Raw genomic sequence first — 57,270 nt, 5'->3', positions numbered from 1 at the left:
GCACAATGCGCCGATTGCTATTGCAGACCAAGATAAATCACAGTTATCTAACCGTATTATCAATAGCTTTTATGCCCCTTACTTTTTACCACCTGCGGATATCACACCTGACCAAATCGATGGCTTGCTCAATCGAGGGTCATATACTTTCGCCTTAGATATTCCGCCCAATTTTCAACGTGATGTTTTGGCAGGGAGGAGCCCTGAAATTCAAGTGAATATTGACGCAACTCGTATGAGCCAAGCGTTTTTAGGGAACAGCTATATTCAAAATATTACCCTTGGTGAGGTTAATGAGTTCTTAGCAAAATATCGCAGTAATGCGAGCCTACCCGTTGATTTGGAAGTGCGGATGCGTTTTAACCCTAATCTAACTCAATCGTGGTTTGGTTCAGTGATGGCAATTATCAATAATATCACCATGTTATCGATTGTTTTAACGGGGGCAGCGTTGATCCGTGAACGAGAGCATGGCACGGTTGAGCACCTAATGGTGATGCCATTGACGCCTTTTGAGATCATGATGTCTAAAATATGGTCAATGGGATTGGTGGTGCTGATTGCTTCAGGAGTTTCATTGATGCTGGTGGTGAAAACACTGTTGCAAGTCCCTATCGAAGGCTCGATTTTGCTCTTTATGTGTGGTGTTGCATTAAGTCTTTTTGCGACAACATCTATAGGTATTTTTATGGGGACAATCGCCCGTTCAATGCCACAGTTTGGGTTATTAATGATTTTAGTATTATTGCCATTGAATATGCTTTCTGGTGGGATGACGGCGCGGGAAAGTATGCCGCAATTAGTGCAAGATATTATGTTAACGATGCCGACAACCCATTTTGTGAGCCTTGCACAGGCTATTTTGTATCGCGGAGCAGGTTTCCAGATTGTTTGGTCCCAGTTTGCAATTTTACTGGTCATCGGAAGCGTGTTCTTTACACTCGCCTTAATTCGTTTTCGCAAAACCATTGCCACAATGGCTTAATACCTTCCTAAATTGCACTCTTAAAAATAAAACGCTTGCTGAATATCTCAGTAAGCGTTTTAATGCATCACCTATCAATTATTAATAAATGATTAGATTGTACCTATCAAATCGATAGCGCGTACTGATTGGATTAAGTCACTGCAAAACAGTAACTTAATAGGCAACCAAACAGGAGAACATCATATGTCATTAATTAATACTCAAATCAAACCATTTACTAACCAAGCATTTAAAGACGGCAAATTCATCGAAGTTTCTGAAAAAGACGTTGCAGGTAAATGGAGTGTTTTCTTCTTCTATCCAGCTGACTTTACGTTTGTTTGCCCAACTGAACTGGGTGACGTTGCAGACCATTACGAAGAATTCCAAAAATTAGGTGTTGAAATTTTTTCTGTTTCTACCGACACACATTTTACCCATAAAGCATGGCACGCAAGCTCAGACACTATCGGTAAAATTAAATATGCAATGATCGGTGACCCAACAGGCGCATTAACACGTAACTTTGAAAATATGCGTGAAGCTGAAGGTTTAGCAGACCGTGGTACATTCGTCGTTGACCCACAAGGTATCATCCAAGCGATTGAAATCACTGCTGAAGGTATCGGCCGTGATGCAGCAGATTTACTGCGTAAAGTGAAAGCTGCTCAATACGTTGCAAGCCACCCAGGTGAAGTTTGCCCAGCTAAATGGAAAGAAGGTGATGCAACATTGTCTCCATCTTTAGATTTAGTCGGCAAAATCTAATTAATCTTTTGATTGATTATTAGATGACTCGAGTTACAGGCGTTTAGTGCAATGATGCCTTGCCTGTAACTTGCAGTATGACGGGTATATGTACCCGATTTTATGATTAAAATTAAAGGGGATTACATGCTCGACAACAATTTACAGGCCCAATTAAAAGCCTATTTAGAACGTTTAACTAAACCCGTTGAATTAGTTGCCAATTTAGACGACAGCCAAAAATCAAACGAAATTAAGCAATTGCTCGACCAAATTGCATCGCTGTCTGACAAAGTGAGTGTGCGTGAAGAACGCAATAGTGCGATAAGAACGCCATCATTTTTAATTACTAACCCAGGTGTTGATAGCGGCTTGCGTTTTGCAGGGTCGCCACTGGGACACGAATTTACCTCTTTGGTGCTGGCATTATTACAAATTGGTGGTCACCCATCAAAAGAAGCGCAAGAGTTACTGGATCAAGTAAAAGGCCTCGAAGGCGAGTTCCAGTTCGAAACGTATTATTCATTATCTTGCCATAACTGCCCGGATGTTGTTCAGGCATTAAACTTAATGGCAGTTTTAAACCCTAATGTCAGCCATACTGCAATTGACGGCGCGCTTTTCCAACATGAAATTGATGAGCGTAATGTGATGGGGGTTCCTGCGGTTTACTTAAATGGTAAAGAATTTGGCCAAGGCCGCATGACATTAAGTGAAATTGTCAGCAAGGTTGATACCAATGCCGATGCGCGTGCTGCTAAGTCATTGACGGAGCGCGAACCTTTTGAAGTATTAGTCATTGGTAGTGGACCTGCGGGGGCATCCGCAGCAATTTACACTGCACGTAAAGGTATCCGCACTGGTGTTATCGGTGAACGCTTTGGCGGCCAAGTGATGGATACGGTTGATATTGAAAACTATATTTCTGTTATCAAAACGGAAGGTGCCATTTTTGCGGGCGCGTTGAAAAACCACGTTGATAGCTATGATGTTGATGTTATTGATGGTCAATCAGTGGCGAAACTGATCCCTGCTGCTGAAGTCGGTGGTTTACACCAAATCGAAACCGTTTCTGGTGGTATTTTAAAATCCCGCAGTATTATCATTTCGACAGGTGCGCGCTGGAGAAACATGGGCGTTCCGGGCGAACAAGAGTATCGTACCAAAGGGGTGACATTCTGCCCACACTGTGACGGCCCATTATTTAAAGGCAAACGCGTTGCGGTTATTGGTGGTGGTAACTCAGGTATTGAAGCCGCGATTGATTTAGCGGGTGTGGTTGACCATGTAACGGTACTTGAATTTGCTCCAGAGCTAAAAGCCGATTCTGTGTTACAGCAAAAAGCACGTAGCCTGAAAAATGTCGATATTATTGTGAATGCACAAACCCTTGAAGTTAAAGGTGATGGTAGCAAAATGACTAGCCTTGAATATAAAGATCGTACAGATGAAAGTGTGCATTCTTTAGAGGTTGCAGGTGCATTCGTACAAATCGGTTTATTGCCAAATACCAATTGGTTAGGTGACACTGTCGCAAGAAACCGCATGGGCGAAATTGAAATTGATGCACGTAATGAAACCAGCGTAAAAGGCATTTTTGCCGCAGGTGACTGCACAACAGTCCCTTACAAGCAAATTATCATTTCAGCCGGAGAAGGGGCCAAAGCCGCACTTAGCGCCTTTGATTACCTAATCCGCACAAGTACCAGAACCGCTGAATAGGTGTAATTTACTTTATATTCAGTGAGTTGTAGTCAAAAGGCACTCGGGGCGAGTGCCTTTTTTTAAAAGAAATTTGCGGTGAGCCTGATTCTGGTAAAAGTACGTTGATTGAGTTTTTATGGCGCGCTATGGCTGAAATGCTCGGCGCGATAGCCACCATTAAAAATGGCAGTCTGTTATTTATTTTGCCTAATCAGGGAGTCACGCAAAGCGGCAAGCCATTGTCCGTCATTACCCTCATGCGGGAAAGTGGGGATAGGCATTATTTCCGATTGGCTGACCGGCAAGCGTACACTGGCGTACAAGCCTATTGGCTAGATTTGAACTACGGCAAACAAAAGAAAACCAATCTTAAACGCCAGCAAAAACCTAAAAAAGAGAAGTCGAGCAAAAAAGAGGGCGATTACATCGAGGGCGTAGAGGGGAATGTTTTTGTGATGCGACAAACCTTTAAAAACGAGCAATCAGCCAAGCGAGCCGCCGCGGCCAAATGGTCAAAATTACAAAGGGGCGTAGCAGAATTTAATATCACCTTAGCCGAGGGGCGCGCAGACCTTTATCCTGAAATGCCCGTCACGGTAACTGGTTTTAAACCGACCATTGATAGTCACCAGTGGGTGATAAGTATAGTTGTTCATACGGTTGATGGCGGCGGGTTTATTACCCATTTAGAACTTGAGATAAAAATCAAAGATATTGAGATGACGGATGACGAGCAAAACGAAACATAATTGATTATAATAACGTCAGGCATACCCATAATCCAAGGCTATAAAATGGCGTTCAATTGTCCAAAGTGTGGCGCTGTGACTTATACCAAAACCAGTAAATCCCTGAGCAGTGAAACCCGTAGAAGCTATCACCAATGCCAAAATTTGCTGTGCGGCTGTTCTTTTACGACAATAACCTCAGTGGAGATTTATCTCACAAAAACTATCCCCCAAGAACTGCCAGAAGGCTTTGAAATCCCGATGGATGAGTTACCTAGATCACATCGGGGTGAGAAACAGGTGGAGATGTTTTGATGGAGTTTAATAATATTGTGATTTTTTAGACTGTGACTGTTAATAATTTTGAGTATTATTAGTAGTATATCTCAATTTATAAATTCTAGTTGAATCTAAATTTTACTTATTTGCATTAGATTTGTAACCTACGAATTTGTTCATCAAAAGTTATTAAGCTTATGAATTCACTTATTATATTGACAGTTTTAATTTCTCAATATATATTAAGCTTTGTCAAACCCCCAGTAGCTCAGTCGTAGAGCACCTCTATTTACGTAGGGGAGGTCGTAGGTGCAATCCCTACCTGGGTAAAAGTATTTTTCTAGTGCTTTTACCCAGTGGATTGTTTAAATTATGCGGCAAAGGTTGAATTTGTGCATATTCATATCTTTTAATGTTATTACCATCACAATTTTCAAATCTTTCATTTACCCACCTAATATTATTAATTTTTTCATGTGGGTCAACTTCCATTCCATATAAATATCGCTTACCGTCATTGATTACTCCGTGAGCTATCGCACCGTGTTTATTAAATAAGCCCGCTAGTTGGATAGATCCACCAGTCCTAGGATCGTGGCCCGAATTAATATGGCTGTACAGGGAAATGTAATAGGAACGACTATATCCCCCAATATCAGAGTTCATATAAACACCATTATAATGCTGGGTATAATGGGTAGAACCTGAGCCGAAGCAACCAATTAAACCTGTTTTAGAGGGTAATTGTAGTTTTCTGTTACTCCATCGTTGATTGGTTGGTTTTGTTTTACTCCATTCAACAACATAAACATGAAACTCTCCCTTTTTTTCTCTGGTTCCATATAAAATTTGAAAACTCTCTAAAGCAAAAATAGTTGGGTAATGACCAAAACTTCGCTTGATTAAATTATAAACAAGTTCGAATCTAGAATCACTTCCTGTATTATCTTTGAATATATCGCAAGTATCTATATATGAAACAACTTGGGAAATTACTTGAGAGCAAAATACAACGTCTCCACAAAACCCAAAAATATCGGGATATTTATTAGAGAGATACACTTTTCGTCCAGAATCCCAATAAGTAGATTCATTCCAACTAAATCTACTATCACTTGCTATGTATAAGGATGCTGGGCTATTTTGATCGTAAGTAATCCAACTAATTAATGTTGTCATATATAATGTTCATCTTGATATATTATGTTAACTAAATAATATCATAGAATATACTATTGTTAATCTAGTTATATTTTTAATGATAATTGATTTTTTGATGGTATCGAATACGAATTATCAAGAGGCAGCGACATAGTTAGAGACGGTATGTATCTTGAATTAACCGTAGCAAATACTAGCCCTGCATTACAACTTGCAGAGGTTTTTTACTCTGATGTTACTCATCAATTTACACTAACTTGTTTTGAACCGAACATTCCTCTTACGGTTATTGAAACCTTAATTGAACAGGCTAAAAAACTCCTCCCACCCATTGAAAAACAAACAAAATAAAAGCCTCTTATTAAGAGAGGCTTTATAAGTGTGGTCAATATGTGGACATTGACTATTGACTAAACCCATTTAAATCAATTGTTTAAATCACTTTTAGAACGCCGCACTTAGCGCCTTTGATTACCTCATCCGCACAAGTACCAGAACCGCTGAATAGGTGTAATTTACTTTATATTCAGTGAGTTGTAGTCAAAAGGCACTCGGGGCGAGTGCCTTTTTTTTGTGCATAAAATCTGAATACCGAAATATCAAACTAGACTTCTTTGACTCTAATCCTGACCAATAATTATGTTTAGCTAATCTTTTTGGCTTATACCTTTTTAATCTAAATTATGTGATACAGGTCTAAATACTGCACAAAATCAGTCATACCAACGATCATGAATTTCATTCATGTTGTAGTGAAATTAAGTCGCTTTCACTCACTCAACAGCTCTGGCATAAATTAGATAACGCTAACAAATTAACTTATTTACAACATAAAGATTGATGAATGAGAAACAAAAACTTCTAAAAAATCAAGAAGTCAATTTGGTTTCCATCTTGGAACTTAGGGTGCGACAAGACGATGAACAAAAATTTTACATTTACGATTAAAAGTAGTCTTTTTGACGAAAATTATAATCCTTCTGAAAATACACGTATCACAACGAACTTTGCTAATTTAGCCAGAGGGAAAAATCGCCAAGAAAATTTGCGTAATACGCTTGTCATGATGAACAACCGTTTTAATACGTTAGCCTATTGGGATAACCCGAAAAGTGACCGTTACTCAATCGAGTTGGAAATTATTTCTGTGGAAATGAGTGTTGAAAATAAAGCCAATACGTTCCCTGTGATTGAAATATTAAAAACGAACATTGTTGATAACAAAACGGGACAACGCACAGAGGGGATTGTCGGAAATAACTTTTCTTCTTATGTCCGTGACTATGATTTCAGTGTTTTATTGCTCGACCATAATAAAGACCAAGCAAACTTTAGTATTCCTGAAAAATTTGGCGATTTGCATGGGAATATCTTTAAATATTTTGTTAACTCGAACGAATACAAAGCGCACTTTAATAAGCCGCCAGTTATTTGTTTAAGTGTCTCAAATAAAGATGTTTATCATCGTACGGGTAATCAGCACCCAGTATTAGGTATCGAATATCAGCAAAATGGGGCTTCGTTAACGGATCAGTATTTTAAAAAGATGGGGTTACAGGTTCGTTACTTTATGCCGCAAAATAGTGTTGCACCATTGGCCTTTTATTTTACAGGTGATTTACTGAGCGATTACAGCAATCTTGAACTGATTAGCACGATCAGTACGATGGAAACATTCCAAAAGATTTATCGCCCAGAAATTTATAATGCGAATTCTATTGCAGGGCAATGTTATCAACCAAGCTTAACGAACCAAGACTATTCGTTAACCAAAATTGTTTATGACCGCGAAGAACGTAGCCGATTGGCTATTGAGCAGGGAAAATATACAGAAGAGCATTTTATTGAACCCTATAAATATATTCTAGAGCAATGGTCTGCTAGCTACGCACTCTAATTAATTATAAAAATTTAAGGTCAATTATTATGAAAACATTATTACCAACATCTACCGCTGGCAGTTTACCAAAGCCTTCTTGGCTAGCACAACCTGAGACTCTTTGGTCTCCTTGGAAGCTGCAAAATGAAGAATTAATTGAGGGAAAACAAGATGCACTGCGCTTATCCCTCGAAGATCAGCTACGTGCTGGGATTGATATCGTGAGTGACGGTGAGCAAACCCGTCAGCATTTTGTGACTACATTTATTGAACACCTCAGTGGTGTTGATTTTGAAAAACGTGAAGTGGTTAAAATCCGCGATCGTTATGATGCGAGTGTCCCGACAGTGGTTGGGGCTGTTGAGCGCCAACGACCTGTTTTTGTTGAAGATGCTAAATTTTTACGTAAGTTAACGAAGCAGCCGATTAAATGGGCATTACCTGGCCCAATGACCATGATTGATACGTTGTATGATAACCATTATAAAAGCCGTGAAAAACTGGCATGGGAATTTGCTAAGATTTTGAATCAAGAAGCAAAAGAGCTTGAAGCAGCTGGTGTTGATATCATTCAGTTCGATGAGCCTGCTTTTAATGTGTTTTTTGATGAAGTGAACGATTGGGGTATAGCGGCTCTGGAAAGAGCCATTGAAGGTCTGAAATGTGAAACGGCAGTGCATATCTGTTATGGATACGGCATTAAGGCCAATACAGACTGGAAGAAGACGCTGGGTTCTGAGTGGCGCCAATATGAAGAGGCGTTCCCGAAACTGCGAACGTCGAATATCGATATTATTTCACTGGAGTGCCATAACTCCCATGTTCCAATGGATTTGATTGAGCTTATTCGCGGTAAAAAAGTGATGGTTGGGGCAATTGATGTGGCAAGCAATATCATCGAAACACCAGAAGAGGTCGCTAATACGCTGCGTAAAGCACTTCAATTTGTGGATGCAGATAAGCTTTATCCATCGACAAACTGTGGAATGGCGCCATTGTCGCGCCAAGTTGCGACGGGCAAGCTCAATGCTTTAAGTGCAGGGGCTGAAATTATCCGCCAAGAGCTGTTAAATAAGTAATATATTCAAATATTGGTTAATTAAGAGAAACCCAGAGTCAATATCTGGGTTTTTTGTTGCCTTGGATTTCTTATTTCATTCTAATTTGAGGTATATTAGGTGAATTATCATTAAATTACTTTTTTGAAATAGGAATGTCGGCAATGGCTCTGATCCCTAAAAACTATGCGCGTTTAGAAAGCGGCTATCGTGAGAAAGCCCTCAAAATTTACCCGTGGGTCTGCGGGCGTTGCACTCGTGAGTTTGTGTATTCAAATTTACGCGAGTTAACCGTTCACCATATCGATCATGATCATACCAATAATCCCGAAGATGGTAGCAATTGGGAACTATTATGTTTATTTTGCCATGATCATGAACACTCAAAATACACAGAAGCAGATATGTATGGTACTAATGTAGTGGCAGGGGAAGATGCACAAGATGATATCGAAGCGGCAACTTATAACCCGTTTGCTGATTTGAAATCGATGTTAAACAAGAAAAAGTAATCACAACGTTAGCTTATTGAGAAAGAAGCTGAAGGTTTGTTATTTACCCAATTTTATCCTATCTGCTGATAACACAAAGCAGGAAAAACCACGCTTTTATCCTGCGTTGTCAACAACCTCAAGCCTCTGATAAAGAGGCTTTTGTGTTTTTAGGCTAGCCACGTTTAACGGATTAAAACCGTTCACGATTTAATTTCATCTCAAAATAAAATTGAGTCATTAGCACAAAATGGTCAAGCAAGGGTTTGACTTTATCTCTCAATACAAACTATATTTAATTCATTCAAATGAATTAAATATTAATAAGAGAGGTAATTTATGAGTAATTTAACAATACCAAGCCCATTTTCGTTTGAAGAACGTGACAGAAGGTGGGGAATAGCGCGGAAAATCATGAAAATGCATGATCTTGAAGTCCTTATGGTCTACGGGGATAGAGAATCAGCGGCACCTGCACCGTTTTGTATTGACCACTATTTTACCAACGACCGTTTAGGATCTGTTGTGATCTTCCATCAAGATAAAGCCCCGCTGGTGGTCACATTCGCCCCCATGATGGTGGCTGACCATATGCAAGCACAAATGCGAGGTGATAGACAGTGGATATCACCAGAGCAAATAGTGGTAGGAAAAACTGGGCGTAATATTGCGCAGGTGTTTATTGATTTAGGGGTGTCGGAAAATGCGAATATTGGTGTGGTGGGGTTAGAGCCTTATCCGCCATTTTATTTCGATGGTGCAATGCCGTATAACACGTTAACAGGTATAAAAGCCCGTTTACCACAGTTAAATTTTGTTCCTGTTTACCGCTCGTTTTTTCAACTTGCATCCATAAAAAGCGCAGAAGAGCTGGAACATGTGAAATATGCTGCGATGATAGGTGAGGCAATGAGTGAAGCGATGCGTGCTACAGCGATTGTTGGTAATTCAGAGGCAGATATTGCGGCGGCAGTTACCGCGAAATGTTTGTCGATGGGGGGATTCACTGCAGAAATTTTGATGGGTTCAGGGCCTGAATATATTGGGTGGGGGCAGCCAGCGTGGCAATACCGCTCGCAAGCGCCACGAAAGATACAGCAAGGAGATATTGTTTTAACCGAGATATTTGCTCTGTATGGCATGTATGAAACACAGCACCAAGCCGCGGTTGCAGTAGGTAAAATTCATCCCAATATTGAAAAAGCTGCTGTTGTTGCAAGGGAATGTTATGAAATTGGCGTTGAGCACCTTAAAGAAGGTGTCACATTCGGTGAAGTTGTGGATGAAATGGAAAAACCGCTGTTAAAATCGAAAGGGTGGCACGTGCATCCATTGATCCACAGTATTAATCCTTATGGGCCTATTGGATTTGGTACCGCGCCGGGTATTGAGTCATTACCAATTGCCCAAAAATACCGTCAATTGGAACGTTTACCAAATCCAGGGCGTGAATTAGTTTTGCAGGAAGGAATGACGTTTGCCTTTGAACCTAACTGTGCATTTGGTTATCATTTGTGTAATCTTGGTGGCACAGTGGTTGTCGGTAAAGATCGGGGTATTGAACTAAACAATAATTCCACTTATCTTATGCGCGCAGATATATAATTTTAGGAATAACAGCAAGATATGAATGACACAAATAAAAACATACTTTCATCAGAATTAACAAAAGAAAAGTTAATTAATGAAGGAATTAAACAATTTGCGATTCATGGTATCAATGGCGTTCGAACGCGCCAACTGGCTGAAAGCGCAGGTGTTAATCAGTCTGCAATCCCATATCATTTGGGGGGGAAGCTAGGTGTCTATTGTGCTGTTATTCAAAAAATTGCGACAGATTTATCAATGGAAAGTAATGTTCAGGCGTTTGATGTACAGTTTAAATTAGCGATGCAACAAACGCCTATTGAGCAAACACAGGCAAATCAACTCATCAGTTTATTGATAACAGGGTTAGGAAATGCACTGTTATTACCAAAGCATGAATATTATTCCGTGCTTATTCTTCGTGAACAACTTGAGCCTACGGAAAATTATGATGTTATTTATCGGGATTTCATCGAACCTTTCCATACGCGTTTGTCAGGTCTAATCCAAGCGGTTAATCACATTGATAAACAAACTGCGATTATCAGAGCCCATGTCTTGATAGGCCAAGTGTTAGGTTTTGTTGTTGCGAGAAAACCTTTTCTTAAGCAAATCAATGCACTACAAATAGATGAACACCTATTGAATGAGATATTGCAGCAAATTTGTTTAATGGCAACCCACGCTTTAGTCATCGAGAAATAGAGACTCAATACACTAAGCCACTTTTAGGTTTCGTAGATGGCTTAGTGAATATCCTATTTATCACTTAGTGAATGTCTTCGTGGCTGCGGTAAATTAACGATAGCTCAGGGTGGTTCCAGAGACTGGCGGGTGTTACCGTGGTACGTTCCCAAGGAATTTGACCGATAAACCAGAGCTTCCAAAAATTTAATTTTGCATTCGGATTTTTTGTTAATAATTTTTCAAACGTTTCAATTTCGCCAATTTGTACTGATAAGGCAGATTGGTAGATATCAAAGACAAATTTAGAACAAAATTGCCTTGGCGAATCATAATTAAAGCCGGTATGGTAAAACTTATTTAAACGCGCAGGGACTTGTGCGACTAAGGCGTTTTTTTGATCTTGCGTTAATGTGTGCGCAAAACGGCGCACGCTATAACGTTTATCTGAAGAGCGAGCGATGAAACGTGAAAGTGTGGTGGTTGTCGATAAGGGTACACGGCTTTCGGCGATTAAATAGTCCTCACCATCGTGCCCAATAATCATGCCGACATGGTTACTCCAACATAAAGAAGCTGAAGCAATTTGGCGAAATAACTCGGTGCCAATACTGGTAAAAACAATATCACCCACTTCATATTCATAGGGGTAGTTTGTTTGCATCATTAAAATACCTCAACATAAATAAAAGAATGTCATTAAGGTATAGTTATAAAGCTTAGTAAAAATCTGACCATCAGATAAAAGCGCAAAATCTTCTTTGTTTAGCTTGGGTATATCTTGTTTATTTGCTCACTCAGTAATTTTACATTCTGCACAATATCGATTTCAGTATGAGCGGCATAACCAAATAAAATGGCATTTTGCTTGGTGCTGTTAATGCAATATCGAGATAAAGGCTGCGCGCCAAAACCTAGTAAGCGGCATTGCTCAAGTATAAGATTAATATCGTATCCAGCTTTTATCCAACATACCGTGTGTATTCCCGAATCTGTCATTTGCACCTCAAATAAATGAGGAAGATACAGATTAACGGCATTGAAAAAAGCGTTCTGCCTATCATGACATATTTTTCGAATTTTCCGCACATGGCGAGCATAATGGCCTTCTTGAATAAATTGCGCCAAAGAAGCTTGCTCTAAATATCCACAATGGCTATCACTGTAGTATTTCATCATGGTAAATGCTTCACTCAGAATTTCTGGCACAATTAAGAAACCTAAGCGAAATCCTGGGTACATCATTTTTGAAAATGTGCCTGCATAAATGACACGTTGGTGATTATCTAAGCCCTGTAATGCTTGAATTGGCTTAGATAAAAAACGAAATTCGCTGTTATAGTCATCTTCAAAAATCCATGCATTATTTTGTTGCGCCCAGTCAAGCAACGCTAAGCGGCGCGAAAGGCTTAAGGTTGTGCCAAGTGGAAATTGGTGAGACGGCGCAGTATAAACTAATTTGGCATCTCCATGGTGTTTCGCACCATAGGCGATATCCATGCCTTCATGGTCAGAAGGAATTGGGGAAATGTCGGCTCCTGCGGCGGTTAAAATAGCACGAGCGCTGTCATAGCCCGGGTCATCCAGCCAAACTTTATCTCCTTGTTGCAACAGCACCTTCGCTGCTAAGTTAATTGCCTGTTGGGTTCCATTAACAATAATAATTTGTTTTTCTTTGCAGTGAACGCCGCGGGTGGAGTGCACATAATCCACTAGTAATTTTTTTAGGGGCGTAAAACCATCAGGGTGGTTGAAATAAGGAATAGTTTGTTTCGATTTACGCCAAACCCGACCTAATAATCTTCCCCAAAGTTCATGGGGGAACTGATCAACACAACCAATACCAATATTAAACATTTGGTGTGATTGTGTTTTTGGTCGTGATTGATCCCACAACCTCGTCAATGTTGCGACCTTGGGGTTAAGATTAAGTGCAGAATATTCAGGCTGCTCAGCGGACTGTAGTGGGCTGGTTGTGCGAACTAATTCATCAGGGATATTGGCTGATACATAAGTACCAGAGCCTTTTTTTGAATACAGATATCCCTCATCAATTAACCTATCAAAGCCTGCAATAACTGAGTTACGCGAAATAGACATCATTTCAGCTAATGCCCGTGAAGAGGGTAGTTTGACGCCTGATGCAATACGTCCATCTAAGATTGCATTGCGAATAGTATGATAAACATTTTCTTTTATATACCCCTCATCGAGTAGGAGCAGTGGAAACTGAGCCTGTTGTTTACGTCGCATAAGTGGATCCTAAATAAATAACAAAAGTGTATCTTATACAGCACCAGATAGGACTGTACTATAACCTCATTATATAATATGTCTACAAATGGAAGGGTTATTATGAATAAAGCTACATTACCAGTTACGGTTGAATTTGTTGCATCAGAACATTATCCAGAATGGCTAGTTTATTGGTTGGAATACCAAAAATTTTATCAAGTTGAATTAAGTGAAGATGTGACACTAAAAGCTTGGGAGCGTTTTTTTGACGACAATGAGCCTATGCATTGCGCCGTTGCACTTGAAGATGGCAAAGTAGTTGGTTTCGTCAATTATTTATTCCACCGTTCAACATGGGCAAAAAATGATTTTTGCTATTTAGAAGACCTGTATGTCACACCAGAAATGAGAGGGCGCCACGTAGGGAAGCAGCTTATTGAGTTTGTACAAGCGCAGGCACAAGATAAACAATGCGGCCGTTTATATTGGCATACACAAGAAACCAATTTACGTGGACAAAAATTGTATAACTGGGTGGCAGAAAAACCAGGGGTGATTGAATATAGAATGCCGTTGTAATAAATGCAGTAGCCTATCCTACATTTCAGTGAATGATTGGCTGGCCCGTTGTTTGGCAACAACGGGTTTTTAGTGAAATAAGATTAAATGCAAAAATACTTTTAACTTGCTAACTGGGTACGAACTTCCATTAACGCAAAACCTAAAAGGTTTAATCCTTTCCATGTAAGTGGGTTTTCGATGTTTTCAGCCTCTTCAGCGAGGCCAATGCCCCATATTTTATCGACTGGGCTGGCTTCAACTAATACGCGTTCATTGGTAGAAAGCAAAAAGGCTTTCAGTGACTCATTTTGGCTAAATTTGGCCATATTCGCGGCAACAACAATCTCGAAACGGTTATCGTCCCAAATATCTTGCTTAAACCCTCGTACTTCTCGACCAAAGGCTTTCGCCGCTCCTGGGTTAGGCGCGTGAATAATTTTGTCTAATATTTCGAAATCACCAAATAAACGCGCTTTTTCTGCCATCATAAAATGTTCTGCGCTTGCAAATCGGTGCCCATCGACAACAAATGGTGCAGGGTACCACTGGCTAAAGCAGCTTTTAGTGACTTGATGCTGTTTGGTTTGATGCCCCCAGAAAAAAATATATTTGAATTTTTTCCCTGAACGGTATTGTTTACAAAGGCTTTTAATATCCATAGGTTAAGCTTAATTAAATAATAATATTCTTAGCATACGGATAAATAAGAAATGGAGCTATCAGAAAAGCCTGCTTATGGTGATAAGCAGGCGGGTAATTAGAGAACCTTACTTAAAAACTCCGCAGTACGAGGGTTTTTAGGGGCAGTAAACAGCTGCTCAGGCGTACCTTCTTCTTGAATAATACCTTGGTCTATAAACATAACACGATCAGCAACTTCACGGGCAAAACCCATTTCATGGGTTACGATAACCATCGTCATACCTTCAGTGGCTAATGTTTTCATAACAGATAATACTTCGCCAACTAATTCAGGATCCAATGCTGAAGTAGGTTCATCAAATAATAAGATGGAAGGCTGCATTGCCAGTGCTCGGGCAATGGCAACTCGTTGCTGCTGACCACCTGAAAGGCTGGCGGGCCAAGCATCTATTTTATCTAATAAACCAACCTTGGTTAATAGTTGTTCAGCTTGTTTTAAGGCGTGTTCTTTTTTTAATCCTTTAACTAAAGTAGGTGCCATCATTAAATTTTCAAGCACAGTCATATGCGGAAATAAATTAAAACGTTGAAAAACCATGCCGACATTTTCACGCATTTTATTTAAATCAGTTTTAGGGTCATGGACATCGAACCCGTTGACTTTGATTTCGCCGCCATCGGGGCGTTCGAGTGCATTTAAGCAGCGTAAAAACGTACTTTTACCTGAGCCAGAAGGGCCAATAACACAGATAACCTCTTGTGGATGAATTTCGCAAGAAATACCACGTAAAACATGAGTTTCACCAAATTTTTTTTGTAAATCATTAACGTAAATCACTTCTGCCCAACCTTCTTTCCATATATTGTACTAACTGAGCGAGTATAAATGTCAGCATCCAATAGATAATTGATATTGTTAAGTAGGGTTCCCAATATGTGGCATAGGCCCCTGAAACGGTACGAGCAGCATAGGCGAGGTCGGCTAATCCAATAGCGGAGGCAAGTGATGAATCTTTAACAATCGCAATCGCGTTATTCCCCAAAGGAGGTAAGATTCGACGGAAAGCTTGAGGAAGGATCACTTTACGCATGGTTTTTGCCCAGCTCATACCGAGTGCACGAGAGGCTTCCATTTGCCCTTTATCAATCGATTGAATACCAGCACGGAAAATTTCAGAAACATAAGCGCCTGAATTCAAAGTAATAGCAATGACGCAAGATAAAAAGGCACCATAGTCAGAGCGTAGCATTTTAGCGGTATCAACGGACATCAACCCAGAAGTCACGAATAGGCCATCTCGCGGGTTAATAAATAAAGGCACTAATGCAAAGTGGACTACCATTATTTGAACAAATAAAGGCGTTCCACGAAAGGCGCTGACGTAAAAACGCACTGGCCATTGCACGAAATAGTGTAAAATAGGTTTCCACACTCCTTGTTCCGCTTTGGCTGTTCTCCCCAGCCCGAGCGTAAGCCCCCATAAAGAGCCTAAAATCACGCAAATAATGGTGGCCTTGATGGTCATCAATGCACCTTCAGCGAATAATGGGGCATATTCTTCAATTATTTCCCAACGAAAAGCAGACATCGTAATTTCACCCTGATTTAAAACGAGAAAAAGCCATCAAAAGATGGCTTTAAAGTAAATAAAACTATTGTTTTGGTAATTGAGGAACGTTCGCATCAAACCATTTTTGATAAATTTGGTTATAAGTTCCGTTTTCAACAATGGTATTTAAACCATTATTGATTTTTTGTTGTAACTCACTATTACCTTTAGCAACCGCAATACCAAAATATTGTTTTTCAAAATGATTGTCGTAAATTAATTTAAATTTTTTCTCTGGATGAGTTTTGATGTAGTACTTAATGACGCCTACGTCACCGACAGCAGCATCAATACCATCTTCATATAGTTCTTGTAACAGCAACGGTGTATTGTCGAAACGTTTAATGGAAGTGCTGTTTTTACCAATGACATCGGAGACTACAATATCCCCTGTGCTGGAATTCACAACACCAACGTTTAAATCTTTTAAGCTATTTAAATCAGTGACTTTGGATGACTCACTGATCACGATAGCTTGTTCTGCAGGAAAATAAGGGTTTGAAAAATCGACCATATTTTTACGTTTATCGGTGATCGTGATACCTGAAATTAGAATATCTCTATCCCCAGAGGATAAAGTGGCAAAAATACCTTCCCACGGCGTGTTGACCAGTTTTACGTCAAATCCTTCAGCATCAGCAATCGCTTTGATAATATCAATATCAAAACCTTCAAGTTGTTTTTGGCTATTTTCAAATTCAAATGGACGGTATGTCCCACCAGCACCTACGGTATAACTATCTTTTGCGTAAACACTCCCTGAAAAAGCTGCCAGTGTTAAACAACCAGCAAAAACAAGTTTCTTTAACATTTTAAACCTCTTTAATTATGCATTTATAGTGAATAAAAATACATAAAATTAATCATGCAAGCAAATGATATTTTGAAATTGAGGTTAGATAATCTAACTTGCTAGCTTAACAGGCCAGTACCGTCGCAAAATTGATGAAAGTACAAGTAGAAAAAGTGTGGATAATTTTGTTGAGGCAAATTTTTGTTAAACTAATCATAAAATTGGGAAAATATTGACATTGAGAGCTTTTTTTACCTATCCGCTACAAAAAATTAACGTTAGACTCGTGATTATCAATATCTAATACACTGATAAAAATAGATTAAATTTTCATGGATAAAATTCTACTGGCTCTATGGCCATTATTTGCTCTGATTACGATGGGTTTTGTGTTGCGGCGAACTTCATTATTTTCAGCTGATTTTTGGCCGGGTGCGGAAAAACTAAACTACTTTATATTATTTCCTGCATTATTAATTAATAGCTTAGCTAGTGCGCCTTTAGATAATCCAAAATTACTCTATCTTGGCAGTGCGATATTCTGCATTTTAGCAGTAAGTTCATTGTTGGTGCTGCTAAGTAAATATTTATTCAAAATAACCATCCCCCGTTTTGGTGCATATATTCAAGGTATCACTCGCTTTAATACTTATTTAGGTTTGGCGATTGTGGCGGACTTGTTCGGTAAAGAGGGGGTTGCTGTTGCGGCAGTCATAATGGCGATTTTAGTACCGAGCTGTAATGTCATTGCAGTGCTAGCGTTATCTTCAGGAAATAAAGTTTCGATAAAACAGCTATTGCTACCAATCATTAAAAACCCATTGATTATTTCATGTGTTATCGGAATTTTATTAAACATATTACCCGTTGGCCTGCCTTTTGGTTCTGAGCAATTATTAAAATTATTAGCAGCAGCAAGTTTACCATTAGGGTTGATTTGTATCGGTGGCGCATTGCAAACAGCGACATTACGTAAAGAATTTAAGCCCATTATGGTGTCTACAATTTTGCGTTTACTTGCTATGCCTCTATTAGCTGTCCTCATCGCTAAGTTATTTTCTTTACCTAATTTAGAAACAGTTTTATTAGTCATATTTTTTGCAATACCTACTGCGCCAACCGCCTATATTTTGACTCGTCAACTGAATGGTGACAGTCAATTAATGGCAGGTATTATCACATTACAAACCATTATTGCTGTGGTCACATTGCCCTTGGTATTGTCATTCGTCATGCATTAATAGTGATATGTTTTGCAACTGTCACATTGATACTCTATGTTATCGAGAGATTACTTCATTTGATGAGGAGTTGTGCGTGTCTTTGGAAAAATGCCAGAAGAATGAAAATTTATCTATTGAAGACGTATTGGATAAACTGTCGTCTTTATATTCAAATGCTATTCAATCATTAAGAGATGCAATTGCTGTTTATGTCACAGAAGGGCGTATACCAAATTCAGCCGAAAGAGAAAGTGGGTTATTTGCTTATCCTGAACTTTGTGTCACGTGGGAAGGCAAAATCGATCACTGCGAAAAAACACGAGCTTATGCACGGTTTGTAAAGAAAGGAAGCTATTCCATCACAGTGACTCAACCCGAGTTATTTCGCAGTTATTTAACGGAACAACTTTCTATTTTACAACAAGACTATGACGTATTTTTTGCCGTTCGTCCGTCTAAAACTGAAATTCCGTACCCGTTTGTCATTGATGGCTCTGATTTAGTGCTTGATAGAAGTATGAGTAGCAGCCTTGCCGCGCATTTTCCGATAACGGATTTAGCTCATATTAGTGATGATATTACCGATGGTCTATATACGGTTTCTGACGAAATGCCGTTGTCGCATTTTGATGCTTTACGCGTAGATTTTTCACTTGCACGCCTGAAACATTATACCGGCACGCCACCTGAGCATGTACAGCCTTATATTTTATTTACCAACTATAACCGCTATGTGGATGAGTTTGTCAGCTGGGCTTGTGAACAAATTCGTGACCCAGATAGCCGTTATATCGCATTATCTTGTGTTGGTTATAATTACCTCACTGATGAAAATGCGGACCCACAAATTGCCATTTCAGATATGACATGGAAAAAATTCCAAATGCCTGCATATCACCTGATTGCGCGAGATGGTTCAGGAATAACATTGGTGAATATTGGTGTAGGTCCATCCAATGCAAAAAATATTTGTGATCATTTAGCGGTATTAAGGCCACATGCATGGTTAATGATTGGCCATTGTGGGGGATTAAGGGAAAGCCAAAATATTGGTGATTATGTACTTGCTCATGCATATTTACGTGATGATCATATTTTGGATGATGTATTACCGCCAGATATTCCTATTCCAAGTATCGCAGAGGTTCAACGAGCGCTTTATGATGCGACTAAGCAAGTCAGTAATATGCCTGGGGAATTGGTGAAGCAACGTTTACGCACGGGAACTGTCGTAACAACGGATGATAGAAACTGGGAGCTGCGTTTCTTTGCCACAGCAAGACGCTTTAGTCTAAGTCGTGCCGTTGCTGTTGATATGGAAAGCGCGACCATCGCTGCACAGGGTTATCGTTTTAGAGTGCCTTATGGCACACTTCTGTGTGTATCAGATAAGCCATTGCATGGGGAAATTAAATTACCGGGCCAGGCTAATAGTTTTTATGAGGGCGCTATCTCAGAACACCTACAAATAGGTATTCGTGCTATTGATTTATTACATCAAGAAGGGGATAAGTTACACTCTCGGAAGTTAAGAACTTTTGATGAACCCCCATTTAGATAGCAAGGAGAGGCAATCTATGGCTTTAATACCTGAAATAGAAACAGAAAGATTGATTTTATCGAAACATCAAGTAAGTGATTTTCCTGCGCTGGCAAAACTGTGGGCGACAGAATCAATGGTACGCCATATTGGTGGTATGCCATCAACAGAGCGTGAATCATGGATGAGAATGCTAGCTTATGGTGGGCTCTGGCCACTGTTAGGCTTTGGTTATTGGGCAGTAAGGGAAAAAGCGACAGGACAGTATGTTGGTGACCTTGGGTTTGCGGATTTTCATCGAATGGTTGAGCCCCAAGTGAAAGGAGTTCCTGAGGCGGGTTGGGTTATCGCACCAGAATTCCAAGGCAAAGGCTATGCAACCGAGGCAATGCAAGCGGCGCTAAGTTGGCTAAAAGCGCAAAATGAGCATCAACAAACTATTTGTTTTATTGAACCGAGAAACTTACCGTCATTACGCGTTGCTGAAAAGTTAGGTTATGTTGTTGATCGTGAAATATTTATGAATGGTAATATTACTGTTCTATTACGGCAGAAATTAACGCCAGTGGCACTATAATATCAACGGGTTATCGCTCTATGCATGATGAATTAGATATTTCGCAAGTGAGTCAACTGTCAGGTTTAGCCGCCTCAACACTTCGTTATTATGAAGAAAAGGGATTAATTAAACCGATTGGTAGAAAAGGCTTAAAGCGTATTTATCATGGTAAAGATGTGATAACCCGTTTGTCGTTGATAAGCCTAGGGCAGCAGGCTAAGTTTACACTCGATGAAATTGCGAAAATGCTCAATCATCAAGATGGCCCAAATATTGAGCGCACCAGCTTGATGGCAAAAGCAGATGAAATTGAGCACACGATTCAAAATTTATTGGCGCTAAAAGAGGGTATTGTTCATATTGCCAATTGCCCAGAAGAGAACCATTTTTTGTGTCCGAACTTCCAAAAAATCATGAATAACAGTCTAAAATTAAACCGCATCAAGAATAAATAACCTATTAATTATCCCATATTTGATATTAATGAATCCCATACTCAATCGTAGAATGGGATAGATTAACCCTTTACACTCTTAAAATCGTGTGAATGATTTTAAGGTCTGTATGTCTACTCATTTTTTAGCTTTTGAAAAACCAATTGTTGAACTTAATGACAAAATTGAGGCGCTGGTTGCTTTCAAGCAGCAGGGGCACCCGAGTGAAATTAAGCTCGAAGAAGAAATCAAACTGTTAGAAAAAAAGTCCCACTCATTGACGAAATCGATTTTTTCCTCTCTTGGTGCGTGGGAAATTGTACAATTAGCAAGGCACCCATTAAGGCCATATCCCCTTGATTATATTCCCTTAATATTTACGGAATTTCAGGAATTGGCGGGAGACCGCGCATTTGCAGATGATAAAGCGCTGGTAGGTGGCTTAGCGCGTATCGCAGGGCGCCCAGTCATGGTGTTAGGGCAACAAAAAGGGCGAACAACCAAAGAGAAGGTGATGCGTAATTTTGGTATGCCATCACCTGAGGGTTATCGCAAAGCGTTACGCTTAATGCAAATGGCGGAACGTTTTAAATTACCTGTCATCACATTGATTGACTCAGCAGGTGCCTACCCAGGCGTGGGCGCTGAAGAGCGTGGACAGGCTGAAGCTATCGCGAAGAATATATTAGAAATGACCCGCCTAAAAACGCCGATTATTTGTGTTGTTACTGGGGAGGGCTGCTCTGGAGGCGCGTTGGGGATCGGCGTCGGTGACCGAATTAATATGCTTGAGTACAGTACTTATGCCGCCATTTCACCCGAAGGCTGTGCGTCAATTCTGTGGAAAGATGCGCAAAAAGCGCAAATTGCTTCTGAAGTGATGGGGATGACAGCCCCCCGATTAAAAGAATTGGGCATTATTGATACAATTATTCCTGAGCCATTAGGGGGAGCACACCGAAATTATCAGTTGGCGGCTGAACATTTAAAACAACAATTGATAACAGACTTGGCTGCGCTAACTCAACTGGATACGGATGCTTTATTATCAAAGCGTTACCAAAAAATCATGGCATTTGGTTACTGCTAATGTTATTAGTTTAGGTCACTCATGTTGAATGAAAAGGAAGTACGCACGGTGGTTGACCTAAATTTATTAAAGGTTTTTATTGCGGTTGCAACGCAAGGTAACTTTATTAATGCTGCAAAGCAGCTTTCGATGCCATCATCCAATGTGAGTCGACAAATCAAGCAATTAGAAGAACAGCTAAATTGCCGTTTAATCGAACGAACAACAAGACAGATGCGATTAACAGAAGCAGGTAATATTCTGTTTGAGCAAAGCCAAAAATTAGTCAGTGAATTAGACAATATTGTTCAACAAATCAGCTATCCTCGTGGGGTGACTGGTACGTTACGCCTTACCATCCCAAGTGAAGCGGGTAGCGTATTATTAGCCAATTTATTGGCAAAATTTGCATTGATGCACCCACAACTTAATATCCATTGTGACACACAATTAATGCCCCGTGATGTTATCAGCGATGAAATTGATTTATTGCTGACTTTTCATCGTGGAGAACTTGAGGATAGCAGCTACCACTCAAGATTGGTGAAATCATGGCAAAGTGTGGTAGTCGCATCTCCTGAACTTATCAGTAAATTCGGCAAGCCGAAAACCATGACTGATTTAGCGAAGTTACCTTGTATTTCAAGCCTCAGTGCTTTACAAGGCCAGCCGTGGATTTTTATTGATGCTCAGGGTAAGCAGCGTACTGTGATGATAAATAGTCCATATCGAGTGAATAGTGGGGTACTCGCCCATGCAGCAGCGGTGAGTGGCGTTGGTTTTGCTATTTTATCGTTAGAGGCTTGCCGTGCACAGATTAAATCAGGCCAATTAACGATTATTCAATTGGATGAGGTAAACCCGGCCCCCATAGAGCTAAGAGCGGTCTATGCAAGCCGAAGTGCATTATCCCCAAAAATCGATTTATTTTTAAATTACTTGCTGGAAAATATTTAATCTGAACGTTATAGATGATGGCGTTAATAGGGCGAGACTATCTGGCATTCGCCAATTATATTTTAGGCAAATACCAGAACGGCGTAAGATATGTATTATTTATCGCCACGTAAGCGTGTAGTTAGGCCTTTTAGGAAATAACGCAGAAGCTGATCTCCACATTCGCGGTAGTTTTTATGCCCTGGCTTACGGAAAACGGCATTGAGTTCAGGTTTTGATACACGAAAATCCGCCAATTGGAAAACATCAAGCATATCGGTATCTTTTAATTCGAAAGCAACACGTAATTTTTTAAGGATAATATTGTTATTGAGGCGGCTTTCGATTTCGGGTGCAGGGCGATCTTCATCTTTACCACGACGATGATAAATTAAGCCGTTCAAAAAGTGCGCGGTTACGTTATCGTTACATTCCACATATTCAGGCTCACTATCTTTTTTTAGCCAGCACACCATCTCTTCTTTCGTCACATCTAAATCTGCAAGTTTTACGATTTTGACCATTTGAGCATCGCTCAAGTCCAACATGTAGCGAACACTGCGTAAAACATAATTATTAAGCATGGTTGTGTATTATCCATTATTTATAAAATTAATTGGCGCAATTGAAAGCCAATAGATCACTGACTTTCATAAAGAAAGGGAGTAATTGAATAGGGTCGTATTGCGACGAAGTAGGCTATTATGCGGGATTAGAGGGATAAAGCAAAGTGTTGCGACCTTACTTTATCCTTATTAATGGGTATCACCCCATGAAATAAATCAATGAATAGAAAAATACGAGGGTCAGACCTACGGTTAATAGCATGTTTTTAAGCAACGATGCGACGATGACACAGAATAAAGCACCCCACAAATACGGGTTATCAGGAAAATTTCTAAGCTCATGATTTTCTAATAAAATAACAGGTGCATAAATTGCTGTTAATAAGCAAGGGGCGGAGTAACCTAATGCTTGGCGAACAATCAAAGGCAGCCTAATCGGTAATTGTGGGATGAGAAATACATAGCGCAGTGTAAAAATAACCGCGGTTAGCGTGATAATCAAAAGCCAGATCATTTTTCCTCCTTTAATATGCGCGCAACGATGACCGAGACAAACATTCCACCGACACCTGCAATGACAATCGCGCTACTGATGGAGTACATAGATAAGGTTATGGCTACGACGAGAGAGAAAATGACGCCACATAACGTGCTGATTTTTTTCGTCAAAGGTACAACAATCGCGAGAAGTGTTGCCACTACTGAGAAATCAAGGTGTAAGCGGCTTAAGTCGCCAACAATATTCGCCATCGCAATGCCACAAAGGCTGGTGATTAGCCAAACAAGATAAAAACTAAACCCTGCGCCAAATAGGTAGGGAAAACTCAAACTTTGACGTTTCGCCGCGCTGATAGCGAACAATTCATCGGTGAGAAGAAAACCAATACTGAGCCTCTGAGGGGTTGTGAAATCTTTCACTTGAGGGCGTAGCGTTAGCCCATACAGCAAATGTTGGGATGTAATAAAGAATACTGAAATCACAATCGTGATAAAGCCAGTACCTGAATTGAGTAGTCCGAGAGTAACTAGCTGAGCTGCACCTGCAAAAACCATCGCTGACATTGCTACACTTTGCCAAAAATCTAACCCTGTCTCTACAGCCATTGAGCCCGCGAGTACGCCCCACGGGATCACGGCAAGGTTAAGAGGTGCGGAATGAGCGGCGCCATCCATCATGGTTTTTTGCCAGCTGCGGTTTTGCTTTGAATTCATGTTAACTAATACCTATTGAAATCATGAGTCTGTAACGTGTCATTCATATTAAGGATATGAATTGGTCGCAGATAGAATAAAATTGCTCTTTTTACGTTATTAGATGACGTACAAAATTACCCGGAGTGACGCCTAATGATTGTTTAAAGTGGCGTGTAAAATGGCTTTGATCAGAAAAACCACATAAATTCGAAACATCAGCAGGGGAGTCTCCTGCTAATAATAGTTTTTTAGCTTTATGCAGACGAGCTTGAACCAAAAAAACATGAGGCGTTGTGCCTGTTTGCAGTTTAAATTGTCTTAGAAAGTGCCATTGACTGAAGCCCGCTATTTGGGCTAATTCCGTTAAAGAATGTTCTTGCTCACAGGTATTTATCATCAACTCGCAAATTTGTTTTATACGCTGTTTTGCAGGGGTAATTTTAGTTAATTCGGTTTTAGTCTGGTTATAGCGTAGCGTTAACCAACTTAACGTAGAGAGCAGTAAGGTTTCTTTAAACAGTATGTTTCCAGGTTGCAATAACAAGCTGAAAAGTAACCGTAACTGAGTTGCTAATCCTGTATCTTGCACGACCGCACTAGGAAACCAAGGTACGAATCCTTGATTTTCAATTTTTAAATCGGTGGTGAGCTGAGAAAACATGTCAGGGGTAGGGTAAATCGCCTGATATGACCAACCATTTTCCATTGCAGACGAACCCGTGTGAATTTCATCGGCATTGACCAAAATGATATCGCCTTTTGGTGCATAGTGGTTTTCACCCGTACGAAAGAATTGCTGAGCACCATCTTCAATAACGCCAATACAGAAACCTTCGTGGCTATGACGAGAAAATTTTTGTCGGTGATATCGAGCATTTATCATTTCAAGGCCATTGAGCTCTTGTAAATGAAAGTAGTTAGCGCTTTCCATGAGATCCCTAAAAACTGATAAATATAAAGTACTTTCTATTTTAATTATCTGAGATTTGTTAATTAAATGTGAGCTGAATATTTTTATTAAAATGGTTAAAAAAATCTAAGCTAAATCATTATTGTTATTTGTAACCCTATTTAGGGCATTAATAAGCTCTTATGTTATAACGCGAAATGAGAATCAAATCACCATCAACATTTCCAAGCAAAAACTTCCACATAATGCTTATTTTTGTGTTTTTATTGGAGTATAACTCTGTTGGATGAGGTGTTTTTAGTTTGCTTCTAACTTAATGGTTTTGGTTGAACTATAACTCTAAAACCAGCACTGAAAACGATTCATATAATCCATAATATAAAACAATATTGAAATATTAAGCTATATATTGGTGTATTATGTAGTGATATCTTTTATAAAAAAATAAAACCTGTATCATAATCACTATCAGGAATTAATGTGAATTTTTTGTTATAACTTTTATTGAGTTAGCAGGTTCCCTATGCTTGAAAATCTCGGTATTACAAACTTATGGACTTATCTTATCGGTGTGATTTTTATTACACTGGTACCAGGCCCTAATTCTTTATTTGTTTTAACAAGCAGTGCAAAATATGGTGTAAAAAATGGTTATAAAGCTGCATTAGGGGTGTTTACAGGTGATGCAATACTGATTTTCCTGTCCTTTCTAGGTGTTGCTTCATTAGTCAAAACATCACCAATCTTTTTTAGTGTAATTAAATACGCAGGTGCGGCTTATTTATTTTATTTAGGAATAAAAACGTTGTATAGCGTGTTGCACAAAAAAGAAGGGGCGCATGATGTTGATAGTATTATTTTAGAGACGAAAGGGACTTATAAAAAAGCGGTTTTTTTGAGTCTTCTAAACCCTAAAATGATCATTTTTTATGTATCGTTTTTTATACAGTTTATTGACCCTGCATACCCAAGCGCAGGCGTGCCATTCTTTATCCTTGGCGTGATTTTAGAGACGTGTAGCATGATTTATTTATCATTGTTGATTTTCGGCGCAGTGGCCGTGACGAACATGGTAAAACATAATAAGAAACTGTCGAAATTCTCTAATAGCTGTATCGGGGCGGTGTTTTTAATGTTTGGAGCTAAATTAGCATTAACTGCCTAAAAAAGTGTACTGAAATATTAAATAGCCAGTGAATAACTGGCTATTTTTGATCTTAATGAACAAGACCATGTTAACGCTTCATTACTGTAACTTTTTATCGCGATCGCGCTTTGTGTGCCTGATTTGCCCTTTAATTCTAGCGGGCGAATTTTTTTGAGGCGGCAACACAAAAAATAACGCCACACGTGGATGCAATCATAAAGGCATTAACGGTTTCATTGAGCAACCAAGCTGAAAGTAGCAAAGCAATAAATGGTTGTAATAGCTGCAATTGACCTACACCTGCAATACCCCCTTCTGAGAGCCCCCGATACCAAAAAAAGAACCCAATTAACATACTAAAGAACGAAACATACACTAAGCCTAACCATGCTTTTGTTGGTACGTCGGTGAGGTTGTCAGGCCATAAGAACGCACACAGTATTAGCATAATGGGTAATGAGATCACTAAGGCCCAGCAAATAACCTGCCAACTACCTAATTTCTTTGATAAAACGGCGCCTTCCGCATAACCAAGCCCACACAGTAATATTGCGGCTATCATATATAAATCGCCAACAAGTGTGCTTTTCCCACCTTGAAACAATGCGAAGCCGATTACAAATAAACTTCCTATTACTGAAAAAAACCAAAACAATTTGCGAGGCCGCTCGCGAGCACGTAAAACAGCAAAAAATGCAGTTGCAAGGGGAAGCAATCCTATGAATACAATGGAATGCGCGGAACTGACATATTGCAAAGCAAGGGCCGATAGGAGTGGAAAACCAATCACTCCGCCAACGGCGACAATGAGCAATGGGGTAAAATACGTTTTATTCGGTATCTTTTGGCGTAAAAAAATAAAAATAATTAACGAAAGAATACCAGCAATTGTGGCACGGGCAGCGGTTAAAAAATCAGGTGAAAACCCTTCAATGGCAATTTTTGTTGCGGGTAATGAACCGCTAAAGATGACAACACCAATAAAGCCATTGGCCCACCCTCGTGTTGTATTAGGCAGTGTTGTAATTGTTTGTTCCATAGCTTTCCTTAAAGTAGATAAATAAGCGCCTTGAGTAAGAGAAAATTAATGTAGATAATCATGACAATCAAAAAATTGTCATAGGTACAATTTCATGTCACAGCCTCGTTACCAAAAGTATGTTGATAAAATTGCTGAAAAAATTATCAGTGGTGAGCTAAAACCTGGTAGCCGCTTAGAGCCACATAGGACTTTTGCTAAGCAAGAGGGGATTTCCTTAGTCACGGCATCTCGGGTTTACCGTGAATTAATTGATAAAGGTTTAGTGAGTGGAGAAACCGGCCGAGGGACGTTTGTTCGGGACATTCAATTATTGCCCACGTTAAGTATTCAACATGATGTTGTGCCTGAAATGTTAGATTTGAACTTTAGTTATCCTATTGCCAAGGAACAAACAAAATTACTGCGAGAATCATTAAGGGAGCTGGCAGTTGGGGGGGATTTAGAGGGGATCCTCTATTACCAGCAGCATACAGGTAGGCACCATGAGCGGGTAATAGCAGCTAACTATTTAATGCAGCAAGGGTTTAGCAATGTATCCGCTGAAACACTCACTTTTGTGAGTGGTGCACAGCATGGTTTGGCAACGATTGTTTTAGGTATGTTTAGCCCAGGTGATATTGTGGCGGTAGATGCCTTAACCTACCCAGGGTTTAAAGCATTAGCAAAAATGTATCATATTGAACTAGTGGCTATTCCAGCATTAAATGACGGGCCTGATCTTAAAGCGTTAGATTTACTTTGCCAGAATCGAAAAGTGAGAGCTTATTACACCATGCCGACTCTGCATAACCCGTTAGGCTGGGTCATGCCATTATCATCGCGAAAAATGCTGGTAGCCATGGCCAAAAAACATGATTTTTTGCTAATTGAAGATGGTTCGTATGCATTTTTACACCGCCCAGTCATTACGCCATTAGCCATGTTAGCCCCAGAAAGAACCTTTTACATTGCGGGTTTTTCCAAAAATGTCGTGACAGGCTTACGAGTAGGAATTGTTTTATCACCTAAGCAATACATTGATAATATTGAGAAAATAATACGTATAACTACATGGAATACACCAGCGTTAACAACAGCAATTATTTGTGATTGGCTAGTGAAAGGCGAAGTTGCAAAAATTGAACGCAATAAACGGCAAGATGCGAAAAATAGGCAAAAAATTGTCCAACAAGTATTTGGCGATTTTCCCTATATTGCGCATCCTAATAGCTATTTTATTTGGGTGCCATTGCCTGAGGGATTACGCTCTGAATCGGTCATTAGTCAGCTCAGCAAACGCAATATTGCTGTAAGTAGTGCGGGATCCTATTCCACATCAATAGCCGTTCCTCAAGCAATACGTATTGCTGTAAGCACAGTGACTTACGATGAGCTAGCCGCTGCGTTAGACACTATCAAATCAGTGATATTGTATATGGTTGACTTAGAGTAGCGCACAAAAAAATTAATAGTTTTTATTATGTTAGCGTTTAATTAGGTTGTTCAATTAACATGAAAAGAGGGTAATTATGTTAAAACATCTCGTTGATATTGCGAAACAATATGCAAAGCCAGCGACATTTAATGGCTACATAGAAAGCGGCCATGTTGCTGCAGCGTTAGAAACTGATGACGGCAAAATTTATAGCGGTGTGAGTATCGATTCCGCATGCTCGTTGGGGTTTTGTGCAGAGCATGCGGCGGTTGCTGACATGCTAAAAGAAGGGCGTTCAGTCATCAAGGCGATTGTCGCTGTTGACGCTTCGGGTTGCATTGTTCCACCTTGTGGGCGTTGTCGTGAGCTACTGAGCCAGTTATCAGAGCAAAATAAAAAAACGGTCGTTGGTGTAGATGAGAATACCCAAGTGACACTTGCTGAGCTGATGCCATATGACTGGAAAGCATCGCGTTGTTAAATACTGAAAAGAGTTATTATTGTATGAGTCATGAGATAAAACACTTTACGGCTACAGCAATGATCCGTAATGAAAAAGGTGAGTTTCTGCTCCATGAACATCCTAAACTAGGTTTTTGGTTACCACCGGGTGGGCATATTGAAGAAAATGAAGAACCACAAGATGCGTTATACCGTGAAGTATTAGAAGAAACTGGGTTATCTTGCAAAATTCTTAGCTGTGGTTACCCCTTTAAGGCCTTAGTTGCTAATTCGTCTCATACTCAATCATTACCATTGCCCATGGCTATCCTCAAAGAGTTCATTGCGGATAAGAAAAAAGGTGACCATTGGCATATTGATATGGTTTATTTGTGTGAATTAACCTCACCAGAACAGCCACCTTTTTCGCCATTTAGTTGGGTGCCTTTTCAACAACTGACTCACTTAAATATTCCAAAGGATGTGATTGAATTGGCACAAATGGTAAATGAATATTATCAGGTCATTGATAAGGCCTAACTCACATTGAAGAATAATAGGGATAATCCCAATACTATAAGTAATATACCGATAATTTTATCCATTATGGCTTGATAAATCAGTACCTTATTGCGTACTGAGGGAGTGGCAAAAAATAACGCAATTAAGCTAAACCAAACTAAGTGCACCAATGAGATGAATACCCCATAGCCAAGGTTGAGCCAAATCGGATTACCTGCTTGAATAACTTGGCTATAGACAGAAACAACGAAAAACATCGTCTTTGGGTTAAGCGCATTGGTTAAAAAGCCTGTTTTGAATGCGTTAAAATGTGAAATTGGCTGCGAAGTTGTGCTATCAGTGCCTAGTTTTGTTTTATTAATAAATGACTTAATACCGATATAAACTAAATAAAAAACCCCCATTAACTTAACCGCTAAAAACAATGTACTTGAGCTCATAATTATTAGCGTGATACCAAAAATGGTGTAGAACACATGCACTTGGACGCCAATTGCAATGCCTAAAGCGCATAATAAACCCGTTTTTATGCCATAGGTGTAGCTTTGCCGAGTCACCATCGCAAAGTCAGGCCCTGGGCTAATTACGGCAAGGATTGTAATCGTTGCTACCGCAAGAATTTCATTCATTTAAGTATCCTAAAGAGTTATAAAAACTTACAGTAATGATCATGGTTATGATTATTTTTTGCTAATTAATGTTTTTATTATCAATAGATTGAATAAAGTTAAAAAGCGATTTATCCTGACTTAAATCTGTTACTTTTCGTTACCTATATGAAACTACCTCCGTTATCGACTTTACGCTTTTTTGATATTGCGGCTAAAGCGGGCAGCTTTGTTAAAGCCGCACAAGAATTGAACGTCACGCACAGTGCAATCAGCCGGCAAATTCGCCTATTGGAAGAGCACCTTGGTGTGGAATTGTTTGAGCGGCGAAATCGTGCCGTTTTTTTAACGCCAGAAGGCCAACTACTTCTACAGACGACCCGTGGGATGTTTGAGCAATTAAGTGCAGCGGTTGAGCAGATAAAAACAAACTCAACACCCGATGTGGTGAGCTTGTCTTGTGAGCCAACGATTGCCATGAAGTGGTTAATTCCGCGTTTAACCGACTTTTATCAACGATATCCCCACATTACAGTTCATCTTGTTGCTGCTGGTGGAGCCATTGATTTTGCGAAGACACACGTTGATCTCGCATTAAGGCGTAATGATTTTTCATGGGGCGGGCAAATACATGCCATGAAGGTATGTTCAGAGCAAATGGGGGCAGTATCACTGCGTTCAGGTGGTTCGATGATGCTACCACTATTGGTAAGTGTATCGCGTCCTGATGCATGGAAGACATGGCAGCAGAAAAGTGGAGTGGATTTAACAGGCTGCAAATATGTGACTTATGAACACTTCTATTTATGTATTCAAGCGGCATTGGCGGGGCAAGGCACTGCGTTAGCATCATTTCTTATGGTTATCGATGAAATTCAATCTGGGCAGCTTCAGTCATCGGATGGTTTTATTCCAGATGGTTCTGCTTATTATTTACTTTCGCCAAAGCCCCTGGATTCACATCATGCAGCGGCAATTTTTGCGAACTGGCTGATTGAGCAAATCAATATCAGTATTGATTACATTAATAATAGGTAGAGTTTTCATCAAAAATCTAATGATTGTTCATTAATACAGCGAACTTCACTGTAATATAAAGATTTTATGACATAACTTTCCCCGTGCGTGCTATATTTCTCTGCTAGGTATGGTGTCTTACGTTGGAGCAGATAATGAGCAAAGTACGGGTAGGTGTAATTTTTGGTGGGAAATCGACAGAGCATGAAGTTTCTCTGCAATCAGCTAAAAATATTATTAATGGCCTAGATCGCCATAAGTTTGATGTATGCCTTTTGGGTATCAATAAAGAAGGTCAATGGCACGAGTATAATGAAGCCGATTTTCTGATACATGGGGACGACCCATCCCGCATCGCACTCAATACACCCAAACGTAGTATTGCACTTGTTCCGGGAAGAACCCACGAACAATTTATCTCCCTAGAAGATGCAAAACCATTGCCACAAATTGATGTTATTTTCCCTATTGTTCACGGTAACTTAGGTGAAGACGGCTCGTTGCAAGGTTTATTGCGTATGGCGAATTTACCGTTTGTGGGTCCGGGTGTTTTAGGTTCGTCTGCTTGTATGGACAAAGACGTAACTAAACGATTACTCAGAGACGCAGGCTTAAATATTGCCCCATTTATTACCGTACTCAAAAATCAACGTGCGACAACAGAATATGAAGCAACAGTAGCGCTCCTAGGCTTACCACTGTTTATTAAACCTGCTAACCAAGGCTCGTCGGTTGGGATCAGCAAAGTTAATAATGCATCAGAATTTGAAGCTGCATTAGATTTTGCTTTCTTATTCGATATTAAAGTTCTGATTGAAAGCGCAGTAAAAGGGCGTGAAATTGAGTGTGCGGTATTGGGTAATGATGAACCGCTTGCCAGCCCGTGTGGTGAAATCGTTTTACATGATAGCTTTTATGCCTATCACACCAAGTATATTGATGAAAATGGTGCTTCTGTTGTGGCACCTGCGCAGTTAGATGAAGCTGTTAGCGATAAAATTCGTGAGATTGCATTATCTGCATACCGCGCATTAAATTGTAGCGGTATGTCTCGTGTTGATGTTTTCTTAACAGAAGATAATGACGTTGTTATTAACGAAATCAATACATTGCCTGGCTTTACGAACATTAGTATGTATCCAAAACTGTGGCAACAAGGCGGCATGACGTATCAGCAGCTAATCAGCCGCTTAATTGAATTAGGGATTGAAAAATACCAACAAACCGCCATGCTGAAAACTGCATGTAATGAAATTTAGTGACTAAGTTATTGTATCTCGGTAGCCTTTATGGCTACTGAGATTATCTCTCACCACCATAAATAAACTTATCCTTTAGCCGCAACCTGCGCTTCCATCTGCTGTAAAAATAAACGTGTTTCTTTTGGGGATGTAAGCCGAACAAATTGAATATGGCGTAAATTAATATTCGCCATGTGTTTTAGGTTTCTTTCCTTATTTGGGTAGTAAGTCTTCAGTAACCACAAAATAATCGAATTACGACTGAAAAAGGAATTTTTCCAGCTTTCTTTATTACCCGTATTTTCCCACAGCTCTTGCCCTGAACGAATGCGAGACACCGTACGCACAACAGATTGGTATAAGGTCCGAGGTAACGAATAATCTAACCAAATAACCATATCGACATCTTTCCATTTGATGGGTTGTGTTCGGGTGTAGTTGCCATCAAGCACCCACCCTGATGCAGCGCCAGTTAATACGGTGTTGAGTTTTTGGTTAAGCGCATCATCAGAGGAACCTTGCCAATTTGCTAACCAATATAGGCTATCCAGCTCAATAGCTGGCACATTTAGCATCAATGCAAGTTGTCGGCAGAGGGTACTTTTACCACTGCCGCTGGTGCCAATAATATTAATTTTCATATATTAAGTATCAGATATATTTGTGATAAATACGCAGAGAAGGCTGGCTTAATGGTACCGATAATTGCCATCCACAGCGGATGAGTAAATTATCAGCAACGGCAGTCGCACAGAAAATATGCGGGTATTGCCGTTTATCAATAATCAATTCGAGTTGTTCAAATAAATATTGTCCAAGACCTTGATTGCGTTTCTCAGGAATAACAAAAGCGGCACCAACCCACGGAAATGCGGGGTTATTTGGTAAAAAATGTTCACTTTTCAGCGCAATAAAACCACAGGGTTTATTATTTTCAAAGGCGACGATCCCCATACCGACCCCTTCACGATGGCGATATGCAGCGATATCTTGCCAAACATCGCCATTACCTGCACTACCATAGTGTGAAGGCCATTCCTGTAGGAACCATTGTGCAATTAATGGTTCCAATTCAGGGATATCGTGCAAATAACGCCAGTGACGTAAATTATTTACACCAGACATAATTGATATAACGGAATAGGGGCTCAAAACCAAATTTTTTATACAAATCAAATCCAGCTTCAGACGCATCGAGGAAACAGTGCTCGACACCTTGCTGGCGGCAAAATGCTAGAGCATAATCAATGAGTTGCGAAGCATAGCCATTACCTTGGTGACGAGGCTCAGTACCAATATCATCAAAGCGGGCAAGGGATCCTTCAATCGTAACTGTCATGGAAGTTGCGGGTTCACCATTAACGAGTAATACAAGGTGAAATTGCGGAGCGCCTTCTTGCAGTGCATCTTCATGATAACGGACATATTCCTGAATAACCTGATCGTGCTCTTCTGACAGGTAAAATGCAGAAACCAGTGGCTTTGCCCACAACGACAAGTCATGGTTAGCTAAAACAATATCCACTTGGTTATCAGGTAGTTTAACTTCATTTTGCTTCGCTAGGGTTAATGCCATAGCAGTTGTGACACTGTCACGTTTATACCCTAAGGATTCAGCCTTATTAACCACCTGAGGGAGCATTTCTTCAGGGATCACTAACGTATGATTTTTCTTCTGCGAAACAAACAGGTTGTGAGCCTGCATAAATGCGTGGCTGGTAGAGTCAGGTTGCAAATAGATGAAGTTAAACGCCGGCGAGTTAAGTGGCGTTAAATAACAAATTGTATGTTGTGCAATCTGGATACTATGTTCACAAATAGATGTCCAAAACGTTTTTTCAATCGATTGATAATGTCTTAAATAGTACAACGGAATATTCATTTGTCAGTTACCTGATGCAAAACGAGTTAATCGATATGGGCTAAGTGTAGCTTGTTCTATTCCATGCAAAATTTCATCTTGAGCCAATTGGCATATCAATGGCGCTAGTGTAATCGCAGCGTGCATACTGATAATATATAAACCTTCGAAATCAGCAACTTTTCCGACAATTGGCATCTCATCTTTTGGCATAGGTCTCATTCCGATGAAAGCTTTTTCAAGATTGAGTTTATCACTACCTATAAATGAATTTTTGATAACGGTAAGGGCGTTTTGTGCGATACAGTTTGCACTGTGTTCCGGTTTATCACTAATGTAATCTTCAGCACACAGTATTTTGCTTACAGAAACAGGACGCAGCTCCATTTCTGGGGTTGATATGATGTGTTGTACCAATTGCTCGTTGCTTGGATCATTAATGTGCACAATAATGGACGGTGATGCGCTAACAGGGAGCTCGACACCGACTGAACCGATGAGCGCAGTGGCATCAACGCCAGCGGTAATCACTGTTTGATCGGCTAAAAATGTGCTGTGATTGGTCATGACACCTAAAATACAGCTATCTTCTTGAATAAGGGAAAGCACTTCATGCTCTGGCAAATAGGTGATGCCTTGCTCAATAGCCAGTTTCAGCAGCATTTGTGTGGCATAAACAGGATCTATACTCCCCTCATCAGGGCAAAAAGCAGCAAGGGTTGGTAGCGAACGCAAATTTGGCTCCATTTCCTGTAATGCATCTTTATCTAAAGCCTTGACATTAAAATTATTTTTCTTATGGTCATCAATAAATAATGCTGTTGCTGTTTCGTTATCTTGCCAGCTAATTGCACCAGACCACTGGATATTTAGCTGGCCCTGTGTGTGCTCGTCTAGAGAACGCCATTCGGCGAGTGCTTGTTTACGAAGCTGGCTATATGCATCAGGGCGGCCGTAAGATACGTTTAGCCAAGCAAATGCGTGTTGGGTAACACCTTGGCCAGCATGGTTTTTGTCTAATAAAATAACGCGTTGATTTGTATGCTTGGATAAATACCACGCTAATGTGGTGCCTACAAAGCCAGCGCCCACGATAATAATCGTTTTTTTAGTTGTCAAATCCATGGGTTACCTGTATCTGAGTATCAATTACAATGGCTATCTTAATGTGTTATGGCATTTATATACACAAACATTATTGGTTAGCGCATTATTATTCCCATAGTAAATATATGAAGTCACAATTTAGAGGGAAAAATGAAGTATATTTTTGAACAAGTGAATGTTTTTTCGGCAACAAAATTAGATGGCAACCCACTGGCTGTTGTCGTTGGGGCTGATAACCTGACGGATGCTCAAATGAGTAAATTCGCAAAGTGGACTAATTTAAGCGAAACCGTTTTTCTACTACAACCAACAACACCAGATGCTGACTACCGTGTGAGAATTTTTACGGTAGAAGGTGAGTTACCTTTTGCAGGACACCCAACATTGGGGAGTTGTTTTGTGTGGCAACAAACTTACGGGCAGCAGCAGAAAACATCGATAGTTCAAGAATGTAAAGCAGGGTTAATTGCGATTAAAAAGGTGAATGGCCGATTGGCATTTAAGGCACCGCCTCTTATTCGTAGTGGTGAAATTGAGCAAAGTGACAAAATAAAGGTATTTAAAGGGCTGGGGATCACGGAAGACGATGTTGTTGACAGTAATTGGGTCGCTAATGGCCCTAATTGGATGGGGATCCAACTTAAATCGGTCGATAAGTTATTGAGTATTAAACCCGACTATTTTCAACTTAAGGGCTATGATATTGGCCTGTGCGCAATTTACCCAGAAGGTAAAGATAAGCAGCTTGAAGTAAGGGTTTTTTGTGGCACAAGTGCCGTTGAAGACCCTGTGACAGGGAGCTTTAACGCAGGTGCAGCACAGTGGTTGATCCCTCAAGGGAAGTTGCCAAAGCAATATATTGTTGGCCAAGGGCAATGTGTATATGGCGAAGGACGCGTGTATGTGAGTGCAGATGATGAGGGTATTTGGATAGCGGGAGATGTGATCAACTGCATTAGTGGGACAATTGAACTATAGTTATTCGATAATCATAAGGTTGCTAATAAAATGCAACCTTATGATGTTGAAGAAATTAAACTCGAATAAAACGGGTAACGAATGCAATAAACACTAATAATACGGAAATCATTAAAAGTGCAGTCGCTAACGTTAATTGGAAAGCCACAAAGCCAATGACCGCAGGTCCCGCTAAGATCCCTAAGTAACCCAACGTTGAAATCGCGGGCACTGCCAAGGCTTCTGGCATTGTGTTCTGTTTGCCAACCGCAGAAAACATCACGGGAACGATATTCGATGAACCCGCACCCACTAACGCGAAACCAACAATGGCAAGGACTAGATAAGGGGAAAGAACCGCGATTACAAAACCAAGGCAAGCCAGTAAAGCGCCTAAAAACACTACGCGTGATGAGCCTACTCGCATCACAATTTTGTCGCCAAGTAACCGGCCTATAGTCATCGTTGTCGCGAAGGCTGCAAAGCCAAGACCACCCAGAGTTTCTTTGAGGCCGTGGTGCTCGATTAAGAATACGGCCCCCCAATCCAACACTGCACCTTCTGCAAGGAATACAGCAAAACAGACAATACCAATCACCAAAACAATCCCTTTGGGAATGGCAATCAGTGGGCCTGTTGGGGCATTTGCATAAGTAATTAAACCGTTATAGCAGATGGCTAATAAAACTAACGCAATAACGGACACAAAAATAGACGCTAAAGTGGCTGATACCCCTAACAGCAGAACTAAGCTCATTGTGCCTGCACCCGCAATTCCCCCCACACTGTAGAACCCATGAAAACCTGACATAATGGGCTTGTCTGAGGATTTTTCTACAATCACGGCTTGCACATTCATTGCACAGTCAGTCAGGCCAATAAAAATACCGAACAACAATAAGCCTGCAATCAAAAAACTGATGCTAGAAAGTGACGATAAAACAGGAAAAAGCAAGCAAAAACCAATGGTTGCAATAACCATCAAGCGGCGACAACCATACTTGGCGGCTAACGCACCTGTCACTGGCATGGCAACAAGTGCACCACCACCAAAGCAAAGTAGCAACATGCCAAGTGTTGCATCATTCGCCCCTGTATTGACTTTGACATAGGGAACAATGGCAGCCCAAGCTGCGGTAACGAAACCGGCAATAAAAAAGATAATGCGTGTGGAAACTTGCTCTCTTTTTGCAGGCGCTAAGTGAACATTCGCATTGAGTTGTTGAGTAGATTGCATTTTTTATAATACTTTTTTAAATGATAAATTAACTACCTGAATTTAAGATAGTCAGAACGCGCTCATGAAGGATTGGGCAACCTGTTGCGATGACAGCCCCACCAGATTCTGCGCGCTTTCCTTCAAGTGTGGTGACCATTCCACCCGCTTGCTCTATAATAGGGATTAATGGAACAATATCATAAGGTTCCAGTGCGAATTCGACACAAATATCAATTCTTCCTGCTGCGAGCATGGCCATTCCATAACATTCCCCCCCATAACGAGTCATTAAAACACGTTCATCAAGTGCCTTAAAGTGAATATCAGGCCGAGCGGATATTGGCTCTGGAGATGTCGTATGTAATATAGCGTGTTCTAATTTAACGTTTTTTCGAGTAGCTAAACGAGAATGTCCGTGCGGGCTACTCGTCCAACTGCCATGCTGATCTGCCCAAAAGCGTTCCCCAATAAAGGGTTGGCTCATCATACCCATCACCGCTTTTCCATGCTCCGTTAGACCGATTAAGTTAGCCCAAAGAGGAATACCGCAGAGAAAAGGGCGAGTGCCATCTATCGGGTCGAGCACCCACTGAATATCGCCTTCCCCAGTAATACCATACTCTTCACCCATAATAGAGTGAGTTGGATAGGTTTGGGTGATGTGTTCGCGCATTGCTTTCTCAGCCAGCTTGTCTGCTTGCGTGACGGGGTCAAAACGATAATTAGCCTTTGGCTTGTTTTCAACCACACTGAGCTCATTAGTGCGGTAATAATCGAGAGAGATTTTCCCCGCAATATTTGCGAGTTCATGTAAAAAGAAGCTGTCAGGTAGCGGTAAGTTGTTCATATCTTCTTCCTTATTACGTTATAACGAGGGTATTGACATAATATTGTGCTCGATTATGATCATTTAAAAATAATTACGAGGTACTATATGCTCGATTATGCCGTTTTTCCAGAGCAAAGACAAAATAAAATTCGCCAATTGCTACGTGAGCAAGGGCGAGTGATTTGCACCATTCTTGCCCGTGACTTGCAGGTTTCTGAACATACAATTCGTAGGGATTTGAATGAATTAGCCCAAGAAGGCGTTTGCCGCCGAGTTCATGGCGGGGCGGTGAGTATGTTAGATGAACTTGGCTCGTTCGAGCAAAGAATCGAGCAAAATCAAGCTGAAAAAATCAAAATCGCACAGGCCTGTAGTTTATTAATTAAACAAGGCGCCTGTGTGTTTATTGATACAGGTTCGACGAATTTAGAAATTGCGCGCAATTTACCCGCACATATTGGGTTTACGGTGGTGACAAATTCGCCTTCCATTGCGATTGAATCCATGAAGAGGCCCCTTTGCGAAGTAATTTTAATTGGTGGAAAGTTGAATCGTGAAATTGGTGCCAGTATTGATACGTCCGCTGCTAATCAAATTAACCATATTCATTTTGACCAATGTTTTATTGGCGGCTGCGCCATAGATCCGCAAATGGGCGTGACTATCTTTGATTATGAAGAAGCGGAGTTTAAAAAAGTGCTTATTCAGCGCAGTAACCAAGTCATTATGGGCGTTACCGCAGATAAGTTACCTGGTGTTGCCCGTTACACAATTGCAAGCTGCGATCAGATATCTATTTTGGTGATGGATAAAAGTTTGAATCCAAATATCGTTGAATTATTTGCAGATACTCCGCTAAAGATAGTAATGGCCAGCTAGCAAGTGAAGCATTATAAGCACCAACTTAATCACCTTGTTTAATATAATGGCGAATAAAAACAACTCATGGTTTCCCCTATGACAATTAAACTGACCGCACTTTTAATTTCTTTGTGTTCATTTGGTGTACTCGCTGAATCTACCCCATATAAAAAACAAACTCTGCTCAATGACGGTAAAGAAATTGATTATTATGTCATTCAAAAAGGTGAGAAAAAATCGCAGGATTTACTGGTCTTATTGCAGGGCTCAGATTGCAAAAGTGTGGTCAATAACCCCAACATGGTGAAAAACTTTGGGGCAGTTTTTCCCAATAACGATATTTTATTGGTTGAAAAAACAGGGCTAAATAGCGAAGTTGGCGCAGACGGTGAAGAAGCGTCAGAGGAAGAATGCCCTGTGGCATATATGTCACAAGATTCCCCAATTGAGCGAGCTGACAATTATGCTGCGGTTTTAAAACAACTCAAAAAAGATTACCAACATATTGTCTTATTAGGCGGCAGTGAAGGGGCATTAGTCACCCATTTAATTGCGGCCAAAGGTGATTTTATTTCTGCATCTATTGCGTTGAATGTGGGGGGGCAATATTTTATTGATGATGTACTTTATAGCATCAAAAATAATACCCCAACGGACGAAGTCACTAATTCATTAGAGGGCTTTAACCAATTTGCACAAGCTGCGAAACAAAAACAATTAAAGGATGATCAGTTTGTTAGCGGACATGGGCCACGTTGGTGGTATGAAATGCTGACGATTGATAATTTGAAGTTAGTACGGGCAATTAAAACACCTCATTTGGTTATTCAAACGATGGCTGATACGAATGTTGATGCTTACAGTACAGAAAGAATGATGAGCCAAACGAATAACCCATCAGTGAGTTTTAAAAAATATGAAAACCTAGATCATTTCTTTAAGGATAATCAAGGGCAATTGCATACTGAGATGATTGTGAAAGATATTCAAAACTGGTACAGCAATGTGGAATTAAAATAGATAACTGAATATAAGGTTTGTGCCTGTGGATATACTGGGTTTTATGGTGACATTACTTCCAATCATTGTTTCCCCAGGGGCAAGCTTTGCTATCGCACTGAATAGTACGTTAACTCAAGGATTGAAAGGGCTAATTATCCCAATTGTTGGGACTGGGTTAGGGATAATGACGCATGGTTTATTCGTTGGCATTGGTCTGACAAAAATTCTTGCCTCTTACCCATGGGTAATGCGTTCAATCGGTATCTTAGGAACGTTATATTTAGTCTATTTGTCTATCACATTAATTAATACAGGGCTAAAAGCGGGTAAAAGTACAGCAAATAACATAATTAGGGCTGTTACGGTTAAAGATGCGTATTTAGCCAATTTGTTAAACCCTAAAGCAATTGTTTTATATTTAGTGGTGGTATCTAACTTTGTTGGTAAAGGCCCTTCTTTAATGAGCTTTCTTATTTTATCCAGCATTCATGTATTAATGATGGCGGCTTGGTTGGCTATATCATGTGGAAGCCTTGTCTTTTTTTCCTCATCAATTCAAATTAACACACTGAGAAAATATATTAATATTGGTGGTGGTATATTGCTGCTGATAATTACACTTGCGCCTTACTTATTTTAAATGGCGTGTACCTTATGGCTTAGGTACTCGCTAAATATTTATTCAGCAATAAAACTAAAGTAGCTAAAAATAGGTTCAAACCCCAGTTTTTTGTAGATTGAAAGCCCATCGGATGAGGCTTCTAATACACATTGTTCAATACCTTGCTGATTGCAAACACCTAATGCGTGTTTGATAAGTTTTGTCGCAAATCCTTTTTTCTGAAAGCGAATATCAGTGCCAATATCATCCAGCCGTGCAGTTCTATTATTTATTGTTAAGGTTAAGGTAGATACAGGTTGTTCACCAGAAAATAAGACAAAATGCATCATATTGACGTGTTTATCCAAAGCACTTTGATGGTAACGAACATATTCATTAATGACGGTGTTGTCTTCTTCCTCAACATCTGAATTTACAGGAAATGCGCTAATCAATGGTTGCGCCCAATCATTCAATTGTTTATCACATTGTTTAATTTGATAGCCAACTTCAGGTGACAATGGTTCTTTAAATAAAGATAGTGCAGGGGTTGGTAAAATCATGGCTGTTGATTTACCGTCCGCAATTAAACCGCGTTTCTCGATTTCGTGTTCAAATTGGCTTAGTTCGTGTTGATGAACAACTAATACATAAGGCTTAGATTGCTGCTTAAATGCATTTTCAGCTTGTGCAAATTCGCTAAAACTAGCGCCCTGATGAAGATAAATAAAATTGAAAATAGGTAAGTCGAGTTCAGAAAAATAGGCGATGGTATTTTCACTAACCTTTAAAACATCTGAACAAATAGCAGACCAAAAGTGGCCTTCTTGTTGATAAAATAGGGCTTCGTTATTATTCATTATTGATATCCAATTTGTTTTTAACCATATTCAATCCTGATTGTATAGAAAAATTTTGTACAACAGTAGAATAGCGATAAATGACAGCACGAAAACAACCATTTGGTTGCATTTTGACGATGTTATAAGAAAATGTGTTTATAAATAGACGTTTTAATAAAAGTAGGGACAAATTATGAACGATGCACCAGAAACGATTACGTTTTTTGAGCGGTTACTGCCATTAGTGGTATCAGGAAAAAAAGTGATCACAATTCGTGATAAAAGCGAAAGCCACTACGTACCAGGTACAATTGTTAAGGTCTATGCTCTTGAGACAGGGAAATATTACACTGAAATTGAAATACTTTCAGTGGAGCCTATTTTTTATGATGATATTTCTGAGTATCACGCAGAACAAGAAGCAATGACATTAGATACATTGAAAAAATTAATCAAAGAAATTTACCCGACAGAACAATCTTTATATGTGATTACTTATCGGTTGGTAAATTAACCATACATTTTTTAGCAATTTTAATAAATGCCTTTGTGGCAGGTGACAGCTGGCTTTCATCATTAACAGCAAAGGCAATATTTCTTTTCACAGGGGGATTTAGCGGTTTGACCACAATATTTTGAATGTAATCAGGAATAGCCAGTTGCGCGACAATTGAAACAGCATCACCTCGAGCGACTAAAGCAAAGGTACTCAGTAATTGCCGTGTTTTAAACTGTATTTTGGGAGTCAGCTTTTGTGCATGGAATAAATCTAACACTAATTTTCCTGATCCAGCCTGCGTTAAATTAAACGGGTATTCACATAATTCTTTCAATGAAATACTTGGCTGATTTGCCAATGGATGATCCAGAGGGAGAATTGCCACCATTTGGTCATCTTTCACTTTAAAGGTATCAAACCGCTCATCAGGTAACACAACCACACCAATATCAATACGTTTTTCTTGTAACCACTGAGTCACCGTTTCGTCATCGCCCTCATCAACCACAATATTAATCAACGGATATTTTTCACGAAATTGAGCTAAAAGGGGGGGCAACAAATTTAAAGATGACCCTGGGCCAAAAGAACCAATTCTTAAAATACCCGCTTTTAATCCATTCGATGCCAGAGCCTCTTGTTTCATAGATTCTTGGATATTCAACATATGGTGTGAACGCAACAGCAATGTTTTGCCTATTTCAGTTAAGGTTGTTTGATTTTGTTCACGAGTAAATAACATGACGTTGAGGTCTTTTTCTAATGATTTTATTGCATGAGAAACCGCTGACTGGGAAATATTCAATTTCATCGCCGCTAATGTAAAACTTTTTAATTCAGCCACGGTGGTAAAGACTTCAAGTTGTGTGAGTGTCATGAGTAAAAGCTCATTAGCATATGATATTAAATTAGGTTTAGCTTATCAGTGAGACAAGAATTAACAAAACTTTTATCTTCAACACTGAGAAAAAAATGCAAAACACAGTAACAATAACCAAAAAAAGACCACTGAATATGATCGTCATTCAAATGGTGTTTGTTTCCGTTATTTGGGGCGGTACATTTATTGCGGGCAGGGTCATTCAATCTGAAATTCCCCCCTTATTGTCAGCGACATTACGCTTTCTTTTTGCCAGCTTCTCATTAATTTTAGTGCTGTTTTTGGGGCGTATTGGCTGGAAACGTATTTCAATGAAGCAGTTTTGCCAAATTATGGTATTAGGTGGGAGTGGGGTATTTATTTATCAAATTTTATTTTTCTATGGTTTACAAATCATACCTGCGTCACGCGCAGCTTTATTAGTCGCAATCAACCCTGCGATGATTGCCTTAATTTCATTTATTTTATGGAAAGAGAAAATTTCAATTAAAAAAGGCATTGGGATAAGTTTATGTGTGATAGGTGCGGTCATTTTGCTATCAGATAAAGTACCAAATACAGGTAACATTATGATCAACAAAGGGGATCTGGCTATTCTAGGCTGCGTGATTAGCTGGGGGATATATACGGTCGCAGGTAAAAAGGTGATCCAAGAAATAGGGGCATTACATACTGTGACGTATGCGGTTTTATTTGGCACTGTATTATTAATTCTCACTTCCATTTGTACACAAGAAATCAATTTTGGAAAACTGTCTTTATTATCGGTGGGTGACTTAGTCAGTTTAAGTTATTTAGGTATCTTAGGGTCGGCTATTGCTTATGTATGGTATTACCAAGGTGTCTCGCAGTTAGGTGCTGCGGGAGCTGGGTCATTTATTGCACTTAATCCGTTAAGTGCTGTTATTATTGGAACGATTTTTCTGAATGAAAAAATGAGCTCAATGATCATTTTGGGAGGGGTACTTATTATCCTAGGGATCATGTTAACGAATAAGAAAAAGACACAGCAAAATAGCGCTTAGTGATATATTATTTTATAAGCCACCCTAAAGGGTTTTGTACATAATGTATTCAAGGGTTTGTTGTGACTCGGTTTTAAATAAAATTTCCTTGAGGATTTTTAACCCATTAGATTGGTACAACTGGATAGCTCGCGAATTGCTGGCGAGCACGTCCAACCAGAGTATATCTGAGCTTTTATTTATGGCGATGTCTTCAATCAGTTTAAGGATTAACTTCCCATAACCTTTTCCTGTCGCTGCGGGCAAGAAATAGAGCTTATTTAACAATGTTCCAGCCATCTGAGTATCGGGTATCTTTTCTTGGTGTGTCAATTTCACTAACCCGATAGGGAACTCTGATTCAATCACATACCACTCTACGTTTGGCTGACTTATATCATGGATGATTTTATCGGTACTATATTCCTGATTTAGGTATTCAAATAATTCATCTTTATTATTCCAAAGTGCAGCAAAGTGGTGCATATAACTCTGCATACCAATTTCATAAAGTGCTAATGCATCTTGTTCACGGGCTAATCTGAGAGTGATTGGTATTGATATCATTTTGTTATCTTCCATTTGTGCCAGTGCATCGATTCGGTGAATTGGCATCCATAGTATAAAAAGTACAGGTCAGAGAATTTTTTATACAACAAATATAATGAAAATAGTTGGCAAAAGAAAAGGGCAAAAATGCCCTTTATAGAAGATAAACTGAGTTGATTACATTGTTTGGCTAATATCTGAATAAGCAAATAAGGCTTGTGCACCGCCAGTATGAATAAATAGCACTGGCGTTTTTTCAACTGAGTTTTCTAAATAGTCGATTAAGCCTGCCATTGCTTTTCCTGTATAAACGGGATCCAGTAAAATACCTTCTTGCTGAGCAAGTAGTTTTATGGCTGCAAGGCCTTGTTGGTTAGGCATGCCATACATAGGAGCAAAAAAGTTATCCCATAATATGACGTCAGGCACTTGATGCAATTTTAATAATTGGGCTAATTCATTCTGTAATTTTTCAACTTTAGGGGCTTGGTCTTGTTGTTTTCGTGAGACGGTTACGCCAATGAGCTGGCTTTGTGGTAACAACGCTTGCAAACCAATAGCAAGACCTGCATGAGTGCCTGCACTACCAGAAGCAACAATAATCTTATCAAATTCAATATGCTCTGGTTTTTGCTCAGCAATTTCTACCGCGCATTGGATATAACCCAATGCCCCTAAAGCATTTGAACCTCCCACAGGGACGATATAGGCATCATGTAGTGACAGCGACTCGATCAGCGCTTCCATTTGGGCTTGCGGATCGGTTAGTTCTTCACACATGACACAGCGTGCGCCAAATAGATCCGTCAGTAATTTATTACCATTATGCAGAAAATTTGAGTCATTGCTTTGGATTGGATTTTCTAATAAAGCAACACATTCTAAGCCATACATGGCAGCAACGGCTGCAGTTTGCCTAACATGGTTTGACTGGATTGCGCCAGCTGTAACAATAATCTTTGCATTTTTTGCTAATGCATCAGCCATTAGAAATTCAAGTTTACGTAACTTATTCCCACCCATTGCCAGAGGTGTCATATCATCGCGCTTAATATAAATTTCGCGGCCAAATTTTTTTGACAAGTTATTAAGCCGGTGAAGTGGTGTTGAGGTTTTTAATAAATCAACTTTTTCGAATTGGCGTAATGTTTGTTGAATTGACATCTAAACTCTCTTCTTATTAATAGGTAAAACCAAGATACAGGTAAATAGCAAGCACCACACTGGCGGTTACGAGTGCATAAGGCATTTGCGTGCGAATATGTTCAATATGCTCACAATCGGTTGCCATTGAGGCCACAATAGCATCGGCAGATATAGGAGAGGTCATATCACCAAATATTGAGCCCGATATTGCAGCACCAATCATATACTCTACAGGCATTCCTACCGATAAACCTAATTGCACACCAATGGGGATCATAATTGCAAATGTTCCCCACGATGTACCCGTTGCTAAAGACATAATAGCGCTAATAATAAAGATAAAACCAATAGAAAAGCCAGGAGCCATAACGCCTTGAGTGACTTCAGCAATATAAGCACCGGTATTGAGCTCAGCAGAAACATCGCCCATTAAAAACGCCAAAATCATAATAGAGCTTATTTTCAGCATATTGGCATAGCCGATAAACAACTCTTTAAAAAAGCTATCGATATTCAATAGGCGGCGACCAATAAACCAACAAAATGATACAGCTGTACCAAACATAACCCCCCAGTAAACAGAGGTTGAGCCGCTGCCTTTACTAAAATCACCGTCGCCAGTGATATAGAGTGCAACAGGGACCATTAAAACGGTAGATAAAATAGGAATAAAGAAGTTTAACGAAGAATGTGCATTTGGATGGTCTATGATCTCTTCTTCATTGTCTTGAGTGTTTGATGTAGAAATATTTCCAGCAATAAACGCTTGTTGATATTTTTCTTCCGCTTTTTTCATCGGCCCCCATGAAAAATTTGTGAAGACGTAAATTAAAATCGTACCAAGGGATAACCAAGCCATCAGGTTGTAACCAATAGAGGTAATTAAAATATCAAAAGGTTCACCAGTAATTAACCCTTGGGATATTTGTACACCAATTAACCCCATGATAACGGCTCCCCAGCCATTAATAATGGCGGAAGAACAAACCGAAACACATGCTGTTTGAATTAAGTAGGACATTTTTTCAGGTGCGACGCCATATTGACGTGCTAAATTTTTGGTAGAAGCACCTGCAACTAATTGGTTAATAGAGCTTTCAATAAAAATAAGTGAGGTAATAACGATAGCCAATAATTGTGTCGCTGTGCGGTTTTTAATTAACCGAGTTTTATTCGTTAATAATTGAACGAGAGCTCGAACCCCTCCAGTTACAACAACTAACCGCATAATTCCGCCGATCATCACCATAAAAACAATTGTGCGGGTATTTCCAGCAGATGAGAATGTATTAATAACACCATCAACGGTGCCTTTAACACCTAATAGAACATTGTGATCATTAATAACCGTAAAACCTACAAGTATTCCTAACATGAGAGAAAGCATTACTTGGCGGGTGAGTATTGCCAATATAATCGTCACAATAGGGGTGATTATTGTCCAAATACCATAGTCGTGCATGTGTTTACCTGTTAATCCTATATAAAATTTTGATTTTTTGACTTTATAATTATCAAAAAATCATAGCATTAATTGGTAAATGGTAGAATATGTTTGTTCGCTTAGAAATGTGTTGTGACAATAAAATGATTAAGACCATCAATGAGATAGCCTTAATTTTCCTCAGAATTACTGTAATGAAAGCCATTCTTGCTTTGTGAGTCGGCTTATTTCTTCTGTTTTTGTCTCACCTATTAACTCAATGAATTGAGGTTCCAAAGTTTTGTAATATTTAAAACCACACTTTTCTTGTGCAATTTTTGATTGTTCATTACCTTGAAAATAGCCACACCATAAATTATCTAATTTTAGGTCTGCGAACCCATGGCGAATAATTTCTTTAATGGATTCAGGTATTAATCCTTTGCCCCAAAATGGTACGCCTATCCAATAACTGACTTCAGCATCATTATCGCCGATCGGGAAGTTACTTTCGTGACATAAAGATAGCCCGATTAGGCCAATTGCGCGGTTGTCTTCTTTTAAAGTAACGGCATAAACTTCGTCGCGCATGAAAATCTCTTTAATAATCGTATGACTTTCTTCAACGCTTTGGTGAGCAGGCCAGCCAGCAACCGGACCGATTCTTTCGTCTTTCGCATAAAAATACAAACTCTCAGCATCCGTTTCTTGCCATGGGCGTAAAATCAAACGCTCTGTATAAAGTACCATCAGTTTTTCCTCTTAATGATGGGAGTGGATATTGCGTGTATTTTAGGTATTAATGAGTAATATTTAAGAGGTAAAATTGTCTATTTTAGGTACTTATAGCAACTATGATAGACTAGGAGGTGTTTACTAAGAGGAAAATACGTGATGTTAAGCATACAAACACATTTGGTTGATATCTCAGAGGCTATCCGTATTGGTGTAACCAATATGGATAAAATGCAGAAAAAAACATTATCTTCATCATACGTAACGGTTTGTATTTGTTTGCAAGGTTGTGCGATTTTTAATATTAATTTTAGGCAGTATCGTGTACGAAAAAATGACCTGATTGTTTTATATGATGATACCTTTGCCATGTTGCAAGCAAAATCCCGGTGTTTTAACCTCGAATACTTATTGATTGATAAAAAACTCGCCACCTCTATTGCTTATTCACTACCTCAACAATTATTTGCCTTTTTTAATGACTATCCCGTTATTCAAATCCCTGTAGGAAAACATGATTTATTTAATTATTGGAAAAAAATCATGCTCTCAATAGCAACTGAACGTGGGGAACATTGGCAGTTACAATTGAAAAACCATTTGCAAAATTTGTTTTTAGAAATCAGTAATGACGCTAAAACGATTTTAGCTAAACCTGAAAAACGCAACCGACAAGAGCAACTTTGCTGGCGCTTTTGGGACTTGATCACTCGGCATTGTAAACAGCATAAAGAGGTAAGATTTTATGCTGAAAAATTATCGATAACCCCATTTTACTTATCAAAAATCAGCCAAAGTTTCTTTAATGATCCCCCAAAAGTATTGATAGATAGGCAGGTTATTTTAGAAATAAAAGCATTACTTGAGGTTGGTAAATTATCAATAAAGGAAATAGCTGATGAAGTTAATTTCGACGATACCTCATATTTATGCCGTTATTTTAAACGGCATACGGGAATAACGCTGACAGAATTTAAAAAGGGAGCAAAATTAAAATCAGGGAAAAGCTAGAGAGGCTCTATTTTGGTTGAATATTTTCTTATAAAATCGATAAAACACCGTAAGCGAGGTGATACCGCTTGGTTTCGGTAATAAACAGCATTAATGGGTTGACGAATCACGATAGTTTCTTTTTCTAAAACCTGCACTAACTGACCACTTGCAAATGCATCCATGGTGACAAAATCAGCAGAGCATAAAATTCCAGCGCCTTGTACAGCGAGGTGGAATAAGACTTCACCACTTGCCCCTGTAATATTGGGTTTGATTTTAAGCAAATCGTCACTCGCATTTTTTACTGGCCAAATATTTAGCGAATCTGGTTGAGTAAAACCCAGTAAACAATGCTTTTTTAATTCGTTAGTATTTTGTGGGACACCGTATTTAGCTAAGTAAGCGGGGCTAGCTACTAATCGTTTTTGACTAAAACCTAATAAGGTGGCATTGAGTGATGAGTCTTTAAGTACGCCAATGCGAAAAGCCACATCAATTCTATTTTCTAATAAACTTGTTACACCTTCATAATTATAAATTTCAAGTTCAACTTGCGGATAACGTTCATGAAATAACGGGATCAGAGGGGCAATAACGTGTGTCAAAAATGGGGTTGATGCATCAATACGCAGCTTGCCAGAAGGAATGGCTTGGCGGGCAGATAGCATTTCTTCTGCTTCGTGAGCAAGATCAACAATCTCTCGCGCTTTTTGCAAAAATGCAGCACCTTCATCACTGAGCTTGATTGAACGTGTTGTTCGGTAAAGCAGTGTGGTGTCCATTTTTTCCTCAAGCCGAAGTAGTGCACGGCTTACCGTTGAAATGGTCATGTTGAGTTGCTCTGCGGCTGAAGTAATAGAACCGCAGTCAACGACACTGATAAAAGCTTGAAGTTCTTCAAAAGTTATTTTCATTATTGCATTTCCAGCAAAAGTTATTTTCACCTTAACGTCTTTTTCATTGGCGTTCAATGTGGAAAAATTCAGGGCATTAATAAATGTTAATAATTTATTTCAATAAGGCTGAAAAAATGAGAATTAACACTGCACTACTGGCATTAGCGATAGGGGCTTTCGCCATTGGAGCAACTGAATTTTCCCCAATGGGAATGTTACCGTATATTGCTGATAATATTCAGGTTGATATTCCATCGGCGGGGTCAATAGTTGTTATTTATGCTCTTGGTGTGATGATTGGGGCACCGATCATGACATTATTACTGGTGAAGAGAAAGCCGAAGGTGGCATTGGTATTTTTAATGTCTATTTTTACGGTAGGAAATTTACTTTCAGCGATGTCACCTGATTTGGTGACCTTATCCATTTCACGTTTTATTACCAGTTTAAACCATGGTGCATTTTTCGGTTTAGGTGCCATTGTGGCTGCCAGTGTTGTGCCACCAGGTAAACAAGCAAGTGCAATTGCAGCCATGTTTATGGGATTAACCATTGCCAATATTGGTGGTGTTCCACTTATGACCAAATTAACTCAAGTAATGGGATGGCGTGAGGCATTTTATTTAATAGCCGCACTTGGATTATTAACCATTGCGAGTTTAATTTGGGCGTTACCTAATAACCTGCAAGGCCGAGACGTTAATGTTAAAAACGAATTGCGTATTTTACGCCGACCACAGGTCATGTTAGGAATGTTATCAACAGTATTAGGGGCAAGTGCCATGTTCACCCTATATACCTATATTACGCCAATGTTGATGAATTTTATCAATGCATCTGATCAAATGATTACCGTCATGTTAGTGATTATTGGTGTTGGTTTCACTATTGGTAACTATCTTGGTGGCTTATTTGCGGATAAATCATTATTTGGCACGTTAATTATCTTTTTCTTAATGTTAGCGTTAAGTATGGCAATATTCCCATTCATAGGGACTAATGCAGTTGGTGCAGGATTGGGTTTATTATTCTGGAGTATTTTTAGCTTTGGTATTGTTCCGCCAATACAAATTTTAGTGATGAATGCAGCAACAGGCGCACAAGCACTAGCTTCTTCCGTTAATATTGGTGCTTTCAACTTAGGTAATGCTATTGGTGCGGCTATTGGTGGTGGAGTGTTATCTTATGGTTATAGTTATTCAATGATTAGCTTTATGGGAACGCTCGTTGCTGTTTTAGGTATTGCTGTCATTCTTGTTATTTTTCGCAAAAAATCTGATGCGAAAGTAGAGACTGAAATTGTTTGTGGTTAATTGAAAAGCAATAAACGGAAAGTTAAAAGATAAGGCCTTTCTTTAATGTAGAAGGAAATCTTCAACAGGTAAGAAAGGCCTTATATGAATTCAGGTAAAATTTTTAGTAAAGTTGCTTATTCAAATTTATTTGCTCAAATGTCGGAGCAAATTGCTCTAGCAGTAACACCTCTCGTCGCTGTATTGATACTCAATGCTTCTGCCAGTGATACAGCTTGGTTGCAAATGTTGCAGACTTTGCCTTTTCTTATTGTGTCACCATTTATTGGGATTGTTGCGGATAGATATAGTGCACGTAACCTAATGATATACTCTGAAGCAATACGTATTGCCGTTTTAGGTATAATTTTTGCACTATTGTTTGCAAAATTACTTTCATTCGGATTATTAATTTTATTTGGATTTGTTGGTGCTGTTGGCACTGTAATTTACAGTGTTGCAACTTCAACCTATATTCCCGCTGTGATCTCCCGCGACCAATTAGTTAATGCAAATCGATGGATTGAACTAGCTCGAAGTTTGTCTTATACGGCAGGACCTGCATTAGGTGGTATATTGGTTGGCTATATTGGTGCGTCCTTTGCTTATAATTTCGCCATTATTTTATCGATCATTGCTTTAGTTTTAATTTTTCAATTGCCCAAAGAGCAAAAGGGAACGCTAGTTTCCACATCTATATTAAAACAATTGAAAGAAGGGGCTGACTATATTTTTCACAACCCGTATTTAAAACCTATTCTATTGACCGCATTATTTTTTAATACAGCATGGTTTATTATTCAGGGTGTTTTTACGGCATATGCGGTGACAGTGTTACAACTTTCAGCGCAGCAAATAGGTATTTCGATTTCAGTTTATGGTATAGGAATGATTGTTGGCGCACTTGGTCTGCGTTACTTATCTTTGCAGTTTAACTATGGGATTTTAGTGATATTTGGGCCTGTTTGTGGTTTATTAGGTTCGATAACGTTACTATTTACTATCTGGAATTCATCTTTTTATTTGATTTTTTTAGCCTATTTTTTATTTGGTGCAGGGCCAATTATTTGGACTATCTCCACAGTTTCATTACGCCAGTCGGTGACACCTAATTTACTGATTGGTCGTGTTTCCGCGCTAATGTTAACAACATCCTTTGGTGCTAGGCCATTAGGCTCAGCCATAGCCGCAATTATTGCTGCATTATGTGGTGTAGAATATTGTTTATGGGCCGCCGTTTTTTTCTTTGCTATTCAATTAGGGATTATTATCCAGTCACCCATCCGGGCATTAAAAGCGATGCCGACAATAAGCGGTTGAGGCCATAATTAAAAAGCAATCTGCGGAGATTCTTTACGTAACATATTCGCGATAATGACGTTATTAAATTAAAAAAGGGCAATATCATGACGACGAAAAACGTATGGAAAACAGCAGAGCAGCGCTGGCAAGCTGTCGTTGAAAGAAATAAAACGGCGGATGGTCATTTTGTTTATGGTGTAAAAACCTCACGCATTTATAACCACCCATCAACTGCTGGTCGCTTACCTAAACGTGAAAATATTGAATTTTTTGATAATGAGGCTCAAGCGATTGCACAAGGTTATCGTCAAGGAAAGCGACATCGCACAGAGGCGACTCAGTTAACGCAATTTTATAAACAAAAAATAGAAAAAGCTTGCCGTTATATTGAGCAAAATAACCAAGTACCAACGCTGGCTGAATTGGCAGATCATGTTGGGATCAGCCGTTATCATTTTCATCGCTTATTTAAATCGCAAACGGGTTTAACGCCAAAAGTGTATGCTGATGCTTTTCGTCATAAAAAATTGCAGACACAATTACAAGAGCAAGAACGTATTACAGATGCAATTTATGATGCGGGGTATCAATCGAATAGCCGTTTTTACGAAACATCAACACAACGATTGGGAATGACACCTAGAGCTTGGAAATCAGGTGGAAATGGCAGCAAAATTTATTTCGCACTTGCTTTGTGCTCGTTAGGAACAGTATTAGTTGCACAAAGTCCTATAGGAGTATGTGCAATTTTACTTGGGGACGACCCTGAAAAATTACTCAATGATTTGCAAGATAAATTTCCAAATGCTGAATTGATTGGTGGAGATGTTCATTTTGAACAACTCATTGCTGATGTCGTTGGTTTTATTGAGGCACCTGAGATTGGCTTTAATTTACCGCTCGATATTCAAGGAACTGCGTTTCAACAGCGAGTGTGGCAAGCCTTGCGTGATATTCCTGTCGGAAAAACCGTGAGTTATCGTGAAATAGCAGAAAAAATAGGTAATCCTAAAGCGGTTAGAGCGGTAGCTAGTGCGTGTGGTGCAAATATGCTAGCGGTGGCTATCCCTTGCCACCGAGTAGTGAGAAATAATGGTGAGCTGTCTGGTTATCGCTGGGGTATAGATCGTAAGCAGGCTTTATTATTAAAAGAGGCACAAGGCTGCTTAGCCAAGCTTAGCGAGTAACTAGATTAAGATGTAAAACTATTAAGTGAATTTATTAAGGGACACCTTAATAAATTATTAATAAATATTTTTTACTGGTTTTGGATGTTAAGTTTTACTTACTCATCTCATATAGTTGTTCATCAACGATATAAAAATAAATAATAGTTAAATAAAGTCTTTATTTATTAATATGTGAGCTACCCATTATATATCCTTTAAAAATCAATAAAATAATCAATTTTTTCACATAATTAATGGTTGAGCTAGATTTTTTGCCCTTTATATTTTTCATATCGTTTCTTTTTGATAAGTATATTGAGTTTTTTAAATAACCACAATATTGGCTGTACGAAGATAAATTTGGGGTATGGCTTACCCCTCACGTTTTTTTCATATTCCATAAGTAATCCTAATGTCATGCTCATTTTCATTAAGAATTACATGAGTGGAAAATATAAAAAAGTGACAGATATGAATTTTTGCAAAATACAGATCAAAAGCGCTAATTTTTGTATTACATTACTTGTACGGGGAAAATGAAAAGGGTTTTATTGTGTTACTGTACAAACAAATTGCGCAAATGCTGCAAGAAAAAATTAAGCATGGAGAGTTTCTTAACGGTGAAAAGTTGCCATCAGTGAGGGATATTGGAAGAGCTCATGATGTCAGTATCACCACAGCGCAGCTTGCTTATCGCGAACTTGAAAGGTTACAGCTCATTTATGCAGTACCTAAATCAGGGTACTTTGTCATCCCCGAAAAAACGGAAGCTTTATTACCGAAAGTCGCGAATTATATTCAAAAACCCGTTCAGGTAGCACAATGGAATCCGACTATGGATTTCTTGCGTGTTGCAGAGCGAGAAGGTGTAACATCTTTATCTTGCGCTGTGCCAAATATTGAAGACAAAAGCTTAGAACCATTATGGCAAGAAATGACAATGGTAACGCGTAGAAAACAATCATTGACACTTGAATATGATAGTTTACAAGGGCTTGCATCACTTCGAGACCAAATTCATTTAATTTCGGATGATCGCCATCTTTTTACGCCGGATGATATTGTTACAACAACAAGTGGCCATCAATCGCTCTCTATTGCTTTGCAAGCTTGTACACAAGGAAATGATGTTGTCGCGGTAGAGTCACCCACTTTTCCAGGCCTATTACAGACGCTATATGGTTTAGGAAGAAAAATAATTGAAATTCCCATTGATCCTGAAACAGGTATAAATCTTGAAAGGCTTGAAGAGGCTTTTGAATGTTGGAATGTGAAAGCGGTGGTAGTGACTCCAACCTGCAATAATCCGATGGGTTGCATTATGCCAGATAATAATAAGCAACGTTTACTCGAAATTGTTGAAAAATATCAAGGAACGGTCATCGAAAATGATTGCTTAGCAAGCTTGGCATATCAGTATCCACGACCATCGACAATCCAATCATTGGATCGAAATGGGCGTGTAATTTTATGCAGTTCATTTTCCAAAACGGTTGCTCCAGGTACACGTACTGGATGGATAATTCCAGGGAAATATAAAGAAAAGGTTTTGCACTTAAAATACTTATCGCATTGCTCTGGTGAAATTTTCATGCAGCAAGTAATGGCTAATTTTTTAAAGGAAGGGCATTATTTTTTGCATTTACGCCGAATGCGTCAACATTATAGCGAACTTCAATGCCAATATAAGGAATTAGTGGAAACACACTTTCCAGTAAATACTCGAATATCTAGGCCACAAGGTGGTTTTTCTCTTTGGGTAGAGCATTTACCTGTGGACAACCGTAAATTACGAGATATTTTGCATCGCAATAAAGTGACAGTATTAACAGGGGAACATTTTTCTACAGGTGACTGTTTTTCTAACCATTTGAGGGTGAACTATGCGTTACCTTTAATTGCAAGAAGGCGAAATGCAATTAAAATTTTGGGAGAGGCATTAAAGGTCACAAGTGTATAATTAGGCGTTCCCCCTATGACTTAAATTTCTGTGCAATAGGGGGAGCAAACATGATTAATTAGCTGGCAGCTTGTGCTCTACGATTTTTAGCGATTAACATATAAATCAGATATAAAAGCGTAAAACCAGCTGTATATCCTGTAAAGATTATCCAGAACGTTTTCCAATCGACAACGCCATTAATAGTATTAAGCTCAATAACCCAACCACATAAGATCGCACCCAAGAATGTACCAAACCCATTAACTAATGTTGTGAAAACGCCCTGAGCTGTAGAGCGAAACTCTGGGGCAATTTCTTTTTCCAAAAATAATGCGCCAGCGATGTTAAAGAAATCAAATGCACAACCATACACGATCATAGATAAAAATAGGGCCAGGGTACCTATTGCAGTGAAATCACCATAGGCAAACAAACCTAATCGTAAAATCCAGGCAATCATACTAAGAAATAAGATAGTTTCGATTTTGAATCTTTTTAATAAAATAGGTAGCAATAAGATAAAGATAATTTCAGAAAATTGTGAGATAGATAAGAAGATAGTGGGGTATTCAGAAAAAATTGAGCCTTTGGCTTCTGGGGCTAATGCCATATCTTGTAAGAAAGGAACGCCAAAAGTATTGGTTATTTGTAATACAGAACCTAATAACATTGCAAAGAACAAAAATACAGCCACTCTTCCTTTTCTAAAAAGTAGAATAATATTATGGCAGTTAAAGTTGGATTTCGCAGATTTTGTAATTTTTATACTATTTGTAGTAATGAAGAATATAGAAAATAGCCCCAGAACAACGGAGGCGGCTGCCCCTACGTATAACTGGTAATAACTCATTTCTAGTTTTAATAAACTAATTGTCCACATTGCGACAATAAAACCCACCGTTCCATAAACCCTAATTTTAGGGAAATGAATCTCGGAATCTAATTTCTGTGCACCTAACATCTCAAATACAATACTATTACAGATTGAAATGGTGGGCATGTAAAACATTAAGTGAATTAATGTAGCAATAAATAAAAGAGTGATTGAATCACTATGAGCCATGACGATTAAAAAAATCGCAGAAAGGAAATGTGTAGAAACATAAACTAACTTTCTATTGTTAATCTTATCTGCAATAAACCCGATGATAATGGGAGAACATAATGCGGAT

Annotated in this window: 61 protein-coding genes and 1 pseudogene (2 of these 62 cut by a window edge); 35 read left to right on the top strand and 27 right to left on the bottom strand. The window is 39.2% G+C overall.

The genetic code is table 11. The features are described 5' to 3' along the window. The 5 genes and pseudogenes from J6836_RS07495 to J6836_RS07475 form a co-directional block, all read left to right on the top strand. A protein-coding gene (locus J6836_RS07495; RefSeq protein WP_219249430.1) for an ABC transporter permease crosses the window boundary here: on the top strand, positions 1-985 show its 3' portion. The gene continues 140 nt to the left of window position 1, outside the view; the window shows 985 of its 1,125 coding nt (coding positions 141-1,125); its start codon lies off the left edge, out of view; the stop codon is at positions 983-985. A gap of 186 nt (positions 986-1,171) precedes the next feature. Beyond that, positions 1,172-1,735 carry an alkyl hydroperoxide reductase subunit C gene (ahpC, locus tag J6836_RS07490; protein WP_206084249.1) on the top strand — a complete coding sequence of 188 codons (564 nt, stop codon included), beginning with the start codon at positions 1,172-1,174 and terminating at the stop codon, positions 1,733-1,735. A 126-nt stretch (positions 1,736-1,861) separates the two neighbouring features. Continuing rightward, complete coding sequence (gene ahpF, locus J6836_RS07485) at positions 1,862-3,436, top strand: alkyl hydroperoxide reductase subunit F (RefSeq protein WP_219248148.1); 1,575 nt, start codon at positions 1,862-1,864, stop codon at positions 3,434-3,436. A gap of 86 nt (positions 3,437-3,522) precedes the next feature. After that, positions 3,523-4,167: pseudogene (locus tag J6836_RS07480) on the top strand (phage late control D family protein); the annotation flags it as partial. A gap of 45 nt (positions 4,168-4,212) precedes the next feature. Further along, positions 4,213-4,461: an ogr/Delta-like zinc finger family protein gene (locus J6836_RS07475; protein WP_219248146.1), complete on the top strand. Its 249-nt coding sequence runs from the start codon at positions 4,213-4,215 to the stop codon at positions 4,459-4,461. Positions 4,462-4,743: 282 nt separating this feature from the next. Here the strand turns inward: J6836_RS07475 and J6836_RS07470 are convergent, their stop codons facing one another. After that, a complete protein-coding gene (locus tag J6836_RS07470; RefSeq protein ID WP_219248144.1) occupies positions 4,744-5,604 on the bottom strand; it encodes a hypothetical protein in 861 nt (286 codons plus the stop codon). A gap of 147 nt (positions 5,605-5,751) precedes the next feature. Here J6836_RS07470 and J6836_RS07465 point away from each other — a divergent pair, with 147 nt between their 5' ends. The 6 genes from J6836_RS07465 (at position 5,752) to J6836_RS07440 (ending at position 11,306) form a co-directional block, all read left to right on the top strand. Then, positions 5,752-5,937: a hypothetical protein gene (locus J6836_RS07465; protein WP_219248143.1), complete on the top strand. Its 186-nt coding sequence runs from the start codon at positions 5,752-5,754 to the stop codon at positions 5,935-5,937. A gap of 568 nt (positions 5,938-6,505) precedes the next feature. Beyond that, positions 6,506-7,483, top strand: a complete 978-nt coding sequence (locus J6836_RS07460) for a DUF1852 domain-containing protein (protein WP_219248141.1) — start codon at positions 6,506-6,508, stop codon at positions 7,481-7,483. Positions 7,484-7,512: 29 nt separating this feature from the next. Beyond that, a complete protein-coding gene (locus tag J6836_RS07455; RefSeq protein WP_219248139.1) occupies positions 7,513-8,544 on the top strand; it encodes a methionine synthase in 1,032 nt (343 codons plus the stop codon). Between the two features lie 143 nt (positions 8,545-8,687). Further along, a complete protein-coding gene (yajD, locus tag J6836_RS07450; RefSeq protein ID WP_219248137.1) occupies positions 8,688-9,035 on the top strand; it encodes an HNH nuclease YajD in 348 nt (115 codons plus the stop codon). 318 nt (positions 9,036-9,353) lie between these two features. Continuing rightward, positions 9,354-10,619 carry a M24 family metallopeptidase gene (locus J6836_RS07445; protein ID WP_219248135.1) on the top strand — a complete coding sequence of 422 codons (1,266 nt, stop codon included), beginning with the start codon at positions 9,354-9,356 and terminating at the stop codon, positions 10,617-10,619. A 21-nt stretch (positions 10,620-10,640) separates the two neighbouring features. Beyond that, positions 10,641-11,306 carry a CerR family C-terminal domain-containing protein gene (locus J6836_RS07440; protein WP_219248132.1) on the top strand — a complete coding sequence of 222 codons (666 nt, stop codon included), beginning with the start codon at positions 10,641-10,643 and terminating at the stop codon, positions 11,304-11,306. Positions 11,307-11,370: 64 nt separating this feature from the next. Here the strand turns inward: J6836_RS07440 and J6836_RS07435 are convergent, their stop codons facing one another. Both J6836_RS07435 and pdxR read right to left on the bottom strand, forming a co-directional pair. Further along, complete coding sequence (locus J6836_RS07435) at positions 11,371-11,952, bottom strand: YebB family permuted papain-like enzyme (protein ID WP_374447694.1); 582 nt, start codon at positions 11,950-11,952, stop codon at positions 11,371-11,373. A gap of 98 nt (positions 11,953-12,050) precedes the next feature. Beyond that, the gene (pdxR, locus tag J6836_RS07430; RefSeq protein ID WP_219248131.1) at positions 12,051-13,538 is read right to left on the bottom strand and encodes a MocR-like pyridoxine biosynthesis transcription factor PdxR; all 1,488 of its coding nucleotides are present in this window, start codon (positions 13,536-13,538) and stop codon (positions 12,051-12,053) included. A gap of 102 nt (positions 13,539-13,640) precedes the next feature. Between pdxR and J6836_RS07425 the strand changes: the two genes are divergently transcribed. Continuing rightward, the gene (locus tag J6836_RS07425) at positions 13,641-14,099 is read left to right on the top strand and encodes a GNAT family N-acetyltransferase (protein WP_219248128.1); all 459 of its coding nucleotides are present in this window, start codon (positions 13,641-13,643) and stop codon (positions 14,097-14,099) included. Positions 14,100-14,200: 101 nt separating this feature from the next. Here the strand turns inward: J6836_RS07425 and J6836_RS07420 are convergent, their stop codons facing one another. The 4 genes from J6836_RS07420 to J6836_RS07405 all read right to left on the bottom strand — a co-directional run bounded on the left by J6836_RS07420 (position 14,201) and on the right by J6836_RS07405 (position 17,144). Further along, complete coding sequence (locus tag J6836_RS07420) at positions 14,201-14,740, bottom strand: NADAR family protein (protein WP_219248126.1); 540 nt, start codon at positions 14,738-14,740, stop codon at positions 14,201-14,203. A 98-nt stretch (positions 14,741-14,838) separates the two neighbouring features. Continuing rightward, positions 14,839-15,561 carry an amino acid ABC transporter ATP-binding protein gene (locus tag J6836_RS07415; RefSeq protein WP_219248124.1) on the bottom strand — a complete coding sequence of 241 codons (723 nt, stop codon included), beginning with the start codon at positions 15,559-15,561 and terminating at the stop codon, positions 14,839-14,841. Further along, entirely contained in the window at positions 15,548-16,312 is a 765-nt protein-coding gene (locus tag J6836_RS07410) for an amino acid ABC transporter permease (RefSeq protein WP_219248123.1), read from the bottom strand. Before J6836_RS07410 ends, J6836_RS07415 begins: the two co-directional genes overlap by 14 nt. 64 nt (positions 16,313-16,376) lie before the next feature. Continuing rightward, the gene (locus J6836_RS07405) at positions 16,377-17,144 is read right to left on the bottom strand and encodes a basic amino acid ABC transporter substrate-binding protein (RefSeq protein WP_219248120.1); all 768 of its coding nucleotides are present in this window, start codon (positions 17,142-17,144) and stop codon (positions 16,377-16,379) included. A 314-nt stretch (positions 17,145-17,458) separates the two neighbouring features. Between J6836_RS07405 and J6836_RS07400 the strand changes: the two genes are divergently transcribed. From J6836_RS07400 to J6836_RS07375, 6 genes are all read left to right on the top strand, one after another. Further along, on the top strand, positions 17,459-18,367 hold the full coding sequence (locus J6836_RS07400; protein WP_219248118.1) for an AEC family transporter: 909 nt from the start codon (positions 17,459-17,461) through the stop codon (positions 18,365-18,367). 82 nt (positions 18,368-18,449) lie between these two features. After that, positions 18,450-19,910, top strand: coding sequence for an AMP nucleosidase (locus J6836_RS07395; RefSeq protein ID WP_442959473.1), 1,461 nt, complete (start codon positions 18,450-18,452; stop codon positions 19,908-19,910). A 16-nt stretch (positions 19,911-19,926) separates the two neighbouring features. After that, positions 19,927-20,466 (top strand): GNAT family N-acetyltransferase, encoded by a 540-nt coding sequence (locus tag J6836_RS07390; RefSeq protein ID WP_255586347.1) that lies wholly within the window; start codon positions 19,927-19,929, stop codon positions 20,464-20,466. A gap of 20 nt (positions 20,467-20,486) precedes the next feature. Further along, a complete protein-coding gene (locus J6836_RS07385; RefSeq protein ID WP_219248113.1) occupies positions 20,487-20,903 on the top strand; it encodes a helix-turn-helix domain-containing protein in 417 nt (138 codons plus the stop codon). A gap of 109 nt (positions 20,904-21,012) precedes the next feature. Continuing rightward, on the top strand, positions 21,013-21,972 hold the full coding sequence (gene accA, locus J6836_RS07380) for an acetyl-CoA carboxylase carboxyl transferase subunit alpha (RefSeq protein ID WP_219248111.1): 960 nt from the start codon (positions 21,013-21,015) through the stop codon (positions 21,970-21,972). A gap of 21 nt (positions 21,973-21,993) precedes the next feature. After that, positions 21,994-22,908, top strand: coding sequence for a LysR family transcriptional regulator (locus J6836_RS07375; protein WP_219248109.1), 915 nt, complete (start codon positions 21,994-21,996; stop codon positions 22,906-22,908). Between the two features lie 95 nt (positions 22,909-23,003). Here the strand turns inward: J6836_RS07375 and J6836_RS07370 are convergent, their stop codons facing one another. The 4 genes from J6836_RS07370 to J6836_RS07355 all read right to left on the bottom strand — a co-directional run bounded on the left by J6836_RS07370 (position 23,004) and on the right by J6836_RS07355 (position 25,578). Beyond that, positions 23,004-23,471 (bottom strand): DUF1456 family protein, encoded by a 468-nt coding sequence (locus J6836_RS07370; protein WP_219248107.1) that lies wholly within the window; start codon positions 23,469-23,471, stop codon positions 23,004-23,006. 181 nt (positions 23,472-23,652) lie between these two features. Further along, complete coding sequence (locus J6836_RS07365) at positions 23,653-23,967, bottom strand: AzlD domain-containing protein (RefSeq protein ID WP_219248105.1); 315 nt, start codon at positions 23,965-23,967, stop codon at positions 23,653-23,655. Next, entirely contained in the window at positions 23,964-24,665 is a 702-nt protein-coding gene (locus J6836_RS07360; RefSeq protein WP_219248103.1) for an AzlC family ABC transporter permease, read from the bottom strand. The genes J6836_RS07365 and J6836_RS07360 overlap by 4 nt, the downstream gene beginning before the upstream one ends. A gap of 91 nt (positions 24,666-24,756) precedes the next feature. Then, positions 24,757-25,578 (bottom strand): AraC family transcriptional regulator, encoded by an 822-nt coding sequence (locus J6836_RS07355; protein ID WP_219248101.1) that lies wholly within the window; start codon positions 25,576-25,578, stop codon positions 24,757-24,759. 502 nt (positions 25,579-26,080) lie between these two features. Here J6836_RS07355 and leuE point away from each other — a divergent pair. After that, a complete protein-coding gene (leuE, locus tag J6836_RS07350) occupies positions 26,081-26,722 on the top strand; it encodes a leucine efflux protein LeuE (protein WP_219248099.1) in 642 nt (213 codons plus the stop codon). Positions 26,723-26,858: 136 nt separating this feature from the next. On the opposite strand, the gene J6836_RS07345 is transcribed toward leuE, so the two are convergent. Further along, complete coding sequence (locus J6836_RS07345; protein ID WP_219248097.1) at positions 26,859-27,743, bottom strand: DMT family transporter; 885 nt, start codon at positions 27,741-27,743, stop codon at positions 26,859-26,861. Between the two features lie 94 nt (positions 27,744-27,837). Between J6836_RS07345 and J6836_RS07340 the strand changes: the two genes are divergently transcribed. From J6836_RS07340 to J6836_RS07330, 3 genes are all read left to right on the top strand, one after another. Beyond that, a complete protein-coding gene (locus tag J6836_RS07340) occupies positions 27,838-29,178 on the top strand; it encodes an aminotransferase-like domain-containing protein (RefSeq protein ID WP_219248095.1) in 1,341 nt (446 codons plus the stop codon). Positions 29,179-29,254: 76 nt separating this feature from the next. Continuing rightward, complete coding sequence (locus J6836_RS07335) at positions 29,255-29,641, top strand: cytidine deaminase family protein (RefSeq protein ID WP_219248093.1); 387 nt, start codon at positions 29,255-29,257, stop codon at positions 29,639-29,641. Between the two features lie 23 nt (positions 29,642-29,664). Beyond that, on the top strand, positions 29,665-30,141 hold the full coding sequence (locus J6836_RS07330) for an NUDIX hydrolase (RefSeq protein ID WP_219248090.1): 477 nt from the start codon (positions 29,665-29,667) through the stop codon (positions 30,139-30,141). On the opposite strand, the gene J6836_RS07325 is transcribed toward J6836_RS07330, so the two are convergent. After that, the gene (locus J6836_RS07325) at positions 30,138-30,752 is read right to left on the bottom strand and encodes a LysE family translocator (protein ID WP_219248089.1); all 615 of its coding nucleotides are present in this window, start codon (positions 30,750-30,752) and stop codon (positions 30,138-30,140) included. The two genes, J6836_RS07330 and J6836_RS07325, sit on opposite strands and share 4 nt — an antisense overlap. Positions 30,753-30,899: 147 nt before the next feature. Between J6836_RS07325 and J6836_RS07320 the strand changes: the two genes are divergently transcribed. After that, entirely contained in the window at positions 30,900-31,769 is an 870-nt protein-coding gene (locus J6836_RS07320; protein ID WP_219248086.1) for a LysR family transcriptional regulator, read from the top strand. 134 nt (positions 31,770-31,903) lie between these two features. Continuing rightward, the gene (gene ddlA, locus J6836_RS07315; RefSeq protein WP_219248083.1) at positions 31,904-33,007 is read left to right on the top strand and encodes a D-alanine--D-alanine ligase; all 1,104 of its coding nucleotides are present in this window, start codon (positions 31,904-31,906) and stop codon (positions 33,005-33,007) included. Positions 33,008-33,075: 68 nt separating this feature from the next. On the opposite strand, the gene J6836_RS07310 is transcribed toward ddlA, so the two are convergent. From J6836_RS07310 to J6836_RS07295, 4 genes are read right to left on the bottom strand one after another with little or no spacing between them, the layout of a single operon-like run. After that, a complete protein-coding gene (locus tag J6836_RS07310; protein ID WP_219248082.1) occupies positions 33,076-33,630 on the bottom strand; it encodes an adenylate kinase in 555 nt (184 codons plus the stop codon). A gap of 10 nt (positions 33,631-33,640) precedes the next feature. Then, positions 33,641-34,114 carry a GNAT family N-acetyltransferase gene (locus J6836_RS07305; protein ID WP_219248080.1) on the bottom strand — a complete coding sequence of 158 codons (474 nt, stop codon included), beginning with the start codon at positions 34,112-34,114 and terminating at the stop codon, positions 33,641-33,643. Continuing rightward, positions 34,098-34,871, bottom strand: a complete 774-nt coding sequence (locus J6836_RS23120; RefSeq protein ID WP_219248078.1) for a GNAT family N-acetyltransferase — start codon at positions 34,869-34,871, stop codon at positions 34,098-34,100. Before J6836_RS23120 ends, J6836_RS07305 begins: the two co-directional genes overlap by 17 nt. A 3-nt stretch (positions 34,872-34,874) precedes the next feature. Further along, positions 34,875-35,975, bottom strand: coding sequence for an NAD(P)/FAD-dependent oxidoreductase (locus tag J6836_RS07295; RefSeq protein ID WP_219248076.1), 1,101 nt, complete (start codon positions 35,973-35,975; stop codon positions 34,875-34,877). A 132-nt stretch (positions 35,976-36,107) separates the two neighbouring features. Between J6836_RS07295 and J6836_RS07290 the strand changes: the two genes are divergently transcribed. Then, a complete protein-coding gene (locus J6836_RS07290) occupies positions 36,108-36,935 on the top strand; it encodes a PhzF family phenazine biosynthesis protein (RefSeq protein ID WP_219248074.1) in 828 nt (275 codons plus the stop codon). Positions 36,936-36,990: 55 nt separating this feature from the next. Here the strand turns inward: J6836_RS07290 and J6836_RS07285 are convergent, their stop codons facing one another. Beyond that, positions 36,991-38,151 carry an MFS transporter gene (locus tag J6836_RS07285; RefSeq protein WP_219248072.1) on the bottom strand — a complete coding sequence of 387 codons (1,161 nt, stop codon included), beginning with the start codon at positions 38,149-38,151 and terminating at the stop codon, positions 36,991-36,993. A gap of 28 nt (positions 38,152-38,179) precedes the next feature. Continuing rightward, positions 38,180-38,980 (bottom strand): histidinol-phosphatase, encoded by an 801-nt coding sequence (gene hisN, locus J6836_RS07280; protein ID WP_219248070.1) that lies wholly within the window; start codon positions 38,978-38,980, stop codon positions 38,180-38,182. Positions 38,981-39,067: 87 nt separating this feature from the next. On the opposite strand from hisN, the gene J6836_RS07275 reads away from it, so the two are divergent. The 3 genes from J6836_RS07275 (at position 39,068) to J6836_RS07265 (ending at position 41,465) form a co-directional block, all read left to right on the top strand. Continuing rightward, positions 39,068-39,841, top strand: a complete 774-nt coding sequence (locus J6836_RS07275; protein WP_219248069.1) for a DeoR/GlpR family DNA-binding transcription regulator — start codon at positions 39,068-39,070, stop codon at positions 39,839-39,841. 78 nt (positions 39,842-39,919) lie between these two features. Beyond that, complete coding sequence (locus J6836_RS07270; protein ID WP_219248068.1) at positions 39,920-40,843, top strand: alpha/beta hydrolase family protein; 924 nt, start codon at positions 39,920-39,922, stop codon at positions 40,841-40,843. A 25-nt stretch (positions 40,844-40,868) separates the two neighbouring features. Continuing rightward, entirely contained in the window at positions 40,869-41,465 is a 597-nt protein-coding gene (locus tag J6836_RS07265; protein WP_219248066.1) for a LysE family translocator, read from the top strand. Between the two features lie 38 nt (positions 41,466-41,503). On the opposite strand, the gene J6836_RS07260 is transcribed toward J6836_RS07265, so the two are convergent. Next, positions 41,504-42,286, bottom strand: a complete 783-nt coding sequence (locus J6836_RS07260) for a GNAT family N-acetyltransferase (RefSeq protein ID WP_219248064.1) — start codon at positions 42,284-42,286, stop codon at positions 41,504-41,506. A gap of 175 nt (positions 42,287-42,461) precedes the next feature. Here J6836_RS07260 and yqfB point away from each other — a divergent pair, with 175 nt between their 5' ends. After that, positions 42,462-42,782 (top strand): N(4)-acetylcytidine aminohydrolase, encoded by a 321-nt coding sequence (gene yqfB / locus J6836_RS07255; protein ID WP_219248062.1) that lies wholly within the window; start codon positions 42,462-42,464, stop codon positions 42,780-42,782. Here yqfB and J6836_RS07250 read toward each other — a convergent pair. Then, complete coding sequence (locus J6836_RS07250) at positions 42,760-43,644, bottom strand: LysR family transcriptional regulator (protein WP_219248060.1); 885 nt, start codon at positions 43,642-43,644, stop codon at positions 42,760-42,762. The two genes, yqfB and J6836_RS07250, sit on opposite strands and share 23 nt — an antisense overlap. Positions 43,645-43,739: 95 nt before the next feature. Here J6836_RS07250 and J6836_RS07245 point away from each other — a divergent pair, with 95 nt between their 5' ends. Continuing rightward, positions 43,740-44,672, top strand: a complete 933-nt coding sequence (locus J6836_RS07245; protein WP_219248058.1) for a DMT family transporter — start codon at positions 43,740-43,742, stop codon at positions 44,670-44,672. Positions 44,673-44,696: 24 nt separating this feature from the next. On the opposite strand, the gene J6836_RS07240 is transcribed toward J6836_RS07245, so the two are convergent. The 4 genes from J6836_RS07240 to J6836_RS07225 form a co-directional block, all read right to left on the bottom strand. Next, complete coding sequence (locus J6836_RS07240; protein ID WP_255586346.1) at positions 44,697-45,218, bottom strand: GNAT family N-acetyltransferase; 522 nt, start codon at positions 45,216-45,218, stop codon at positions 44,697-44,699. A 159-nt stretch (positions 45,219-45,377) separates the two neighbouring features. Continuing rightward, positions 45,378-46,364, bottom strand: a complete 987-nt coding sequence (locus J6836_RS07235; protein ID WP_219248056.1) for a D-cysteine desulfhydrase — start codon at positions 46,362-46,364, stop codon at positions 45,378-45,380. Positions 46,365-46,380: 16 nt separating this feature from the next. Continuing rightward, the gene (locus tag J6836_RS07230) at positions 46,381-47,808 is read right to left on the bottom strand and encodes a Na+/H+ antiporter NhaC family protein (protein ID WP_219248054.1); all 1,428 of its coding nucleotides are present in this window, start codon (positions 47,806-47,808) and stop codon (positions 46,381-46,383) included. 168 nt (positions 47,809-47,976) lie between these two features. Then, positions 47,977-48,519, bottom strand: coding sequence for a GNAT family N-acetyltransferase (locus tag J6836_RS07225; RefSeq protein WP_219248052.1), 543 nt, complete (start codon positions 48,517-48,519; stop codon positions 47,977-47,979). Between the two features lie 207 nt (positions 48,520-48,726). On the opposite strand from J6836_RS07225, the gene J6836_RS07220 reads away from it, so the two are divergent. Continuing rightward, positions 48,727-49,515 (top strand): helix-turn-helix domain-containing protein, encoded by a 789-nt coding sequence (locus tag J6836_RS07220; RefSeq protein ID WP_255586345.1) that lies wholly within the window; start codon positions 48,727-48,729, stop codon positions 49,513-49,515. Here the strand turns inward: J6836_RS07220 and J6836_RS07215 are convergent. Next, positions 49,512-50,411 carry a LysR substrate-binding domain-containing protein gene (locus J6836_RS07215; RefSeq protein ID WP_219248050.1) on the bottom strand — a complete coding sequence of 300 codons (900 nt, stop codon included), beginning with the start codon at positions 50,409-50,411 and terminating at the stop codon, positions 49,512-49,514. The two genes, J6836_RS07220 and J6836_RS07215, sit on opposite strands and share 4 nt — an antisense overlap. Positions 50,412-50,527: 116 nt before the next feature. On the opposite strand from J6836_RS07215, the gene J6836_RS07210 reads away from it, so the two are divergent. From J6836_RS07210 to J6836_RS07195, 4 genes are all read left to right on the top strand, one after another. Continuing rightward, positions 50,528-51,706 (top strand): MFS transporter, encoded by a 1,179-nt coding sequence (locus J6836_RS07210; RefSeq protein WP_219248048.1) that lies wholly within the window; start codon positions 50,528-50,530, stop codon positions 51,704-51,706. Between the two features lie 84 nt (positions 51,707-51,790). Beyond that, a complete protein-coding gene (locus J6836_RS07205; RefSeq protein ID WP_219248046.1) occupies positions 51,791-53,005 on the top strand; it encodes an MFS transporter in 1,215 nt (404 codons plus the stop codon). A gap of 86 nt (positions 53,006-53,091) precedes the next feature. After that, positions 53,092-54,174, top strand: coding sequence for a bifunctional DNA-binding transcriptional regulator/O6-methylguanine-DNA methyltransferase Ada (gene ada, locus J6836_RS07200; RefSeq protein ID WP_219248044.1), 1,083 nt, complete (start codon positions 53,092-53,094; stop codon positions 54,172-54,174). A gap of 535 nt (positions 54,175-54,709) precedes the next feature. Beyond that, positions 54,710-56,116 carry an aminotransferase-like domain-containing protein gene (locus J6836_RS07195; RefSeq protein WP_255586344.1) on the top strand — a complete coding sequence of 469 codons (1,407 nt, stop codon included), beginning with the start codon at positions 54,710-54,712 and terminating at the stop codon, positions 56,114-56,116. Between the two features lie 58 nt (positions 56,117-56,174). Here the strand turns inward: J6836_RS07195 and J6836_RS07190 are convergent, their stop codons facing one another. Next, a protein-coding gene (locus J6836_RS07190) for an MFS transporter (protein ID WP_219248042.1) crosses the window boundary here: on the bottom strand, positions 56,175-57,270 show its 3' portion. 146 nt of this gene lie beyond the right edge of the window; only the last 1,096 of its 1,242 coding nucleotides appear in the window; its start codon lies off the right edge, out of view; the stop codon is at positions 56,175-56,177.

The organism is Providencia sp. R33 (assembly GCF_019343475.1).
Classification (GTDB): domain Bacteria; phylum Pseudomonadota; class Gammaproteobacteria; order Enterobacterales; family Enterobacteriaceae; genus Providencia.
The sequence above is the reverse complement of the archived record's forward strand: the minus strand, read 5'-3'. Positions and strand labels throughout refer to the sequence as shown.

Excerpts from the sequence above, each read along its gene's own strand:
- ahpC (WP_206084249.1), top strand. The coding sequence starts at position 1,172 with ATGTCATTAATTAATACTCAAATCAAACCATTTACTAACCAAGCATTT.
- ahpF (WP_219248148.1), top strand. The coding sequence starts at position 1,862 with ATGCTCGACAACAATTTACAGGCCCAATTAAAAGCCTATTTAGAACGT.
- J6836_RS07475 (WP_219248146.1), top strand. The coding sequence starts at position 4,213 with ATGGCGTTCAATTGTCCAAAGTGTGGCGCTGTGACTTATACCAAAACC.
- J6836_RS07470 (WP_219248144.1), bottom strand. The coding sequence starts at position 5,604 with ATGACAACATTAATTAGTTGGATTACTTACGATCAAAATAGCCCAGCA.
- J6836_RS07465 (WP_219248143.1), top strand. The coding sequence starts at position 5,752 with ATGTATCTTGAATTAACCGTAGCAAATACTAGCCCTGCATTACAACTT.
- J6836_RS07460 (WP_219248141.1), top strand. The coding sequence starts at position 6,506 with ATGAACAAAAATTTTACATTTACGATTAAAAGTAGTCTTTTTGACGAA.
- J6836_RS07455 (WP_219248139.1), top strand. The coding sequence starts at position 7,513 with ATGAAAACATTATTACCAACATCTACCGCTGGCAGTTTACCAAAGCCT.
- yajD (WP_219248137.1), top strand. The coding sequence starts at position 8,688 with ATGGCTCTGATCCCTAAAAACTATGCGCGTTTAGAAAGCGGCTATCGT.
- J6836_RS07445 (WP_219248135.1), top strand. The coding sequence starts at position 9,354 with ATGAGTAATTTAACAATACCAAGCCCATTTTCGTTTGAAGAACGTGAC.
- J6836_RS07440 (WP_219248132.1), top strand. The coding sequence starts at position 10,641 with ATGAATGACACAAATAAAAACATACTTTCATCAGAATTAACAAAAGAA.
- J6836_RS07435 (WP_374447694.1), bottom strand. The coding sequence starts at position 11,952 with ATGATGCAAACAAACTACCCCTATGAATATGAAGTGGGTGATATTGTT.
- pdxR (WP_219248131.1), bottom strand. The coding sequence starts at position 13,538 with ATGCGACGTAAACAACAGGCTCAGTTTCCACTGCTCCTACTCGATGAG.
- J6836_RS07425 (WP_219248128.1), top strand. The coding sequence starts at position 13,641 with ATGAATAAAGCTACATTACCAGTTACGGTTGAATTTGTTGCATCAGAA.
- J6836_RS07420 (WP_219248126.1), bottom strand. The coding sequence starts at position 14,740 with ATGGATATTAAAAGCCTTTGTAAACAATACCGTTCAGGGAAAAAATTC.
- J6836_RS07410 (WP_219248123.1), bottom strand. The coding sequence starts at position 16,312 with ATGTCTGCTTTTCGTTGGGAAATAATTGAAGAATATGCCCCATTATTC.
- J6836_RS07405 (WP_219248120.1), bottom strand. The coding sequence starts at position 17,144 with ATGTTAAAGAAACTTGTTTTTGCTGGTTGTTTAACACTGGCAGCTTTT.
- J6836_RS07400 (WP_219248118.1), top strand. The coding sequence starts at position 17,459 with ATGGATAAAATTCTACTGGCTCTATGGCCATTATTTGCTCTGATTACG.
- J6836_RS07390 (WP_255586347.1), top strand. The coding sequence starts at position 19,927 with ATGGCTTTAATACCTGAAATAGAAACAGAAAGATTGATTTTATCGAAA.
- J6836_RS07385 (WP_219248113.1), top strand. The coding sequence starts at position 20,487 with ATGCATGATGAATTAGATATTTCGCAAGTGAGTCAACTGTCAGGTTTA.
- accA (WP_219248111.1), top strand. The coding sequence starts at position 21,013 with ATGTCTACTCATTTTTTAGCTTTTGAAAAACCAATTGTTGAACTTAAT.
- J6836_RS07375 (WP_219248109.1), top strand. The coding sequence starts at position 21,994 with ATGTTGAATGAAAAGGAAGTACGCACGGTGGTTGACCTAAATTTATTA.
- J6836_RS07370 (WP_219248107.1), bottom strand. The coding sequence starts at position 23,471 with ATGCTTAATAATTATGTTTTACGCAGTGTTCGCTACATGTTGGACTTG.
- J6836_RS07365 (WP_219248105.1), bottom strand. The coding sequence starts at position 23,967 with ATGATCTGGCTTTTGATTATCACGCTAACCGCGGTTATTTTTACACTG.
- J6836_RS07360 (WP_219248103.1), bottom strand. The coding sequence starts at position 24,665 with ATGAATTCAAAGCAAAACCGCAGCTGGCAAAAAACCATGATGGATGGC.
- J6836_RS07355 (WP_219248101.1), bottom strand. The coding sequence starts at position 25,578 with ATGGAAAGCGCTAACTACTTTCATTTACAAGAGCTCAATGGCCTTGAA.
- leuE (WP_219248099.1), top strand. The coding sequence starts at position 26,081 with ATGCTTGAAAATCTCGGTATTACAAACTTATGGACTTATCTTATCGGT.
- J6836_RS07345 (WP_219248097.1), bottom strand. The coding sequence starts at position 27,743 with ATGGAACAAACAATTACAACACTGCCTAATACAACACGAGGGTGGGCC.
- J6836_RS07340 (WP_219248095.1), top strand. The coding sequence starts at position 27,838 with ATGTCACAGCCTCGTTACCAAAAGTATGTTGATAAAATTGCTGAAAAA.
- J6836_RS07335 (WP_219248093.1), top strand. The coding sequence starts at position 29,255 with ATGTTAAAACATCTCGTTGATATTGCGAAACAATATGCAAAGCCAGCG.
- J6836_RS07330 (WP_219248090.1), top strand. The coding sequence starts at position 29,665 with ATGAGTCATGAGATAAAACACTTTACGGCTACAGCAATGATCCGTAAT.
- J6836_RS07325 (WP_219248089.1), bottom strand. The coding sequence starts at position 30,752 with ATGAATGAAATTCTTGCGGTAGCAACGATTACAATCCTTGCCGTAATT.
- J6836_RS07320 (WP_219248086.1), top strand. The coding sequence starts at position 30,900 with ATGAAACTACCTCCGTTATCGACTTTACGCTTTTTTGATATTGCGGCT.
- ddlA (WP_219248083.1), top strand. The coding sequence starts at position 31,904 with ATGAGCAAAGTACGGGTAGGTGTAATTTTTGGTGGGAAATCGACAGAG.
- J6836_RS07310 (WP_219248082.1), bottom strand. The coding sequence starts at position 33,630 with ATGAAAATTAATATTATTGGCACCAGCGGCAGTGGTAAAAGTACCCTC.
- J6836_RS07305 (WP_219248080.1), bottom strand. The coding sequence starts at position 34,114 with ATGTCTGGTGTAAATAATTTACGTCACTGGCGTTATTTGCACGATATC.
- J6836_RS23120 (WP_219248078.1), bottom strand. The coding sequence starts at position 34,871 with ATGAATATTCCGTTGTACTATTTAAGACATTATCAATCGATTGAAAAA.
- J6836_RS07295 (WP_219248076.1), bottom strand. The coding sequence starts at position 35,975 with ATGGATTTGACAACTAAAAAAACGATTATTATCGTGGGCGCTGGCTTT.
- J6836_RS07290 (WP_219248074.1), top strand. The coding sequence starts at position 36,108 with ATGAAGTATATTTTTGAACAAGTGAATGTTTTTTCGGCAACAAAATTA.
- J6836_RS07285 (WP_219248072.1), bottom strand. The coding sequence starts at position 38,151 with ATGCAATCTACTCAACAACTCAATGCGAATGTTCACTTAGCGCCTGCA.
- hisN (WP_219248070.1), bottom strand. The coding sequence starts at position 38,980 with ATGAACAACTTACCGCTACCTGACAGCTTCTTTTTACATGAACTCGCA.
- J6836_RS07275 (WP_219248069.1), top strand. The coding sequence starts at position 39,068 with ATGCTCGATTATGCCGTTTTTCCAGAGCAAAGACAAAATAAAATTCGC.
- J6836_RS07270 (WP_219248068.1), top strand. The coding sequence starts at position 39,920 with ATGACAATTAAACTGACCGCACTTTTAATTTCTTTGTGTTCATTTGGT.
- J6836_RS07260 (WP_219248064.1), bottom strand. The coding sequence starts at position 42,286 with ATGAATAATAACGAAGCCCTATTTTATCAACAAGAAGGCCACTTTTGG.
- yqfB (WP_219248062.1), top strand. The coding sequence starts at position 42,462 with ATGAACGATGCACCAGAAACGATTACGTTTTTTGAGCGGTTACTGCCA.
- J6836_RS07250 (WP_219248060.1), bottom strand. The coding sequence starts at position 43,644 with ATGACACTCACACAACTTGAAGTCTTTACCACCGTGGCTGAATTAAAA.
- J6836_RS07245 (WP_219248058.1), top strand. The coding sequence starts at position 43,740 with ATGCAAAACACAGTAACAATAACCAAAAAAAGACCACTGAATATGATC.
- J6836_RS07240 (WP_255586346.1), bottom strand. The coding sequence starts at position 45,218 with ATGATATCAATACCAATCACTCTCAGATTAGCCCGTGAACAAGATGCA.
- J6836_RS07235 (WP_219248056.1), bottom strand. The coding sequence starts at position 46,364 with ATGTCAATTCAACAAACATTACGCCAATTCGAAAAAGTTGATTTATTA.
- J6836_RS07230 (WP_219248054.1), bottom strand. The coding sequence starts at position 47,808 with ATGCACGACTATGGTATTTGGACAATAATCACCCCTATTGTGACGATT.
- J6836_RS07225 (WP_219248052.1), bottom strand. The coding sequence starts at position 48,519 with ATGGTACTTTATACAGAGCGTTTGATTTTACGCCCATGGCAAGAAACG.
- J6836_RS07220 (WP_255586345.1), top strand. The coding sequence starts at position 48,727 with ATGGATAAAATGCAGAAAAAAACATTATCTTCATCATACGTAACGGTT.
- J6836_RS07215 (WP_219248050.1), bottom strand. The coding sequence starts at position 50,411 with ATGAAAATAACTTTTGAAGAACTTCAAGCTTTTATCAGTGTCGTTGAC.
- J6836_RS07210 (WP_219248048.1), top strand. The coding sequence starts at position 50,528 with ATGAGAATTAACACTGCACTACTGGCATTAGCGATAGGGGCTTTCGCC.
- J6836_RS07205 (WP_219248046.1), top strand. The coding sequence starts at position 51,791 with ATGAATTCAGGTAAAATTTTTAGTAAAGTTGCTTATTCAAATTTATTT.
- ada (WP_219248044.1), top strand. The coding sequence starts at position 53,092 with ATGACGACGAAAAACGTATGGAAAACAGCAGAGCAGCGCTGGCAAGCT.